Here is a 55,834-nt window from a genome sequence, read left to right on the forward strand (position 1 = left end):
CCGCCGTCGACCGGGTCGCGCTTCTCTTCTGTACCCGGCCGGCATTCGATCGGGTACCGTTACCTGTCGGCGCCGCTCCGTGGCGGCGGCTTCTCCTGACGGCGGGAGCACTGGCCGTCAACCTCGAGCTCCCGTCGTCAGCCGAGCCGGCCGGCCAGCAGCGCCAGCAGCAGCCTGATGATGTGCGTCTCCACGGGTTTCACCTCCTCCCGCGATCCGGTCGAGCCCCCAGGTCGGTCGTCGGTTGCCGCGACGGTTCACCACCATTTGTGTCATTGTGCGATTAACCGTGCTGACAACAGGTTAGGACCGCCCGGCAGTAGAGTCAATATGACAATAAAGGGCAGGACGCGCCTCGGCCCGACCACGGGCGCGATCGACTCACGGCCGCGAGCGGACCAGGCGCGCCCGAGATGACAGGAAGGTAATTAGTCCATTGTGGACTATGAGTCGCCATCCGGGGACCGGGTCGGTCACGGTCCACCGGGTGGCGATCAGACGCCGAGAGACGGCGCGACGCGGTCAGACGCGGTCGTGGTCCAGCGTCCAGCCGTAGGCCGGCCTCCCGTTGACCCCGGGAATCGTGGAAGTGGTGCCCCACCGGAAACACAGCGGTTCGCCGGCGCTGAACACCACCGGGTACAGCGGCGCCTCGGCGCCGTCGAACTTGAGGAACATGAACATCACGCCGCCGGCACGGGCCGAGGGAATGTCGATCGCGCGCGCGGGCGGCCAGCGGTTCGGTCCCCAGGCGATCACGAAACGCGTCCTGGCCCCGTCCGGCGAACGGGTTCCCACCTGAAGGAAGACCTCGCCGACGTAGTCGTGCGGAAAGAGATGCTCGTCGCGGACGGCGACACGGCCGCAGTCCAGTGAGGTGAACTCGGTGGTGCGCGGCTGCGACCCCGGCACGGTGGCCAGCGCGCCGGCCGTGACGGCTCCGACGAGGACAGCGGCCCGCTTGGACGGTCGGGCCCGCTGTCGCGGTGGTGCGGTCGCCGGCGGCGGGGTTCGCTGCCGGGCTGGACGATCCAGCAAGAGCGGAACGGCCATGGTTCCTCCGTACGTGGGGGCTAGAGGATGCGTACCGGACCAGATGTCATGGGATGCTAGGGGAATCCGGAAATCGTGGGGAGATGGATTTCGGTGGTCAAGGTCGCCCCCGCACTGCGCCACACCGCCCAACGGCTCGGCGGCATGATCAAACAGGCCCGCGGCCGGCTGCCGCTCGTGGAACTGGCCCGGCTCAGCGGTTTCAGCACCTCGACGCTGAGCCGTTGGGAGCAGGGGACGGACGAGACCCCCACGCCCGAGCAGGCCCGAAAACTGGACGAGGTACTGGGCCTGGACGGCCACCTGCACCGCGCGTCCGCCCAGGCCGTCAGCCGTTCCGCGTTCGGGACCCCACGCCGGATGGGCTACGTGGTGTTCCCCGAGGGCCATCTCGGCGACGTGTACGTGCTGCTCCAGGCCCCACCGGGGAAGCGGTACAAGTCCCTGCTCCTGTTCGTCGAGTACAACGACACGCTCATCTACCAGACGCGGGTCGACGATGTCGACGAGATCGGTCAGGCCCTGTTCGCCGCCAAGCGCAGCCGGATCAGGACGATCATCCTCGTCCGAACGACGGAGCCGGTGCTGCTGACCTACGCCGTGGGCTACCCCGACCTGCCCGACGACCGGGTGCGCCTGGTGCGGCACAGCGACTTCCAGGTCCAGCATCCACTCGCCAACGACTGACCGCTCAGGTCACCAGGTGCCCACGCGGACCCGGCCGTCCGTGTACAGCTCGCCCCAGACCCCGCGCACGTGGGGATTGTCCCGCAGCGCCGCGTTGATTGCCGCCGAGGTCGGCGGGCAGACGAACCAGCCGACCTCGGGGAACGCGATCTTGCACGCCGTGCCGACGGCGACGATCTCGGCCGTGCTGATCTTGATCCACGAGTGGTCCCGTCGAACCCGACCTGGACCCCGCGTCCATCGCCGCCGCCAGCTTCTCGGCCTCCGCTCGCTGAACGGCGTCGAAGCGCGCGTTCGCGACCAGCACCTGGGCGCCGCACCGATCAGCACGCCGACGAAAAGCGCCAGCCGCACACCGGCCATCCGCGCCGGGACTTGTTCTGCTCATTCATTTTGACACTCCTAGGTTTCCGGTGGCTCCGCCTATGTTGACGGCCACCAGCCTGAGCCGCGCCGGCCGAGGGGAAAAGCGCGTCTTCGCCGCCGTGGGACGTTCGTGGGACGCGCCTGGTCAGCACGGCCGATCGGCATTCCCCCTGACCGTGGCCGACGGCATCGGGTTGGCGTTCGACCGCCAGCTGCGGCTTCGTGGTCATCGTCCGTCGATCCGGCTTGAGCCGAGAGGCACCTGAGCCGCGTAAGAACCTCCAGCACAGTGAGCCGATCAGCGCGCCGTTCTTCGGCATGGACGTCGCCATGATGTGGCTGTGGGGTTCCAAAAGCAGGTTACTACTGCTGACCAGGGGTTTTTCGCGGCCCGTTCGTACTCGTTGATTAGACCTCCGAGGTGCCGCTGTCGTTTGATCCGCTGGGAGCCGAGGTTGGGCACCACGCAGGTCGGCCTGGGAGGGCGGAGCTCGCGGGACCGGTGCGGCCGTCGACCGTTGTAATGCCGGACGTACTCGGCCAACGCAACGCCCAGATGCCGCCGGTTCAAGACCAGCATGCGATTGGTGAGCTCCGATCTGACCGTGCCCACGAACCGTTCGGCATAGCAGTTCGCCTGCGGACGACACTGAGGATCGCCCGGTCCGGCCAGGTGGGACGTGGTCTGCCGACCTGGCGCCGCAGCACAGCGACCTCATGCCGCAGCACCAGCACCTCAGCGATCAACACGGTCCTGTTGCCGGCGAGCAACATCAGCCATCCGAGCACCCGAACCGTGAGCAAGCACAAGAGACAGAACGCCACGGAGTGATCGTGCCGAGGTGCCGTCGGTGACGAAACGCCAGGTCGCAGCTTCAGCGTCGAGTTATGGCACGGTACAGGCGAACGCCCTCCTCGCCAAGGCGGATCGCAAGTTCGCCGCGGCGATCAGCAACAAGCCCGCCTGAATCTCCTCGGTCACAGCATGTTCTCCGCGCCGAACCAGTCACGGGCCGTGTCGAGCGCGGCCTCCGGCGGGTCGGACAGGAACACCACAGCCAGGCCGGACTGCGGCCGCGAGCAGCAGACGTAGAACAGATTGCGCGAGCGTTCGTACCGATCAGCCGACCGGTTGTCATGGCCGGCCAACAGGTTACCCATGTTGTACTGCGTCCATGAGGAGTCCTCGATGGCCACGATGACGTTGGGAAACTCAGCGCCCTTGACCCCGTGCTGGGTGGAGAACGGAGTTCGTTCGTCCCGGAACGCGGCGAAGGCGGCGAATTCCTGGTAGCTCACCTCGCGCACCGCCGCCAGGAATTCCCGGTCACGGACGCCCCGATCGTCCTCGGCCGCAACAGCTCTCTCCTCCATCCGCCGCATCGAGTCCGATTCGCCCACCAGGTTGGCCGCGAAGGCATAGTCGAGCACCTCGCCGATCGTGCCGCGCTCGCACAGCGACACCAACCGGTCGAGCTTCGCCGACAACCGGATCTTGTCCGAGTGCCGGACCACTCGGACAAGGCTCCGGGCCAGGAGGGCCAGCAAGGCGCCGTTGTCACGGGCCACGAACGCGCTGCCGAGTTGCTCGACCCGCGCGAGCGTCTGGGCGACCGGATCGTTGCCCTCCATGAGGCGGTCGCGCCCGAACGATCCAGCCTTCGCGAACGCCTTCAGCAGCGCCGGATAGTGCTGTGCCTCGGCGAGCCATCGGTGCGTCAGGAAGAGGATCTTGGTGTTCGCCTCGTCCCAGCCCTTCGCCGCCAGCATCTGCCGGGCCCGGTCCAGTCGGCCGTTGCCGGCAGGCTCGCCCTCCCCGCTGAAGAAGTACACCTCCCCCTCGACGTTCGAGCCGGCAGCCTCCTGCGGCAGCCCGGGCCGCATCTTGTTGAGCACCTCGATCACCCGCCGCGAGCAGCGGTAGTTCTCGTGCTTGGGGATCACCCGGAGTCCGGCGTGCTCGACCCGGCCGATGCCGCGTGGATAGATCTTCTGCATCGAGTCGCCGAAGAACCCGACCACCGCGCCCGTGCTGCCCCGACCCATGAAGTGGTCCAGCACCAGCCGGACTGTGCCCTTCGTGGTGTCCTGGTACTCGTCGATGAACAGGAACGGGAACTTGTCGGCCGACAGCCGCGCGAGTTTCGGCCGGCTTATGAACATCGCCTCGGCCAGCTCCAACACGTCGTCGTGGAAGATCCGGCCGGCGGCCAGGTACCGCCCCCGGTCGGAGTACGTGATCGGTACCTTCTCCAGGAACCCCGCCAGGTTCTCGACGGGATTCTCCGCCTTCTCGTTGCGGGCGACGAGCTGATGCTTCAGCTCGGCCTGGTGCGGCTCGATCACGTCCCAGAGGAACTCATGGATCGTGCCGACGAACACCAGAGGATCGTCGGCGATGCGCTCCCGGATCTCGTTCTTGGCGACGTTGGTGTAGGTAATGCACACCACCCGCTTGCCGCCGCGCTCCAGTTCGTCCCGCGTCCGACTCAGGATGTGCTTCAAGCCGTGCACCAGGGCGAATGTCTTGCCCGAGCCGGCGCCCGCCTCGACCAGGAAGCTGGCCCGCTCGTCGATCGCCGTGGTGACCTCTAGGAGTGCGTCGCGAGCCACTTGAGCCCCTCCTCGATGTACCGCGGTGTTTCCCAGCCCACCATCCGCAACAGGTCGAAGGCGAAGTCGGTCTTCTTGTCGATGCCATCGGCGATCTCGTACGACTTGGACACGATCTGCTCCGCTGTGTACAGCGAGCCGTTGGGGCCGACGAACAGCTTTCTGACGCTCAGGGCATCCGCGTGGCTGCGCAGCACGGCCGCGTTCCGGAGGATGAACGCCTCTTCGAAGCTACGGCCGGACCGGCCACCGGCCTCCGGCACCTGGTAGGCGACCCGAATGAGGCCTTTCTCGGTCTTCGCGGTGTCCGACAGCCCGCGCAGGGTCGCGATCGGCTTCACCCCCGGCAGCCAGTTCGCCAGCGTCGTGTTGCTGGTGACGGCGTCCTTGGTGTCGGGTCGGCATTTCGTACGGTTAAGGGCCGGGTCGACGGAGTCGAGGTCGGTGACGATCAGCGTCGGCACCCGGATGAAGGCGAGCAGCTCCTTGAAGTTCAAGGCGTATGCACCGCCGACCTCGACGACCGAGACGTACTCGTGTTCCAGCCCAGAAGCGCATTGTTTGATCATCGCGGGCAGCATCAACCGCTCGACCGTGCCCTCGATGAGCACCACCTTGTCGGCAAAGAACATGTCACAGCGGTGCAGCTCCAGGTGCTGCGTCAGGAAGTCCATCGTGGCGTCCACGTCGGCCTTGACCGTGGACCGGAACGTCGCCAGGTCCCGCACGTCCACGCTGTCGGCGGTCTTGTCGAAGTAGCGGATGCTGTCGAATCGGCCGCTAGCCACGATGTGCGACGAGTGCGTCGTGATGACCACCTGCACTGGCCAGTCAGTCTTGCCCTTGATGAACTGCTGAATGTTCTTGATGAAGACCTCCTGCATCTGCGGGTGCAGGTGGGCCTCGGGCTCCTCGATGAACAGCACTTGGAACGCCGGGCGCGGCGTGGCCTTCACGAAGTTCTGGTGGAAGGTGACGAACTGGAGAATGGTGTGGATGAGCTTGGTGTAGCCGAGCCCGTTGTGCGCCTCGGGCAGCAGTTGCCCGTCGGTCTCGGACTCGTAGTAGAGCCGGGTGTTGCCCTTGAGCACGTGCGACGTCTCCAGCGAAGCGATGATCTTCAGGTGTTGCAGCTGGGTCGCCGTGTCGTAGCCGAAGTCCTTGAGATCCGCGAAGATCGGCTTGAACAGCGTCTCGTAGTCGACGTCCAGCTTCGCGGCGACGCCGGCCAGGTCCTCGTCGATCTCCCGGACCGTCGGGTCGCCGTCGCCGTTGAGGTCGTAGAACCGGGCGAACGCCTTCGACAGGGTCTTGGTCTGGTCGGTCGTCGTATCGTCCAGCCGGTGCTGCGCGTAGATGAAGTCGGTGGCGAAGATCCGCTCGACCTTCGACCGGTCTATCGGGTTCCGGTTACTGTCCTGCTGGGCGTCCACCGCGTAGAAACGCACCGCGAACACTCGCCGAAACTCCTCCCGCTTGCGCAGCCGTTTCTCGATCACCGCCGCGTCCTCGTCCGCCGTCGCGAACGTTGCGAGGAAATCCGCCGGGCTGGCCACCTCCACCTGGGCCACCACCGTGGCGTCGTGCCGCGTCTCGTCGAGGTCGAGAATGACCTCGGACAGCGCCGTGAGGTCGTCGCTGTCCTCGTACTCGATGCCGATCGTCAGGCTGATCACCGGCAGCGTCGCGAACGCCTCCTGGTACAGGCGCTCCGCCACCTCGATATCGCCGGCCAGCTGGCTGGCCTCGGCGTGGCGGTAACGCTCGATCGCCTGCGCGATGCACTTGATCTTCGCAGTGGAGATGTCCTCCAGCGTGAACGCGCATCCGTCCTGGTCGAAGAACTTGCAGAAGAGGTCCACGAGCGAAGTCTTGCCGCTATTGTTCCGCCCGACCACCAGCGTGGCGATGGCGTCGATGTCGACCCGGACGTCCTGCAGGGCACGAAAGTTCCTCGCCTGGGCATAGGTCAGTCGCACGATGTGCTCCTCGAACTGCGAGCGAATGGGCCGCGCCGCGACAGGCCTCGGCCGCGGAGTTGACCCGCTTTTATACGGGCAAAAGGTCGGCAGGCCTGCGCATCAGCCTGTTGTCTCGCTGATCGACAAGCCCTCCCCCACCGTTACACTCCGTCGCCCGATCGATATCGCACCCCAGCACTCTCACCCTTTCGAGTGAATGACCATCGACTACGAGCGAAACAGCCCCTCCATGATTCTCAAAGAGCCTTCCGTATCATTCGGAGGAGGTTGCCATTCGCGGTCACGGCAGTAGTCCTCGCCGCCGACGTACAGCGCGCGCCCACTGCCAGGGATGCCGTCGCCGCGGCGACGGCCCTCCGCGCAACCACGACCAGGTCACCGCGATACCGAATGCTGAACAAGGCAGTCGAACCCTGGAAGCGTTACCAGAACGCCGCCTCGACGACCCGCCATGAGAGCAAGCTCCGCAGACTTGGTGTCCACATACCGAGACCACCATCCCATTCCCGATCGACACTCATGATCAACCCGACAAATCGAGGACTCCTTTACTTTGGCAAGTAGACTGTGACGTGAGCTTGGAGAACGGGCATGAGCACGCCGTTGACCCACGATTCAACTGGGGGTCAAGGGGTCGCAGGTTCAAATCCTGTCGTCCCGACGGCCAAGAGGGTCTTCGCAGCTCACAGGCTGTGAAGACCCTCTTTTTGTGATCTTGTTCCGTTCGTCGAGCTCCAGCACGCCGCTCTTGGACCCCTTGACTCGACGAGGTTCACATGCCGCTCCTGGACCTGAACAAGATCACCAACGACCTTCCCACGATGTGGGACAGCTACCTCCGCAGCTGGGACCGGACCCTCCGCTCGGCCAACCGCCCGGAGACCACCCGCTACAACTACTTGCTCGCCGCAAGGCAGCTAGCGCTGTACCTCGCGGAATACTCTCCCGACCCGGATGCCGACGACGCGGCGGAAGACCCGACCGTGTGGGGTTCCAGAAGTCTGTCACCGGTGCTGACCAGCGGTTCTACGCGGCCCGTTCGTACTCGTTGAGCAGGCCTCCGAGGAGTCGCTGTCGCTGGACCCGCTGGAAACTGAGGTTCGCCGCGGGGTGGGTCGGCCGGGATGGGCGGAGCTCGCGGGACCGGTGCGGCCGTTGACCGTTGCAGTGCTGGATGTACTCGGCGAGCACGGCGTCTAGGTGCCGCTGGCTCAGGATCAGCATGCGGTCAGTGAGTTCGGATCTGGCGGTGAATACGAACCGTTCGGCGTAGCAGTTCGCCCGGGGGCAACGTGGCGGGATCTTCATCGTCGTGATGCCCACGTCACCCAGGACAGCATCGAACGAGGTTTCGCTCCACCACGTTCAGTGTGAAGACCCGGGATCCAGCCGCACATCCGTTGCGCCACAGGGTATTCCGACCACAGCATCGAAGCGACTCGCGACGTCGAGCGTGACCCTGAAGCGGCGGCTGGTTCACCGTGGACCAACCCTGCACTTGCTTCAACAGCTTCGTCAAGCGCCTCAGCGGGGAAAAGCGGTACCGTCGAAGAGCTTCCGTGCGGTGCGCACGACGCCGCTGCGCCGAACACGCGGTCGGTCCGACGACGCATCAAGGTCCACCTCGACGTGGAGATGGCCGGCGGGGTGCTCGATATCTATCTGATTCTGGTCGCCGTCGAGGCCGGCGACGTCGTGGCCGACCGCGCCGTCGAGCAGGACGGCGGTCGCCACGCTGACTGCACCGAGCACACCGACCGAGTCGTGCGGCAGCAGCGGCATGAACGTCCTGGTGCTGATGGTGCCGCCGTCGACGGGAGGCGCGACCAGGGTCGTCTTGGGCATGAGAGTGTCAGTGACGTCACCGAATCCCATCAGTGCGCCGGCCTGTACGCGAAGAGACTGGATGCGTGCGAGCAGGGCGCCGTCGGCCTGCAGTTCGGCTACGGACTCGTGGCCAGTGACTCCGAGATCACCTGCGTTGGCAACGACGACCAGCATCCCGTTGTCCACACAGGTGACGCGGACGCCGTCGATGACGTCCACAAGGTTGCCGGTCGGCAGCAGTCCGTGACCGGCCGAGCCCTCGGTGTCGGCGAGGTCGAGCACGACCGGCGCGGCGGAGCCGGGAACGCCGGAAATCGCCGTGCCTCCCGAGTAGTCGACGACGCCGCCGGGTGTGGGAAACCGTGCGACCGCGTGGCTGTTGGTGTTGACCAGCCTGATCCGCACCGTGGTCTGTTCGACGCCGGCCGCCACCAAGCCGCGTTCGACCGCGAAGGGGCCGACGCCAGCGAGCAGATTGCCGCAGTTCTGCTGGTCTGAGACGGTTGCTTCGCCCACACCGATCTGAAGGAAAAGGTAGTCGACATCGACTCCGGGCGCTGCGCTCGGCGACACGACTGCGACCTTGCTGGTGAGCGGATGCGCCCCGCCGATGCCGTCGATCTGACGTGGATCGGGGCTGCCCATGACGCTCAGCAGCAGCTCGTCACGTTGCGACGGGACGGCTGGGATGTCCTCGGCGAGGAAGTAGGCGCCTTTGGAGGTGCCGCCGCGCATGAGCATGCACCGAATACCGGTCATTATGAGTTTCCCTCGGCGACGGCGGCGTATTCGGCCGCGGTCAGATAGCGCACGCCGAGCGCGGCCAGTTTCTCTCGCAGCCCGTAGCGTTCCAGTCCGAGTTCGCCGGCCTGGAAGGCGGCGCGGGACGCTTCCTCCTTGGCGGCTCGGGCCTGCGAGAGCCGGATGGCCGACGCCAGGTCAGCGGCGGACACGCGCATTACACCGTCGTCGTCGGCGAGAACGATGTCGCCGGCGTTTATCGTCTGCCCGCCGATCACGACCGGCACGTTCACCGCTCCCGCTGTCGCCTTGACCGTGCCCTGCGCGCTCACCGCGGCGGACCATACAGGGAAGCCGATCGCGCGCAGGTCCGCGACATCGCGCACGCCGGCGTCGATGACCAGTCCCCGCACGCCCCGGGTGAGCAGCGAGGTCGCGAACAATTCACCGAACATGCCGTCCGTGCTCGGCGAGGTCGACGTCACCACCAGCACGTCGCCGGGACGGCACTGCTCCACGGCCGCGTGGATCATCAGGTTGTCGCCGGGCCAGCACAGTGCGGTGACCGCGGCGCCACCGACGCGCGCGCCGTCCTGGATCGGACGGAGTCGGGGCCCGAGATAGCCGATGCGCCCCAACGCTTCGTGCACCGTGGCGACACCGTACGCCGCGAGCCGGTCCACGTCCCCGATCACCGGACGGGGCACATCGGTCACGACCACTGGATTCAGCACGGCTACCTCCGTCCGTTCTCGTTTTCCCGCAACGCGGCGATCACGCCGCGCAGATGTGACCTGTTCGCGGCTTCGGCCCCGTCCGCGTCGCGTCGGGCTATCGCGTCGATCACCGCCAGGTGTTCGGGCAGCGACACCTGGGACCGGCCTGGCCGTATCGCCAGCTGAAACTGGTGCCGTACCACCTGGCCGTGCAGACGGCGCAACAGTTCGGCGGCGACCGGTTGGCCGGCGATCTCCTGGATCATCACGTCCAGTTCCCGGTTGAGCGCCGAGTACTTCGTCGGCTCGCCCGCCTCGACAGCGGCGCGCATCGCGTGGCCCAGTTCGACGAGCGCATCGATCTGCTCATCGGTGGCACGCTGCGCGGCCTTGGCCGCACACAGCCCTTCCAGCGCCATTCGGCACTCGGTGACCGCCACCGCCTCTTCGACCGACATCATTCGCACCCGAGCACCGCGGTTCGGCACATGCTGCACCAAACCTTCGGCCGCCAGGTCGATCAATGCCGCGCGCATGGCCGCCCTGGTCACCCCGAATACGCCGGCCAACTCCAGTTCGACCAGCCGCTGACCCGGTGAGACATCTCCGTTCATGATCAATGAGCAGAGCGCGTCCGCGGCGGCGCGCCGTCCGGCTGCACCTTCCGTGGCACCTCGGACATGACGTGCTCCCTTCGGACGGCTCGACCGTACGAGGCGTCAACAATATTGTCAACAATAGTTGTGACACTTTTGTTGACCGCCTACCCTGGCCTGACCAGGAGCCGATCTCGGTGGCGCCGGCGGGTGCCCCTTGCTATGGAATCGGCGCTGGCCGCACGTGACCAGGGCGTGACGGACGACGTCCTGGCGTCGCTGCCCGACCAGCTGCCCGCCGACGACTGTCCCGAGCTGGCCGGCTACCTGATCACCCGCTCCATCCAGCACCGCGCCCGGCGCGGAGGAGATGCGCGAGGCAGCGGACACAGTCGCAGGCGGCGGCGTTCGACCGAGCATGTCGCTGGCGACCGCGCGGCGTCAGCACTGGGCCGCCGGACGTTGCACCGCGCTGACAGAAGAGGTCTGGCAGCGGTGCTCGACCGCATCGGGCGCAGTCCGAGCAGGGAAGGAACGAATCAGTGATCATCGACTGTCACGGCCACTACACCACGGCGCCGGTCGCACACACCGATTGGCGGGCAAGGCAGATCGCCGCCTACGAGGCGGGCACAGCCGCGCCACGGTACCCCGTGGTCAGCGATGACGAAATCCGAGAGTCGTTGCTGGGCAAGCAGTTGCGCTTGATGGACTACCGTGGCATCGACATGACGCTGTTCTCGCCGCGGGCGTCAGCCATGGCCCACCACATCGGCGACGAGCGGGTCAGCGCGGAGTGGGCGCGTGTCAGCAACGATCTCGTCCATCGTGTGACGATGCTGTTTCCCGACCGGTTCGCGGCCGTGTGCCAGTGATCCCGCACGGCGGCGGGGCGGTGCCCTATCACTGGGGTCGCCACCGGGGGCTGGCCGACATGCTCTCGGCAAACCGGAGCCGGACCAGCACGTGATGGCGAACGTCTTCTTCGACACCTGTGTCTACCACCAGCCCGGCGTCGACCTGCTGTTCGAGGTGATCGACCCGACGAACATCCTGTTCGGCTCGGAGATGATCGGTGCGGTGCGGGGCGTCGACCACCGCACCGGCCATCACTTCGACGACACCCGGCGGCACGTGGACGCGACCGGCCTTTCCGATGTCGATCTCGCTCGCGTGCACGAGGGAAACGTGCGGCGCGTCTACCCGCGTCTGGGCGCCGCGCTCGCGGCCGCCGTGTGCGCACCCCAGGTGGTCCGGCGGCCGCCGCGGGGGGAATAACGACTGCGTCGTCGCTGTCCGGTGTGCGTCACAAGGAGGAAAGATGCACATCCGCGAGCTCGGCCATGTCGTGCTTTTTGTCAAGAACCTGGAGCGCTCCGGACGCTTCTACCGAGATGTGCTCGGCTTCCGCGCGCTGGAGACACCGCTCCGGATGCGCGGTACGGTGCTGGCCTTTTCGACCGGACGGACACACCACGAACTGCTGCTCATCGAGGTCGGCGAGGACGCCCGACACCCGGGGACGGGCCACCGTGCCGGGCTCTACCACATCGGTCTGAAGGTCGGCGACAGCGATGAGGAGCTCGCGGCCGTGGTGCGGGACCTGGAGCGTGCGGGCGTGACCGTGTCCGGCGCGGCGGACCACACCGTCACCCACAGCCTGTACCTCGCCGACCCGGACGGGAACGAGATCGAGCTCTACATAGATGTGCCTGGCGCTGACTGGGACGACGTGGAGCAGGTGCTGGCCACCACCCGGCCACTGTGGCTGTAGTGCCGGAATAGGTGGGCGCGCGCCGCTGTCAGCGCGGCATGTCAACGCTCCAGACAACCAACGGCCGGTCCTGGCTGGCGCGGCTTCTCAGGAGGAAGACGATGCAGGGAAAAGTTGAGACGCTCGAACACCCCGACGTGAAGATCCACATCTATACGCCTCCGGACGAGGGATTCCTCGTCAACACGACGATCTTTGAGCTGGCCGACCGGCTCATCGTCGTGGACGGCCAGATCTTCCAGCGCTTTGCCCGCGAGGTCGGTGACCTGATCGAGGATCTGCGCAAACCGATCGACCGCTTCGTGCTGACCCACAACCACCCCGACCACTACTCCGGCTTCGAACACCTGACGCAGCGCTTCCCGGGTGTCCAGCTGGCCGCGCTGACCTCGGTGCGGGACTACCTGGTCCGGACCGGTCAGAAGGTGCTGGACGTACGGCGCGGGTTGTTCGGCGAGGAGATCGCCAAGCAGTTGGTCGTGCCGGACGCCGTGATCGTGCCGGGCGAGCTGGTGATCAGCGGCGTGCGTTTCCTGTTCCAGGAGTTCACCGACGCGGAGGCGGAGCACACGCTGACGATCACGCTGCCGGACCAGGGGGTCGCGCTGGTCTCCGACCTCGTCGGCGGGACCGGCGACCACCTGTTCACCGTGCAGCCGCACTTCGACGGCTGGATCGCGGTGCTGGAGAAGATCCGGCTCGACACCGCCAGGCACGGCCTGAAGACGCTCATCGTCGGGCACGGCGCCTCGGTCGGCCCCGACGCGCTGCCGGCCAACATCGAGTACCTGAAGGCGGCCAAGGCAGCCTACGTCTCCTCGGCCAAGGCCGACGAGTTCGTCGCCGCGGTGAGCGCCAGCATGCCGGGCCGCGCCCCCGAGGCCTGGCTGAACTTCTCCAGCCAGATGCTCTACGGCCACATCGCCCCGTGACCTGTACCGCTCGGTTGTGCCCGGCCGCCACCGCATCCACCGGTGGCGGCCGCCGGCCTGCGAGGGCGGGCCTGCCGCGAGGGAATAGGTCCCGCCGTCCCGGTGTCTGACAGGGTGAGCGAAAGGGGTGACAGCAGTGGTGAATCCGGTGCCAACCTCGGGCGGGTCTCCGCACGTGGAGGAGGCGATGGGCTACCGGCCCGTGCTGTTCTCCGCGGCGTGCCAGATGACGCGCAACCCGACCGACGCCGAGGACCTCGTCCAGGAGACGTACCTCAAGGCGCATAAGAACTGCGACAGCTTCCAGGGCAATCACCTGAAGGCGTGGCTGAACCGCATCCTGTCCAACACCTTCATCAACGCCTACCACTTCCGCCGGCGCCGGCCCGAGGTGCTGGGGCTGGAGGCGTTCGAGTCCGCTGTCGAGGCCGGGACGGGGCCGGATCCGGCCGACGTCGTGCTGGCCCGGCTCCCGGACGAGGAGCTGAAGGCGGCCCTGGCGTCGCTGTCGCCCCCATACCGGACGATCGTGCTGCTGGCCGACGTCGAGGGGTACTCGTACCGGGAGATCGCCGCCATCGCCCAGGTGCCGATCGGCACCGTGATGAGCAGGCTGAGCCGCGGCCGACAGGCGCTGCGAGACGCGCTGCCGGCCCGCCAGGGCTGAGTGTCGTCGACTCGGATGGGGTGTGACCACCGGTTGGTGGTCACACCCCATCGGTCATTCCCCTTGCCCCGACTCGGCACCGACCGTGGCGGCGATCTCCGCCAACGCCCCGGCCAGGAGTTCGGGCGCGGTGAGGAGAACCTCGTGGTCGCCGTCCAGTTCGCGGACCGCCCAGCCCAGTCCCGCGGCCCGCTCGGCGAAGCGCCGGAACGGCGTGGCCCACCCCGAGCAGAGCAGGTAGGCGCCCTTCACACTCAGCTCGCTCGCTCCGGACGGCGACGCCTCCAGATAGGACTTGAGGGGATGCGGTGTGAGCAACGGTGTCGCCGCCGCGATCACCTTGGCGTCCGTCACACCCAGGTTGGCAAGAGGACGCGGCGGAATGCGCCAGCCGTCGCCCTGCGCGGTGGCGGCGGCCCGGTAGTGGGCCGCCGCTGCGTCGGGCAACAGGTCGATGGCCGCCTCGCCGCGTTCGGGCAGGAACCCGTCGACAACGATCACGCGCCGGACCTGGCCCGCCATCCTGGCCGCGGCGTTGACCGCCACCATGCCGCCGTAGCTGTGCCCCACCAGCGTGACGTCGTCGGACTTCGTGCCGGCGACCACGTCCTGGATGTGGGTCTCCAGCCCCGTCCGCCGGTCCAGGCGACCGGCGCGATCCGCCAGGCCGGTCAACGTCGGCGCGACCGTGTCGTGGCCGGCGCGGCGCAGCTCGGCGCGCACGTCGTCCCAGCACCAGCCGCCGTGCCAGGCGCCGTGCACGAGCACAAAATGCGTCATCGCGGGCCTGCTCAGAAGTAGCCGGAGAACTCGGGCGTGTACAGGTCGTCCTCCAGGTGCAGGGCCTGGGCAACGGTGTTGGTCCAGCCGGCGTGGGAGGCCATCACCAGCCCCTCCACGATCTCGGCGTCCGACCAGCCGGCGTCGCGCAGCGCCGCGATGTCGGCCTCGGTGACGGAGGCCGGGTCAGCGGCCGCCGCCCGGACGACCCGCACGAGTTCGAGTTCGGCGTCCGACCAGCCGTCGGTGGCCTCGCCGCCACGCATGGCCCGCACCTGGTCCTGCTCGTAGCCGAACTCATTGACCAGGAACAGGGAATGCCCACCGGCGCAGTACTTGCACTCCCGCGCCTGGCTGGCCGCCACGACCAACGACTCCTTGAGCCGCCGGGACAACTGCCCGTTCTGCATCACCGGGTGGTACAGGCCGTCCATCGCCTCCTGCGCGGGCGGCGAGTACGCGAGCATCATCCGCAGCAGCGTCGGCCGGCCGTGCTCGCTGGTGAAGTGCTCAATGGCCTTGCGGTTGTCCTCGGCGAGCGTGCCCAGGTCCGGGTATTCGATCAGTGCCACTGACGGCCTCCTGCGGTCGGCCCGGCGTCCAGCCGGAGGGTGAGGCTCATGATGTCCAGGTAGGCCGAGAGCGACACGACGGTGAGCGCCTCGACCAGGTTCGCGTCCGACCAGCCGGCGTCGTGCAGCGCCTCGACATCGCCCTCCACCGCCTTGTAGGGCTCGATCGCCATTTTGCGGGCGAACGTGATCAGCGCGCCGACGGCGTCGTCGGCCGGCTCGGCCAGGATTGCGTCGAGCCGGTCGGCGTCGGCACCGTGCCGCACCGCTTCGGCGCGCAACGCCTCGGCGAGCCCGGGGTTGCCGCGCGCGGCGGAGCAGGCCGCGAACACAGCCTCGCGGACCCAACGATCCAGTTGGCCGCTGCCGACGATCAGGGCGTACTGGTTGTCCAGCGCCGCGAGGGCCGCCGGCTGGTGGGCAAAGATCCGGCGCACGTCGCCGAGGTGGCCGTGCGCGTCCGCGAAGGCGTCGAGCTGCGCGCGCGTCGCGTCGGCCAGGTCCGCGTCCGCGGGCGGGCAGATGTGGGGCATCACAGGTCCTTTCCGACGTCACATGTGGAATTCGCGGGGACGGTGCTGCACGGTGGTCCAGCGCAGCTCAGTGAACTCGTGCACTGAGGACGAGCCGCCGAATCGGCCGTAGCCTGAGTCGCCCACGCCACCGAACGGCGCGTGCGGCTCGTCGTTGACCGGCTGGTCGTTGATGTGCGCCATGCCGGTGTTCAGCTCCTCGGCCACTGCGAGGCCGTTGTCGTGGTCGGCCGTGAGAATGCCCGCGGACAGGCCGAACGGCGTGTCGTTGGCGATCTCGATCGCCTCGTCCACCGAGTCGACGAAGGTCACGGGCGCGACCGGGCCGAAGATCTCCTCGTGGTACACGGCCATCTCCCGGTTCACGTCGACGAGCACCGTCGGCCTGAACATCGGGCCGTCGTTCGTGCCGCCGGCCATCAGGGTCGCGCCGCGGTCCCGGGCATCGTCGATCAGCCTGCGGACCCGCGGCTGCGCGCCGGGATCGGCCAGCGGGCCGATCTGCGTGGCCGCGTCCCGGGGATCGCCCACCCGCAGCGCGTTGGCCCGGGCGACCAGAAGCTCCACAAAGGGTTCGCCGACGGACCGGTCGACGATGATCCGGTTGGCCGCCATGCACGCCTGGCCGTTGTTGGCGAAGGCGCCGAAGGCGGCGGCGTCGGCGGCGTAGTCCAGATCGGCGTCGGCCATGACGATCAACGGGTTCTTGCCGCCCAGTTCCAGCACCGACGGCTTGAGATGCCGGCCGGACAACTCGCCGATGACGCGTCCGACCCCGGTGGAGCCGGTGAAGTTCACGCGGCGGATGGCGCGGTGCGCGATCAGCGCCTCGACGACGGCGGGCGTGGCCGCCCGGTCGGCGCTGAGCACGTTCATCACGCCGGGAGGGAAACCGGCTTCGGTGAAGACGTCGCCGAGCGCCAGGTGGGTCGCTGGCGAGAGTTCGGACGCCTTGAGCACCACGGTGTTGCCGTAGGCGACCGGGAACGCCATGGCCCGCATCGCGAGCACCAGCGGCGCGTTCCACGGCGCCATCGACAGCACCACGCCCGCCGGCACGCGCAGACCCATCGACGTGGCGCCAGGCATGTCGGTGGGCAGCACCTCGCCCTTGACCTGGTACACCTGCCCGGCGGCCTCCTGGAGCATGCCGGTCGCCATCATGACGTTGAAACCAGTCCAGGCAGCCGTCGCGCCGATCTCGGCGGCCATGATCTCGGTGAATTCGGCGAGCCGCGATTCCATCACGTGGGCGGCCTTGAGCAGCAAGCTTCGCCGCTGCCGCGGCGGAGTGACCGACCACATGCGGAACGCCGCGGCGGCGGCATCAGCGGTGGTGACCGCGTCCTGGACGGTCGCCGAGGCGGCCACGGTCGCGACCTTGCCGGTGAAGGGGTCGGCGCGTTCGAAGGTCGCGCCGTCGGCGGCGGGCACCCGCCGGCCGTCGATCAACAGCAGTTCGTCCATTGTTCCTCCAGCGCCAAGGGTGTGGTCAGGTGTTGAGCTGCCCACCGTCGACAAGCAGCGTCTGGCCGGTGACAAACGCGCTGTCGTCGGAGACCAGGAACAGCAGTGCGCCGACCAGGTCGCGGGGATACATGTCGCGGTGCAGCGATCGGGTGGCGATACTCGGGCCCTTGGCCGCGCCGACCAGCGTCGGGTTGCCGGCGACGAGGGTGTCCGACAGCGTGAACCCGGGCGACAGCGTGTTCACCGACACGCCGTGCTCACCCAGCTCCCGGGCCAGCGTCCTGGTCAGGGCGGTGATCGCGCCCTTCGACGCGACATAGTGGGCCATTCCCGGATGGCCCTTCATACTGGTTCCCGAGCCGATATTGACGATGCGGCCGTGGCCCCGGGCCGCCATGTGCGGCCCGACGTGCTTGCACAGCAGGAAGGTCCCGGTGAGGTTCACGCGCAGCACACGTTCCCACAGCCCGGTGTCGATCTGGTCGTAGCGGACCGGCGGCAGCGTTGCGAACAACGCCGCGTTGTTGACCAGGATGTCGATGCGGCCATATGCGCCGACCACACTGTCCACAAGGGACTTGACCGCGGCTTCGTCGCCGACGTCGGCGCCGATGTGGACGGCTGTTCCCGGCCCCTTCTCGGTGAGCTCGGCCGCGAGTTCCTCGCCGTCGGCGATGTCGCCGATGCACACCGTGGCCCCGGCCTCGACCATCGCGGCCGAGTACGTCGCGCCGATGCCCGCCGCTCCGCCGGTGACGATCGCGACCCGTTCAGAAAGACTCATCTCCGCGCCTCCTCGGTGGTGACCGTCTGACAGCGGTTCGCCAGGACTTATTCCACGGCAGCGGATTCAGTCGCACCGGTCGACTGTCGGCGCTGTTCGATCTCCGACACCTGTCGCGCCGACAGCGCCAGCAGCGGATGGGCGCCGAGCGCGGTCAGCTCGGTGAAACCGTCGACATCGGCCAACGCGGCGCGTTCGGCGGTGCCAAGGCCCGAGGACCGCAGCACACCGGCGCGGTCCCGGACGAACGCGGCGCGATACTCCGCGTCGACGACGATCCGGTGCAACAGGCGATTGAGCTCCACGCTCGACGGGTCCGGGAAGCGGTAGTGGTGGTAGTCGGTGAACGTGAATTCATGGCCGCCGTGCCTGGGTGGCCGGGCCCGCGTCACCTCCGCCTGTGGGGACGGGGGCAGGAACTGGACCACGCCGTGTCCGTGATGGGACAACTCCTGATACGTCAGCAGCGTGCCGGGCTGTTCACCGATGATGCCCAGCATCACGAACCACGTCATGAGCTCGCTCTCACCGACTTCGTCGAGGTTCACGGGGGTCAGCGCCAGCAGGTCCTCGTAACTGCCGTGCTCGATCTCAGAGATCACCCACTCGTCGAAGGCGTAGTTGGGCTTCGTGTACCTCGCGGTGCCGGGGAAATGGGACATGCCGCCACTGGCGAGCACCGCGATTCGACCGGGCTGGTCGGCGATGGTCGCGGCGATCGCCTGGCCGAACGCGTAGGCACGGCGCGGGGAGGGGATCGGCGGCAGGTACGTGTTGACCAGCAGTGGGACGACCGGCACATCGATCGTGCCGAGCACGTACTTCAGCGGAGTCAGGAAGGCGTGCCCCAGCGGAGCGTCCTGGGAGTAGGTGACGTCGAAATCACGCTCGATCACCCCATGCACGATTCGGGTCGCCAACTTCGTGTCCACACGAACGGTCTTCTCCTCGTCCATGTAGTGCGCGGTCACCTCGGGCGACAACACCACCGTGAACGCGGGCACAGCCTCCAACCAGAACGTCTCCAGGTGGTCGAGGCCGATGAGGATCACCGCGTCCGGCTCGGTTTCCGCGAGCACGTCCCCGAACTGCCTCAGCGCGTCGGCGCTGCGGTCCAGCTTGGCCAGGTCCTCGTGCGGTGGACGGCTGAGCAGTTGGGGTGCATGCACGACCGCTGCGGCCGCGACGATCTCCGCCATGACGACTCCGTTCTTCCGTGCACTGCCGGCAGAACACCGACAGGTCGGAAGGCGAAGCTATTCCCACCTGTCTGCCCGAGGCGGTCGTCAGGGCCGGCCAAGCCGCTGGAGCAGCAGTTCGGCAAGGGATTCCTGGTCGCGCTGACTGGCGATGGCGCCGGCGCGACCTCCCGGCGGCCGCGGCCGGCGTCCACCTCTACAACGTCAATCTCGCCCTCGGACTCGTGGTGTTCGTCGCGTTCTTGACGATCCAACGACGCATGCGGCCGGTCAGGTGGATCGGTTGGCTGGCCGACCGGAGCTACTCGCTGTACCTGCTGCACGGGCTGCTGGCGGTCGTGGTGATGAACGCGTTGTCTCCGACGATCGGCCACCCGGTCGCGGTGGTTGCCGGCCTCGTCGTGACGATACTCGGCCTCGAGATCGGCTACCGGCTCGTCGAACGCCCGTCCATGCGGCTGGCCAGGAGAATCGCTCGCCGCTGTTGACGCCACACCTTCTTGCCGCCCGTTCCGACATTGCCAACGTGACGCTGTGGCCAGAACCAAGGAGTTCGATCCGGACGTCGCCCTGCGGGCGACGCTGGAGCTGTTCTGGCGACAGGGTCACGAGGCGACGTCCATGCGGGACCTGGTCGACCACCTCGGCATCGGCCGGGCCAGCATCTACGCCACCTTCGGCAGCAAGAACGAGCTCCACCTGCGGGCACTGACCCGCTGCCGCGACGGGCTGGGTGGTCGCTACCGGACCCTGTCCGACGGCGCCGGCTCCGCCCTGTCGCGGTTCGGGAGCTGGTCGAGTCCACGGCCCTGGAGGCGCTGGCCCGCTGACCATCTTCGCGGGGCTCGTGTCCGTCGACGACCTACCTGCCCGCGTAGGTCGCATGTGTTCGCTCGGTGTTCAACGCCAGAATCTCAGTGCTGGACTTCAGCATTGTGGCGGTCCGGAGCGTAAGTCGCGTGGGTGCCCGGATCCGCTCGAACGTTGATGGCGCGGCACAGCGCCGTGACGGTCGGTGTGCAGCCGCAGCCGGATGCGCGTCCGCGGCGGCAGGTGCACGCGCAGCCGCCCCGGCACGAGTAGCACCGGGCCGTCCTCGGACGCTCGGCCACCGGTCGACAGGTCCGTGACGCCGCTGATCGGGCGTTCACCATAGGTGCCGCCGGTCAGCTCGACGGCTCGTGACTCCCGGTGATCCAGATTGAGGATCTGCACGGTGACCGACGTGCCGTCGATGTATTCGACGAGGGCGGCGACCCCGGCCGGCAGACCGGGCCGGCTCCGAATCGCATCTGTCCAGCGCAGCTGGTGGTAGGGCAGTCCGCCGAGGTGGAGCATCTGGGGCGCCCCGGCGATCAGCTGCGTGAGCACTTCGGTCACGACCGGGTTCAGCACCTGGCACCCGTGCGACGGACGAGCTTGCATCTGTTGGATTCGTCGACGGGTCAAGGCAATCGCCATGGACAGCGCTTCCTCCGGATACCGGGGGTTGCGGCCGGCGAGAAAGGTCAGCCACGGCGCCTCATGCCCACCTTCCTCCCGGTCCCGGAATTCCCGGACCCGACGCCACGAGTAACCCGAGGTCCGCTTGAGATCGGCGAGTACGGCCAGGTCGGCGCGATCCCTTGTCTGCCACCAGAGCCACGTCGGATACGCGGGCGGCAGCGGCTGGTAGTCGAACCAGCCGGCCTCGTTGTGCCGGTGCGGAACGAGCAGGAGTTCACGCTCCGCGTCGGCGTCGAGACGGTCGCGCCACTGGTCGTAGCCGCTGGCGTCGCTCGGGTCCATCGCGCTCCATCTGGCCCGGGCCAGCAAAATGCGTAGGGCCTGGCGAGGCAGCTCCATGAACCGGTGCTCGCCGCTGACCACGAACGCGTTCATGGCGCCGATGAGCGCGGCCACCACCACACAGGACATTCCGTATGGCCAAGCCCAGCCGTAGTGTCCGCCGTACCAGCGACCGTTGTGCATCTGCCCGACGACGCCGGAGGGGCCGACGTTGTCGGGGATCAGGCCGCCGTTGCCGCGGGCACGATCCGACCATGCCTCGACATAGCTGGTGACGAAGGCGGCGTAGCGCTGGTCGTGGTCGTACAACCAGGCATTGGCGACCAGTGAGGTGACGGCCAGGTTCAACGGCACGTCCCCGACACCGAGTCGCTGGTTCATCTCGCTGGCCATCTTCCTGGCCTTGTCCGGCGCGCGAAGGTCCGGCCACCCGTCGATGCCTGGGATGTCGCGCATCGGAAGTCCGTACCGGCGCATGGCGTCGTTCGACGCCGGAAAGACGGTTTCACCGAGACCGGGATTCGGGCCGAGTGCCCCGACATGAGGAGCCTTCATCATCCTGAGGTCCGCGTCGTAGTTGCCCAGCAGCGAGTCGGGCAGGTACATGTCGGCGAACCGGACCGCCCGGCGGCGGTACGCCTCGTCGTCGGGGTCAGCCGCGCAGATGCCGTAGAAGAAGAGCAGCGACCGGCCCTGATGGAGCCAGTCATAGCCGTTCTCGAACTCCTCGGTGAGCATGCCGTTCGCGGTCAACGCCGCGGTGACGCCCTCCCAGTGCCGCTTGCAGGCGTCGAGCAGATCGTCGGCGCCACCGAGAAGGTAGAGGACCGGCCAGTTGAAGAAGGGTTCGTAGTGTTCGTCCACACCACCGCGCCCGCGCATCTCTCCTTGGTGCAGAAGGGAACCGTCCGGCGCACAGCACAGCTGCTCGAACCGGCGCCATCCGGTGTCCAGGAGATCGAAGAGTTCACGTTGCAGCTGCGCCCATTGAGGCGCCTGGGCGATGCGCACGTGTGCTTCGACGAGAATATCGGTCATCCCGTGGTGTTCCCGTCGTGAGATCGGAGCAGATCGGGCCCTCAGCTGCGGTTATGTCGAGCCGGTGAGACCGGCGGCGAGGCGGCGGCCGTCAGTCACGCGCGCTGCGATCGCCGATCGATTGTCGGCAATTAAACACAAGCCTTGCACGAGCATTGCCGCGCCATCTGGATTCGAGACGCCGGACTGAGCGCTGTCGACCAGGCGTCGATGTCAGCGGCGCAAAGCGGTGTGCACCAAAGGCTCTAGCCAATACGGCCGAGCGGCCCAATGTTGTACCATCGTGCACGATCTTCGGTAGATTGCGCAATGGGACTACCAACTCCCCCGCCCACGGCATACCTTCGAATTGCTCACTGTTCGGGCATTCAATCAACAATGAGTACGTGAGGTGGATATCCATGAGTTCACTTGACTGTCTGGCTGGCGTCGCGAATGGGCGCCTGGCTCGCAGGGGGCTCGCGATGGCGGGCGCGACCGCGCTTGCGCTCGGACTGGCGACGGTCGTCGCCGCGACGCCCGCTTCGGCCGCCGGCTGTAGGTCGGAGATCGGCGTCGACTCGTCCAGGGCGCAGATCGACAACTGCGCCAGCAACGGGTCGACACCGTGGGCCTGGGTTTACAACGGTCAGGGCAACGGTTTCGGGGGGCACCCTCTTATCGGTTGGGCCAACTTGAGGGTGGTGTTCGCTGATGGCACCGTCGAGGAATTCGACACGGACACGGGAAGGGGCTCGACGTTCTCCAAGCTTTTTCCCGGCAAGCCGCGCATCATCGCGGCAGAGCTCTGTGAAGAAGGGCGATGGGGAATTCCTCCGATCAACCCCCTCAAGCAGTGTGGTGGACTGAAGGGCGTGGGCTGACGAGTCGTGTTCAACGTCGACGTGGGCGTCGTCCAGCCGCTCATCTGACGCCGGCCACGCCCGGCGGCGGCGGCACCTCGCACCGGTGCCTCCGCCGCCGCACCGGCAGATGTCTTCGCTCGGCACTCAGCGCGGAATCTTGGTGAGATCACGTCACTGCGCGCCAGCCCGCCGAGCTAATCGCCCAGAGGTGCCGCTGGCACGAGACTATGGACAGCATCCCGCCACATCGGAGGTGGCGACCCATCAGACCTCGCATCGCCATCAAGGCCCGTCGCCTTGTCCGACAGGCGCCTGCGGCGCGACCGGGCCGCACCTCTCGGCCTCGTAGCGAGAAAATCTCGAACGCCTCATGAACGTTTCAGGACTGCACGTCTTTCAACTCCTGCTGGTACTTTGCCGTCATGTGCTGAATGGCCGCAAGTTGCCCCTGATTGTGACCATCACGCACTTCAGCGGCACGCTCAGCGGCATCAAGTGTGGGCTGCGCCTGCCCCTGGAAGTGAGGGAAGACCTCCTCCGCGAACAGTTGAGCAGAACGATTCGTTGCCTCGGGAGTCGCCCAGTCATGACCCATCAACAGCATAGAGCCAAATCCGTTCGACTGCTTCCACAACCGCTGCACCTGCGCCCGCGCCTGCTCCGGCGTGCCGATGACACCCATACCTGAATTGTTGATGAACGCGATCACCTCCTCGACGTTGCCCGTCTCCACAGCCATCTGAGGGAATGCCGCGACCTTCGCGAAGTAGCGCGACCACTCCACCAAGCCGTGCTCGACCTCCCGGAATGCCTGCTCCTCGGTCTCGGCGATATGGAACAGACCGACAAGGCTCCATCGGTCACGATCGACCGTCTTGCCGTACGCCGCGGCGCGCTCCTCCATCACGTTCCAGTGGTGCGCCAAGGCGTCAAAGCCCTCGGCGGTCAGCGTCGCCCCGATCGACAGCAGGCCGAGACCGTGACGTCCGGCGAGCCGTGGTCCAGTGGGTGACGCGACGGCGGCCACCGAGATCGGGATGCCGTTCGGATTGTAGGGGCGCAACTGGAGGCGGGCGTCAACGAGTTCGTGAGTCGCCGTCTTCGCCGTCACCGCCTCGCCATCGAGCAACCGAACGATGATGTCAAGGTTCTCTTCGAGGAGCTCACGAGTCTCCGTCGGATTGAGACCGATCATCATCGAGTCCGTTGGCAGCGAGCCGGGGCCGACACCGAACACGATGCGGCCACGGGTCAGGTGGTCGAGCAACACGATCCGATCAGCTGCCCAGAGCGGATTGTGATACGACAGCGACACGACGCCGGTGCCGAACGTGATGCGCGGGGCACGGCTCGCCGCCGCGGCGATGAAGACCTCCGGCGAGGAGATGATCTCACTACCGGCCGAGTGGTGCTCACCGATGAACACCTCGTCGTAACCCAGCCGATCCAGGTGCTCGACAAAATCGAGATCACGATGCAGCGCCGCGGTCGGATTGACGCCGGCGCGGTGCATTGGGGCGATGAAGTAGCCGAATCGTAGCCTGCTCATGGTGCTTCTCCTCAAGGATGCCGGGACGAGTCACCGCCGGCGAACGCCGGCGGTGACAACGCCGCCATGCGTGCGGTCTGTCCGATGGACGACACCGCCCGGACCGTGCTGGCCACTCTGTCCGGTGTCGCCGGTGTGTCCGAGTGTTCGGCGCTGGTCGGCCGGCGTCGTTCTGGGGTCTCCGAACTCCGCGCGATGGCCTGCCCGGTGGCCCGGGCTCTCATACCAAACTCGGCCGGTGTCAACGTCGTGTCACGGTTGGATAATCGCCGAGATCAACGGCGTGATCTCACAACGCGAGTGGGAACGCCGGTGACCACCGCCGACGGCCTGCCGCGATCGGACCGCTGGCCGCCGGCTTGGCCGGCACCGCGGCCGACAACGGGCCAGGCGCGGCGAGCTGACGGTGACTCCTTCGCGCCCGGAATCAGGGCAGGTTGAGCGGAGGGCGGCCGTCGGGGTCCACCGCGCGCCGAATGAGGCCCGCGACCTGCCGCAGTTGCCGGACCCGGGCGGGCGTCAACGGGTCGAAGACGTACCGGCGCACCGCCTCGACGTGGCCGGGCGCGGTGGCGACGACCTTCTCCCATCCGGCGTCGGTGAGGGTCGCCAGCACGATGCGCTTGTTGGCGGGGTCAACGCCGCGCGTCACCCACCCCTGCTTCTCGATCCGGCCGATCACGTGGGAGAGCCGGGACGGCGACCCCTTGGCCAGCACCGCGAGATCGCCCATCCGAGCGGTGCGCCCGGGCGACGTGGACAAGATCGCCAGCACCTGATACTCGAAGTGGCTGAGTCCGGCGTCGGCCTGCAACTGCGCGTCCAGTGCGGCGGGCAGCCACACCAGCACTCCGGCGAGTTCCAGCCACGCCTGTTGCTCGAACTCGTCCAGCCAGCGCGGGACGTCTCCCGTCAATCCTGGTTCGGCCACGTGCGCAGTCTGCCCCGCAAAGGTTGACAGTTCAAATTTCGAGCCCTATCTTGACGCTTGAACGTTCAAAGTTCAAGGAGGGTTGGACATGACCGACCCAGCGGCGCACGGGTCTGGGCACGCCCAGGAAGCGTCGGCTGCCGGTTCGCGCTGTTCGCCGCGGCGTACGGGATGACGCGCAGCCCCACCGACGCCGAGGACCTGGCTCAGGAGACCTGTCTCAAGGCGCACAGCAGCCGCGCCGGCTTCCAGGGCAATGATCTGCAAGCCCAGCCGAACCGCATTCTGGCCGACACGTTTGCCAACGCCTACCGCGCGCGTCGGATCCGGCCCACGTGGTGACCGCCGGGCCGGCCGGACCACAACGACAAGGGCTGGCCGAATGGTTGCCGGGCTTGGATCCAGAGTCCCGCTCAACTGATGTCCTGAAGGAACGGGCGCGAACTCCGTGAACATGTTTCGCCACTGTCAGAACGGGCAGGATGTCAATCCTTGCGCCTATCGTCCGCTGCTCTCGCAGACTCTTCGTGCCAGAATGCAGGTCGTGAAGAGATAGGTCCACGCGACGGCCATGGCCAGGCCGTAGTTGGCGAGCGGTGAGATTCCCGGTGCCGGCACGGCCTCGGTCGGCGGTACCGGTGCCCGACTGTTGACGCCGGAAGGACACGAGTGGGCGAGGACCTGTGGTTCAGCGTCCTGGGACCAGTCCGCGCGCGGCGCGGCGATGTCGAGTTGGAGCTGGGGTCTCCCCAGCAACGAGCGGTCCTGACAGCGTTGCTGTTGAGCGAGGGCGCGCGGGTCTCCATCGACGGACTGGCCGACGTGCTGTGGAACGACACGGTGCCGGCCCGAGGGCACACCGCGATCCGGACCTACGTCTCTCGACTGCGCCAGACGCTGGAACCTGATCACGCCGTCTCGGCCTCGGTGATTCGCACGGTCAACGGCGGCTACGTGATGACACCACCCGACGGCGGATTCGACCTGGGCGTGTTCCGACGCACGCTGGCCGCGGCCGAGCAGGCCCGTAAGGCCGACGATCTGCCGACCGCCGCCACGCTGCTCGGCAACGCCCTCGCCCTGTGGCACGGCGAGGCACTGGCCGACATCACGGGCACATTCGCCGACACCGAACGCGAGCAACTGAGGATCCAGCACTCGAACACCGTGGCGACCCACCTGAGCGTGCAGCTCGAACTGGGCGGCCACAGCACGGTCATTCCCGAACTGAGGAGCCTGGTCGACCGCCACCCCCTGGACGAGCGCTTCCGCGAGATGCTGATGCTCGCGCTCTACCGCTGCGGACAACAGGCGGACGCCCTGGCCCAGTACCGGACGGCACAGGCCCTGCTCGACGACGAGCTGGGCATCGCTCCCGGTCCTGCCCTGCAGACCCTGCACGAACGCATCCTGCGCGCGGACCCCGCGTTGCTCCTCGCTCGCCCGCCTCACAGCGACAAAACCGAGCCTCCACGAGTTCTGCCGCCGAGGACACTGTCCCAACTGCCGCCCCGCCTGGCCGTGTTCGCAGGCCGCGACTGCGAACTCGCTCAGGCCACCGCCCTGATCGCCGACCACGACACGCGCCCAGGCGCCGTGGTGGTCTCGGGCACCGCAGGGGTGGGCAAGACGGCCTTCGCGGTGCACTGGGCCCACCAGATCGCCGACCGGTTCCCGGACGGACAGCTCTACCTCAACCTGCGCGGCTTCGACCCCGCCGGCCCACCCATGACCGCGAGCGACGCGGTCCGCAGCGTGCTCGAACTGCTCGGGGTGACGCCTCAGTCGATTCCCGAAGGCCTCGACGCCATGACCGCGCTGTACCGCGGTCTCGTGGCCAGTCGACGAATCCTGCTGCTGCTGGACAACGCGCGCCTCGCAACGCAGATCCGGCCGCTGCTGCCCGGCAACGCCGGGTGCTTGGTGATCGTGACCAGCCGCAACCAGCTCACCGGCCTGCTCGCGATCGACGGCGCGCAGTCGATCGCCCTGGACGTCCTCACGACGTCCGGCGCCCACGCCCTGCTGACGCGACGCATCGGCGAGCGGCGGACCTCGGCCGAACCCGACGCCGTACGGGACATCACCGCGCTGTGCGCTCAACTCCCGCTGGCCCTGGCGATCGCAGCGGCCCACTGCGCGGCGCGGCCCAAGTTCTCGCTGGCCGCCATCGCCACCGCATTGCGGAGCAGCGCCGACCATCTCGGCACCTTCAGCGCCAAGGACAACGACAGCGTCGCCAACGTGCGCGACGTCTTCTCCTGGTCCTACCACGCCCTGAGTCCCGACGCCGCGCGCCTGTTCCGTCTGGTCGCCCTGCACCCTGGACCCGACGTCACCATCGCCGCCATCGCCAGCCTCGCCGGCCTCACCCAGCCCGAGATCGAGGAACCGCTGGGCGAACTCATCAGCGCCAACCTGCTGATCGAGCACAGCTCTTGTTATCGCTACCGCTGTCACGACCTGTTGCGCGCCTACGCGAGCGAACTCACCCACACCCTCGACACACCCGCCGACCACGCCGCTGCCCGCCACCGGTTGCTCGACCACTACGTGCACACGGCGCACACCGCCGCACTGCTGTTCAATCCGCACCGCCAAGCACTGGAACTCCGCCCACCCCAGACGCCCCAACCCGGCACCACTTTGGACGTCCCCTTCGACCAGCACACGGCCTTGCACTGGTTCAACGACGAACGCCACGCCCTGCTGGCGGCGTCCGATTACGCGCTGGTCACCGGGCTCACCCTGCACGCCTGGCAACTGGCTTGGGCACTGGACACGTACCTCTACCGCTCGGGGCACTGGCGCGACGCGCTCGTCGTGCACACCAACGCGCTACAAGCCGCCGAACAGCTCGCTGATCCCGTGCTGGAGGCCCAGTCGCACACTTGTGTCGGCGCGGCGCAGTACACCCTGGGCCGGCATCAGGACGCCATCCACCATTTCACCAAGTCGCTGCGCCTCTTCCAGTCCGAAGGTCTGCTGTCCTACCAAGCAAGGTGCTACGCCTACCTGGGCATAGTCGCCTCCGAGGAGGGACGCTCGCAGGACTGCGTCGATCAATGCCAGCGCGCTCTGGCGATCTACCAGCAGCTCGACGACCGCCTGGGGTACGCGACCGCCCTGGCCAACCTCGCCCGCGAGCACGGAATCATGGGCGAGCACGACACGGCTCTCGCCCTCAACCACGAGGCCCTGCTCCGCTGGACCGAACTGGGCGAACGGCACACCCAAGCCCACTGCCGCGACAACCTCGGCTACTCCTACCACCAGACCGGCGAGCACGAGAAGGCCATCGAGAACTACCAGCGCGCCATTGACACGTTCCGCGAACTGGGCGACCACATCAATGAGGCCACCTCCCTCGACCGGCTCGGCAACGCGCGCGACGCGGCAGGCGACACCACAGGAGCCCGCCTTGCCTGGCAGCACGCGCTGGCCATCTTCAAGTCGAACGACAGCGTCGACGCCGCGGCTCTCCGGCACAAGATCGAGCGTGCGGCGCACCTGACGGCCCGTGAGTCAGGCGTTCGGCGCAACTGAGAGTCGATCGGATGTGATCGCATCCGCAGACGAAACGGCCCTCCTCAGGTTCGGCGCGTCCTGGCGGGATTCGACCATGCCAACCGAATCCGCTCTCGAGGTCTTGGCGGCCAGGTCGTGCACGAGGATCAGCAGCCGCGCACGAACCGGTCCGAGCCCGTCGCCCATATGGTCGGCGTGCCGCCACGCCATCACCAACGCCTGCTGCACAACGGACTCCGCGATCGCTCTGCCACCGGTTAGCCGCGTCGCATAGGCGAGCATCGCGCGGCCGTGATCGGCATAGAGCCCTCGAATCAGTGCCTCGGACGCGGCACCGCTCCGATTCCATCCTGTCACCGCATCAGCTGACCACATCCGCATCAACGACCTGTCAACGAAGGACAGGGGGCTTGTGGCTGGTGTCCAAAGGTTCCATGCGGACGGGCCGTCAGGAAGCCGACAGTCACCATCGGCGTCGACAGGAATTGCCCCCGCCACGTACGGGTTGTCCGTGAGGCGCACCTACTCGGCGCCGACGGGCCCGCCGTCCGCGAATTCGGTCGTCCCGACCACACTGAGCAGCTTCAGTTGCAGGGCGGCCTCGCTGCCGACCCGCGGGGAGTACCAGACGAGCCGGTGCAGGCCGTCCTCACTGAGGAGGCCAGTGCAGTCCAGACCGATCAGGCCCAGGGCCGGATGCAGCACGCGGTGCCCGCCGGAGCGCCGCACACGCACCTCGTGCGCATCCCACAGCGACACGAATTCGTTGCTGCGGCGGCGAAGCCGTTCGACGAACTGGGTGACGCGCCTGTCCTCCGGGTGACGGCCGCTGGTGGCTCGGAGGTCGGCGACGTAGGCGATGGACACACCGTGCTGAGTGTCGACCGGGTAGCGCGCCCGGGCTGCCGGTTCGAGGAACCAACGGCAGACCTGGCTGTCGTCCGGCCCGCCGGCCGACAGCGGTTCGCCGAGCAGGGCGACGGCCAGATCGTTCTGGGCGACCAGCTCGTACAGGTCGGTGAACAGCTGCGCCGGCACGTCCGTCAACTTGCCCAACAGGTCGAGCATCGCCGCGTCCACGTGGGCGTTGGGGCCGTGATCGGGCGGTGCGGCCACGCCGGCGAGACCGAACAGGTAGTCCCGTTCGTCACGGTCCAGCCGCAACGCTCGGGAAAGCGCGGCCACTACCTGTTCGGAGGGGCGGCGACCGCGGCCCTGCTCCAGCTCGATGTAGTACTCGACAGAAATCTGTGCCAGCTCGGCCACCTCGCCACGGCGCAGCCCCGGCACCCGGCGCCGGGACGACTCCGGCCGGCCGATGTCCACCGGGCTGACCGTCGCGCGGCGCGCCCGCAGAAACACACCCAGTTCGCTGTCTGCCACGGACAGACGATAACTCGCACCGGCCGGCCCGATCGTGGTGCTGTCAACCCTACGTTCGACAGCCTCTGGCTGACGTCCCCGCCACCGCCGACGATCGCGGAGTTCCATTCACACAAGAGGACGGACGCCATGAGCACGTACTCCGGCACCATCACCCGCTTCAGCCGCGGCGACACGACCTTTCACACCTTCACCGCACCCGAGGCGGGGTTCCGTGTCAACACCCACATCGTGGAGACCGCGACCGAGTTGACGGTCATCGACGCCCAGCTGTTGCTGCCGCTGGCTGAGGAGGTCGCCAACCTGCTCCGGGAGATCGGCAAGCCGGTGGCCCGGATCATCATCAGCCACAACCACCCCGACCACTACTCCGGCCTGCAGGTGCTGTCCGCGGCATTCCCGGCGGCCGAGATCCACGCGCTGCAGTCGGTTCGGGACTATATGGCCGAGTGGGCGCAGCCCACCCTGGACGCCCGCCGCGCCGCATTCGGCGACGTCATCGCCGCCCGCGCCGTCCAGCCGACCCACACGCTCCAGGTCGGCGAGACTACCTTCAGCGACCTGCGCCTGTCGGTCCAGGAGGTTGTCGACACCGAGGCGGACGCCACCGCGGTGATCACCTTCCCGGACCACCGGGTCGTCGCCCCGACCGACATGGCCGCCGCCCCCGGTCACCACTTGTTCCTCGTGCACGGCGACAAGCACAACGCCGAAAACTGGATCGCCTTCCTCGAGGCGCTGGGCGCCCGCACCGACGTGGACATGGTGCTGACCGGCCACGGCGAGAACACCGATCCCAAGGCGGCGGCCCGGTCAGGCATCGACTGGCTGAGGTTCGCGGCCAAGGCCCACGCCGATGCCGGCACCGCGGCCGAGTACGCCGAGCTCGTCAAGGCACAGCATCCCCACCACCGCGACCCGATCTGGGCCGACTTCGGTTCCCAGATGCTGTACGGGCTGATCAACCCGTGACGATGCTGACCTTCGACACGGCCAAGCGACTCGCCGACGCCGCCCTCGCCGAGGGCGCGGGCCGGCACACCGCCCCGCTCACCGTCGCCGTGCTCGACGCGGGCGGACACACGGTCGTGCTGTACCGGCAGACCAACTCGGGCATCGCCCGGCCGCAGATCGCCACGGGCAAAGCATGGGGAGCGCTCGGCCTCGGCTTCAGCTCACGGGGCGTGGCAGGCGCGGCCGGGCGGTTTCCCGAGTTCTTCAACGCCCTGGCCGCCGCCACCGGCGGCAAGGTGGTGCCCGCGCCTGGTGGCGTGCTGCTCCGCGACGGCCAGGGCGTGATCGTCGGCGCGGTCGGCGTCAGCGGCGACAACTCAGACGTCGACGAGGCCTGCGCGATCATCGCCGCCCGCAGCGTCGGATTCCAGCCGGAGCCACCAGATCCGGTTGCGTGAGGATCCACAGAGGACGATCTCGTGGTGCCGTTGCCGCCGCGGCCACTGACGGCGGCAACGGTCGCTCCCGGATCAGAACCTGAAGGTCGCCTCGTCCGGGGCGAAGTACGCGGCCTCATAAGTCCGCTCCGCGCCGCGGTGGCAGGTACTCCTGCCAAGGGCCGTCGTTTCAGCTCACGCGCCCAGTCGGCGTCAACGATGTTCAGCTCGGCGTCGCAGATTGCGCTGTGACAGGCCTGCGCATCCGTCGGGGCCGCGAGGGCCGCCGCCGCGTCGGCCATCGGCAGCAGCGCCGTGCTCACGGCCGGCAGATCCTGAAGCTGGTCGCCGGTGACGGGGTCACGAATGCACGGGGTACACGGAGTTGGCCGTTGCGAACATGCCAAGGCCCCCTGTCGGTCAGGACCGTGTCTATGGCGCGGCCGTTGCCAGCGTCCCAGGATTCGCACCGCACCTAGCCCGCGTCCTCAATCCGCGCGACCGCATGCGACACGCCGCTGCGGGGACCAGCTGGCCGCAGCCGCCAGATCGGTCATCCTCAGCCGCGGTGCGGCCGGCAGGCCAGGGCGGCCGAGCTCGGATTCCAGCAGACGGGCGGCGTGAAGGAACAGGAACACCGGAACGACCTGAGAAATCGAGCGGTGAAGCCCCATGTTCGGCTTCACCGCCCGTCGCCACTCAGATCGAATAAGACTGACACGTGTCGCGCGAGCTGTTCCAGATGTCCCAGAAGCACAGGTCGACCTTCGTTATGTGCCCGGTCCCCCAGAAGCTCTGCGAGGAAGTCTTGCTGTCACCCGTGGGATTCGTGATCGTCCGTTGAGTGCCGTTGCTGAACGTCACCGTGGCTGAGGAGTACGCGAGATCCCCGGTCCTGCCGTTATAGAGCCACAGCCACGCATCGGCCCCGTTCTCGGGACAGTTGTCCACCTGGGCCTGCGTTTTCTCGTTGATGGGCAGGGTGACGGGCCGCCCGCAGTTGAACGCCGAAGCCGGCGCCGCCGTCACCACGGCCGACAATCCGGCCGCGACCGTTGTCGCGGCCGCCGCCACCAGCACTCGGCGAATCGCTGTGCCACGCCGTCGACCACTCTGGTTCCGCATTGATTTCTCCATTATTCGGCGAATTACGACGCGCAAATACGCTATCTGCACCATAACAAGAGATCAACAGCGGCACGACAAATTGTCCAGAATACGAATCACATTGTCCATGATCGGCGCTGACGGTGTCCGTAAGTGTCGGCCGATCGTCGCGATCAGACTGCGGTACACCCAGAACATCGGATTGGGCGTACGGTCGTCGGCCATCACGCCGAAGTTCGGTGGCTGTGACCGCGTGACCAAGCTACGAGGTGAAGTCCACGGGGAAACCCTCTTGAGGCGGCCGAGCGAGCCGAGCTGCTGCGCCTACGCCGCCACGCGGCGGAACTGGAGACGAACAACGCCTTCCTGGTAAAGCCTCGGCGTACTTTGCCGCGACGCAGAAGAACCAGCACGGTTCGCTCTGATGGCCAAGTACGCTGGCCCCGACGACATCTCACCGGAGGGCACACGCTTTTCGGTGCGGCGTATGGCGCGGCTGCTGGGCGTGTCGACGTCTGGCTACTACGCGCACGTCAAACGGACCACGGCAGCAAATTGACGCCGCGACAGCAGGGCCGTGTCGACCTGGAGGTGAAGATCACCCAGGCGCACAAGGACTCGGACGGCACCTACGGATCGCCGCGGGTCACCGCTGAACTGCGCGACCAGGGCGAGGTGGTCACGGCGAAGACCGTCGCCGGCGGCGACAGCCACTCCTCGGGACCACTACAACTCGGACTTGCTCACGATGCAGACGGCGATCTGTCACACCGAGGCCGGGCAACCCCGTCGAGCCGCCGAGCTGTACCAGGAGTGGTTGTCCGCCAACAGTTTCTCACCCCTGGACTAAGGCTGGAACGAGACTCACCTCCGGCACGCGCTGCGTGAGTACGAGCGGCACTACAACCAGCACCGGACCCACCGCTCACTTGCCGCCGCGGCACCGTTGCGAGCCCGACCCCAGCCCCTTGAGCCCGACCAGATCGAACGCCTCACCGTATGCCGGCTGGACCGTCTCGGCGGAGTCATCCACGAGTATCGACATGCCGCTTGACCTGCATGGACGTAGTTTTCGGCACGCACAGAGTACCGCCCGGTCGGCCCAGTCCAGGCGAGGTTTCGGATTGTTCTGCGCAGCACGGCGACCTCGTGGCGTAACACGAGCAACTCGATGTCCTTGGACGCCGACGCGCGGCCGAGTAGCACCAGCAGGCCCACTAGCCGGAGGAAGATCAGGTAGAGCAGACGCAGCGCCATGGCCGGCGATCATGCCCTGCCCGTTGCGTGCTCGTTGCCGCAGGTCGGACGCGTGGACCGACTTCTGGAACCCCACAGGACAGCGTTGCTGATACCGAGAGCACCTCGCGCGTCGGCAGTCACGTCGACGCGGTTCTCGGCGTCAGCCCGTCACGGTCGCCGAGCGATCGGGTACAGGAGCTCGGCATGAGGTCGGGCCCACACATGAGCATGATCTGGCATCCGGTGGCGCAGCAGTCGTCCGGGGCGGGATCCAGACCCAGAACGCTGACAACCGACTCCGTCGCCGGCGCCTGGTGGCCACGTCCGCGAGACCTGGACACGGACCTGCCGGCGCCGGCCGGGATGCCCACCATCCGGCCCGACTGAACTCGTAGCGACCGGTTCCCGTTCAAGCTGCGGTGACCAGGCAACGGCCGCCCATCGACGACGGCCGTTCGTGCCGATCAGGCCGTTGTCCCCGTCGGCACGCGGACGGTGTGCGCCGCCTCGACCGACGGCGCCAGGATGAGCTCCTCGAGCTGCCGGATGATGGTCGCCGGCGGGCTCGGCTGCGGCTGGGCGAACACCGTCAGCAGTGTGTCCACGGACTGCTCGACGGTGAACCGCATCCCCGCGTACCGTCTCGCGCTCAGCGAGAGCGGCCCGCTGTCGATGGCCGCGCGGATACCCCATGCGAGCGTTTCCGCGTTGTCCGGAGCGATGAGCAGCACCCCGCCGCAGTCGGTCTCGGGAAGACCGCCGTCGTCGGACGCGATGACCCGGCATCCGGAGTGTTGGGCCTCGATCGAGACGATGCCGAAGGTCTCGTGCCAGTACTGACTGTTGGACGGCATGACCACGATGTCGTGCTCGGTCATCAGCGCCGCCATCGAAGCCGGCGTCCTGCGGGTGGTGACGACGGTGATCGCGGGATGTTCCCGGAGCAACCGCTCGATGATCTTTCCCTGCGGCTTGTCCGCGCCCGCGGTCGTCGCGGTGAACGTGAGTGCCACGTCCTGCTCGATGACGTCGATGTGCAGGGTTTCCAACAGGGTGTAGATGCCCTTCTCCGGGCTGAGCCTGCCCGCGAACAGGACGCGGGTCGTCCCGGTCCGGTTGTCCGGTCGGGCCTGCGCGGCGAAACACGGCTCCGCGAACGGGTACACGACGTTGATCGTCGACACGTCGACGTCCAGGTAGCTCGACCACAGCGAGGCCGCGTACCGGCTGGTGGCGATCAGTGCGCGGTCTCTGGTCCCCTCGATGGCGAACGCCCGGTGCTGTTCCCGGATCGGCGGTGGGTTGTGCAGGATCAGGAACGCGGGGCGTCTGGTGGGCACCGGGTGCGGTTCGTTGACGAAGACGACGGTGCCGTCGAGCGCGCCGACTGCGGCCAACGTCGGCAGTGACAGGAAGGGGATGTCGACGAAGTCGTCCCGGCCGTCGTCGGTGCCGAGGCCGACCGTGACCACCTGCGCCGGCACACCACGCCGAGTCAGTTCTCGGACCTGGCCGACGGTGTAGTTCTCCGAGCCGCCGGTACCGGCGGGCAGTGGATTGCCTGGCGACCAGATGAACGATATCAACGCGTGCCGTCCTGTGTTCGGTGTTCGGATCTCGACGGGCGGCGAAGGCAACGGGCCGAGGCTGGCGTGAAGGGAGGGCTGCGAGGACCGCCGGCAGGCCCGCGACGGGGCCTCGGCGTGATCCGTTGGCGAAACGCTCGAAACCAGGATGTCGTTGGTAATCAAGGACATTCTCGATGGTGAGCGATGACAGCCGATCGAAGGCTAACACAGCCGTAGCGGTCGCTGAGCCTGCCGGCCCCGCTGGGCAGGGCGTAGGGTTGGACGGGCTGAGAGCTCTCCGCGCGCTGGCAGCCAAGCCGGCGCCGTCCTCGGCGTTCGCCGCATCGGCCGTCGGTGGCCGGGACAGGAGTTCCGACATGACGTCGGGCTCGCGGCTGCACAGCGCGCACCAGCTCAGACTCAGGCTCAGGCCCAAAGCGCCGAGGACGGGATACGTCGACGGCCATCAGCGGATCAGTCTGCTCGTGGCGCCTGCCGACGCGGCCGAGAACGACGCCCACGACGCGCTGATGAAGGCCGGCGAGCGCGGCAACGCGGACAGCCCCGCGCGGCTGCTCACCGTCGCGGGCATCCTGGTCCGCGGCGCCTCGGCGGAACCACTCGGGGCGCGGTGATCGCGACAGCAACGAACACCGAGGTGGTCTCAGAAGCCCGCAACGGGGATGGCGCCGTGCACGTCGAGGTCGAGTTCCGTCCAGACGGCGGAGCGTGGTCAGGTCGAGGTCGACGAAGGTACGCGCCGTCGACGTGTGGATCGGTCAGCTGAGGTGGCGGCCGTGTTCGATGTCCTCGATGAGGACGGGGTGGGCGGGCTTCCAGTCCAGGAGTTGCTGGGTGATAGTGCTGGAGGCAGGCATGGCGGTGGTGCTGATCTGGGAGGACGAGCATCCCGCCGAATTCCTCGGCGGGCAGGGTCCGTGCAGGCAGGGTGAGGTTGCGGCCGACGGCCTCAGCGATCTCGTGGCGGGTACGCCTTCATCGCCGATGGCGTCGAGTTCAGCGACCACATCGAAGCCCGCTCGGAGATCGCGCCGTAAGTGGACCCCCGACGGCCAGCAGCGTGACCGTGCCGCTGCCAGCAGCGGCCGACCACCAGCGGTCCGCTGTCACCAGGCGCCACAGTCAGCTATCCCGCTGATGCTTCTGCCGTCCTCTCCGCGGGAATCGCACACGGATGCGTGCCTGTTTGACCATCTGCTCCGTGCGGGCGTACGCGGCATACGCCTGCCGGTCGGCCGGCGTCAGCGGCGCGTCGCCGACAAAGGGGGCCAGCAGGCTGCGCGGCCACATCCGCAGCACACGCACGGCGTTGATCTCGGCGCCGAGCACAGCGACCGTCGCCCCGAGATAGAGCCAGATCATCAGCCCGATGACCAACCCGAACGCACCGTAGATCGCGCTACTCCCCCGCAGCTCGTGTTCCAGCAGATAGGTGCCGCCGATCTGAAGCCCCTGCCAGAGCACAGTCGACACGATCACCCCGGGCAGCAACTGCCCCGGCGTGATGTCTCGTGCCGTCAGGACGCGGAACGCCAGCAGGAACAGCAGCACATTGACCACGAGCGCGCCGAGATTGGCCAACAGGGCGACGACCACGTCGTTCGAGCCCAGGTCCGAGGCGACCGTGGTCACCCCGGTCAACCCGGTCGTGAGCAGCACACCGAGGCCGAACGTGGCCAACAGCAGCAGCCCCCGGACATAGAAACCCAGCAGTCCGGGCCGGCGCACCCGCGGCACGGCCCAGATCTTGTTCAGCACGGCCTGGCCGGCGCCGGCCACTCCCAACGCGCCGTACAGCGCGGCGGCCGAGCCGAACGCCACAGCGAAGACGTTGCCCTGCACAGAATGCACGTTCGACACAAGCTGCTGTCCGAGCACCGGGAAATCCACCAGCGCCGAGTGCAGCACCTGCTGCTGCAGCGCGTCGTCGTTCTGCATGACGAAGCCAAGCATGGTCACCAGGAGCAACAGGAGCGGGAACAGCGACAGGAATCCGTAGTACGTCAGCAACGCGGCCAAGTAGTAACCCTGGTCGTCGACGAACTTGTAGCAGACCGCAAGCGCGAAGCCCGCCCAGTGATGCCGCTGCTGGAACTCGTCGATCCGAACCGCAACCAATCCGCCACCCCGCTCCGCTCGATCTCCCGGCGGTATACCCGGCAAGCGCCCGCTCCTACCTTCAGATGGCGACCGCCGTTACCACCGCCTCCCAGCAAGAGACCGCTGGGCGGCCACGGCGATGTCCACCGACGCGGCGAACCCCTCCGTAGTTTCATTGCGGCATCGGACGGTGGCCCGCAGGGTGATCGACCTCCATCGACGACCTCGGTGCCGATCCGGAGGTCGGCGACACTCGACACCGCGATGCGTTCCCGGAAAGTGCGGCGAGTTCGTGGTCAGAGTTCAGCCAGGTGAGGAAACAACGCGTGAAGGTCGCGGGACATCGGCAGCACGAGTTGCCAAGCGTGTATCGGCAACGGCGGGAGAAAGAAAGCCGCATGACCGCCGCAATCATCTTCCTGCCACGCCGAGGATACCTCACCTTATGACCGAACGTCCCCGTCTGCCAACAGTTCCGGCGAAATCCGTTCCACTGTGGCGGCGGCGAGCGCCCGCACGAACTCCCCGGGAGTCGCCGAGCCTGCCCACAGTGCACGTTGCCGGTCCGCACCCGTGCCCGCGACGGCGACGCCGATGGCAAGCCGGCCCACCTCGTCACCGTCGCCCGTCACCGCCAGGCCCGGCCGTAAGTGCGCCAGGAAGCGCTCGAACAGGACACGCTGTGGCACGGCGTCGCCGGCGACCACGTCGACACCTGGGCCGTCAAGTCCGTACCGGGCAGCAGCGGTCAATGCGGCGCTGATCGTCTCCGTACGCACGGGCGGCGCCGGCCGCCCATCGCTGAACTCTTCGACGGCCGTCGCCACCATCGCCCGGACCAGGCCGGCGAGCAGCACGGCCTCGTCCACCGACAGACACACATCGGTGATCCGGATCTCCACCGTCGGATATCTCGGCGACAGGCGGGCATACAGGTGTACGCCGCGCGGGTCGATGGCGGCGCCGCCGGCCACGAGCGTCCGCACCGACGCGTCGTACTGGTCGGCGTCGGCCCAGATCTCCGGCGGTCGCGCAGTCGGCCATCGCGACCACAGAGGATGCCGCCAACTCGCCCATCCGGTGTCCCGGCCGAGCGCATACGGCGAGTTGGCGCTGATCGCCAGCAGCTGCGGCAGCCACGGCCGCAGGCGGGACAACACCTGGATGCCGAGTTCACGGGAGGGCAGGCCGATGTGGACGTGACAGCCACACGTCCCGGCACTGCCGACGAGTTCCGGGAACCGCGCCGCGAGTGCCCGGTAGCGTGGCCGGTCCGTGACCGCTGACGACCCGGTCCGTCCGGCGAACGGCATCACACCGCTGGCCACGGGCAGGCAGCCGACACGATCGGCCGCGGCGGCCAGCAGGGCGCGCAGCCGGCCCAGGTCGGCGCGAACCTGACCGAGCCCCGCGCAGACGGCGGTCGCCGTCTCGATCTGGTACCGCATGAACTCGGCCTCGACGGCCGGCTCGCCGTCGAGCAGACGCAGCATGTCAGGTGCCGCGGGCAGGACGCGTCCGGTTGCCGCGACCACCAGGAGGAACTCCTCCTCGACGCCGATCGTGAACGGCAGTTCGACTGCTGCGGCCATCGTGCCGCTCCCCTCCCTCGGGCGAGCTCCGGTGCGGAGCCGGCGTGGCGCGAGTCCCGCCGAATCGGGGCGAACGGGTGTTGGGTCTCGTGCTCTCACGGGAACGCGAAAATCGGCCGACCTCGGCGAGTGCGGCGATCACTGCGTACAGGCCTGCCATCAGGGACGGCTGTCGCGGGGTCCGAACGACACCTGGCCCGAGTGTAGCCGCAATCGCGGGGTTCAGCGCCGCCGCCGAGGCGGGCCGCGTTCCGCACTGTCCGCTATGGACTTCGAGGTGCCGTTTCCGTTGATCCGACGGTCCATTGTGGACGTGAACGACCATCGGCGGCGGTTGGCGGCCGACGGGGGTTGCCCACAAGGCGTAGGGTGAGGGTGTCGCTCGGGCCCCTGGTGGCGTGAGGGCCACACTCCTGCGGGTGGCGGCCGCGAGTCGGCTTCTTCATGACCGGGCTTGGCGCTGACGGGTCAACGGCCTCCGGTCGGACGCAGTGCGCGCTTCAGCGACGGCGCGTCGCGGTCCGGTTCTCACAACACGCGGCGACGCGGTCTGCAACGGGTCTGGCGCTCCGGTGACGGATTGTTCATCCGACGAAAGGACAAGGTGCCCCATGCCCGCAGGCCCGCAACCGACTCCCCCTGCCGCGCACACGGAGCACGCCGTCACCGCACCGAAGATGATGGCGGTCATCCACGACCGATACGGACCGCCCGACGCACTGCACGTCAGGGACGTCGACAGGCCCGTCGTCGGCGACAAAGAAGTGCTGGTGCGCGTGCACGCAGCCGCGTTGCACATCGGCGACTGCTTCGGCGTGCGCGGCGCGCCGCTGCCGATGCGAATGGCGAGCGGCTTGCTCAAGCCCAAATACGGCGTGCCAGGAATCGACGTCGCGGGGCGCGTCGAGGCCGTCGGCGACGCCGTTGAGAAATTCGAAGTGGGCGACGAGGTATTCGGGGCGTGCCATGGCGCCTGCGCGGAGTACGCGCGCGCCAGCGAGGACCAGCTGGCGCCGAAGCCGGCGAGCCTGACGTTCGAGGAAGCGGCGGCGGCGCCCACCTCCGGTGTCGCGGCCCTGCACGGCCTGCGCGCCGCCGGAAGGCTGCGACCAGGGCAGAAGGTTCTGATCAACGGCGCGTCCGGCGGCGTCGGCACGTTCGCCGTGCAGATCGCCAAGGCGCTCGGCGCAGACGTCACCGGCGTCTGTGGCAGCGCGAACCGCGACATCGTCCGCCTGCTCGGCGCCGACCGTGTGATCGACTACACCGAACTGGACTTCACCCGCGGCCCCCAGCGCTACGACCTCATCCTCGACAACGTCGAGAACCACACCCTGGCGGACTGCCGACGCGCACTGACGCCCAACGGCACCCTGGTGCTCAACAGCGGCACGGGGGTGCGTGGAATCAGGCTGATGGCCCGCCTCGTCACGCCGCTCGTGCTGTCGCCATTCACCCGGCAGACGCTGCGCCGGTTCCTCTCCGCCCCGAACCACCGGGACCTGCTCGTGCTCAAGGCTCTCATCGAGGACGGCAAGCTCACCCCGGTCATCGACCGGACCTACCCGCTGGCCGAGACGCCGGCGGCGCTCCACCACATCGAAGGAGGACACGCCCGCGGAAAAGTCGTCGTCAGCGTGCTCGCATCCTGACCAGCCCGTGCCGGATCGCGTTGATCCAGGTTCCACCCGTGTGCGGCCATCAACGCCGCGCCCCACTCTGGAAGGCCGGTCATCCATGACTCGAACCTACGGTTTCCTCAGCACCTATCCGCCGACACAGTGCGGCCTGGCCACGTTCAGCTCCGCGCTACGTCGGCATCTGACCACACCATGGTCGACGGGCTCGAACGACGTCGTGCGCGTGGTCCACGCCCCGTCCCCGTCCGACCGACCCGAGGTCGTTCACCAGCTGGTGAACGGCACGCCCGGCGGCACGAACGCGGCCGCCGCTGCGCTGAACCGCACCGATGTCGCCATCGTCCAACACGAGTACGGCATCTACGGCGGCCCCGACGGCGAGGACGTGATCGAGGTGCTCGCCGGTCTGCGCGTCCCGGCCATCGTGGTGCTGCACACCGTGCTGGGCTCACCCACCCGCAACCAGCGACGGGTCCTCAACGAGGTCGTCGCCCACGCGGACGCGGTCGTGACGATGTCGGACACCGCCGCGCACCGGCTGCTGGACGGCTACACCGTGCCGGAGCCCGCCAGTCTCGTCGTCATCCCGCACGGCGCGGTCACCGCCAAGCACACCGGCGGCACCTCCGGGCAGGCCGGCGGCCGACCGATGATCCTGACCTGGGGTCTGCTGGGCCGGGGCAAGGGCATCGAATGGGCGATCCCGGCGATCGCCGGGCTGCGTGGGCTCACCCCGCCGCCGCGCTATCTGGTGGCGGGTCAGACCCATCCGCAGGTGTTGCTGCACGAGGGCGAGGCGTACCGGTCGAGCCTGATCGCCCAGGCCGGCGTGGTCGGCGTGGCGGACATGGTGGAGTTCGACTCCGTCTATCGCGACGACGCGGCGCTGGCCGAGCTGGTCCGGCAGGCCGATGTCGTGCTCCTGCCTTACGACTCGCCGGAACAGGTCACCTCCGGTGTGCTCATCGAGGCCGTCGCGGCACGGCGCCCGGTGGTAGCCACCCGGTTCCCGCACGCGGTCGAACTGCTCTCCGGCGGCGCCGGTCTACTCGTCCCGCACCGGGACCCCAAGGCGATCACGGCCGCGCTGCTGCGGGTGTTGGCCGAGCCCGGCCTGGCGGCCGGTATGGCGGCCAAGGCATCGAGCCTGGCCCCGAGTCTGCGCTGGCCCGCAGTGGCCGCACGGTACCGGGAGCTGGCGGACAGCCTGGTCGCGTCCCGTACCGACCTGCCGGTGTGACCGGCTTCGAGCTGAGCTACGAGCACCTCTACCGCCTCAGCGACGACACCGGGTTGCACGAACACGCCATCGGCCCCCTCCCTCGTCGTGGGCACGGGTACTGCCTCGACGACGTCGCACGCGGACTGGTGGTGCTGTGCCGCGAAACCGAGCCATCCGACGCCGTGGTCCGCCTACTCGAGCGCTATCTCGCCTTCGTCGTGCACGCGCAGGACACCGAAGGGCGCTTTCACAACCGGCTGGGGTACGACCGGCGCTGGGAGGACGGGCCGGGCTTGGGCGACTGGTGGGGCCGTGCCCTGTGGGCCTTGGGCACCGCTGTGGCCCGTGGCCCCGCTCCGTGGGTACGCCAGACCGCGCTGGCCCGCTTCGAGGCGAGCGCCGCGCACCGCCCGCCGTCGGCGCGGTCGATGGCCTTCGCCGCGCTCGGCGCCGCCGAGGTCCTGGTGGACCGACCCACGCACGGACTGGCCATCGCGCTGCTGGCGGACGCCGCCGCCGTGATCGGCGGTCCGCGTCCGGACCCCGAATGGCCCTGGCCCGAACACCGGCTGTACTACGCGAACGCGCTGCTGCCCGAGGTGCTCATCGCCGCCGGCAACGCCTTTGCCGACAAGAAGATCCTTGCCCGCGGCCTGCGGCTGCTCGACTGGTTGCTGACCGTGGAGACCCGTGGCGGTCACCTGTCGCCCGTCCCGGTCGGGGGCTGGCAGCTCGGCGAGCCACGCCCGGCGTTCGACCAGCAACCCATCGAGGTCGCCGCCGTCGCCGACGCCTGCGCCAGGGCGTTCGCCGTCACCGGCGACCAGCTGTGGGCCGACGGGTGCCGACTGGCCGGCGACTGGTTCCTCGGCGACAACGACGCCGGCATCCCGTTGCACGATCCGCACACCGGCGGCGGCTACGACGGGCTGCACCGGTTCGGCCGCAACGAGAACCAGGGCGCGGAGTCGACGCTCGCGTTGATCTCCACCCTTCAGCACCATCGACAGTTCGCCAAGGAGCTCCGTTGACCACTTCACCGGGCCTCGACCCCGCCCTGGCCGTCCGCACGCCGCTGCGGCTGCTGCCCCACCCCCGCCGGGTGATCACGAAACTGTTCATCCCCGGTGAGGAACGACCCGAGCACGACAGCCGCTCCGCCGCCGTGATCCGGCGCGTGCTGGCCATGGACGAGCAGACCGTGACCGAGACGCTGCTGCGGACCACGCGGCTGTTCGCCGGGCGCCATCCACGTCTGGCGGACACTTTCGCCGAGCACTTCGACATCGTCAGTCACCGCCTCGACAAGCGGCTGGACGTGTCAGCGCAACGCCGGCAACTGATCGGCGCGTACTTCACCCACGAGTACGCGGTGGAGGCCGCCGCGCTGTGCAACCCGTCGATGGTCACTCACCCCGACCAGTCCGGCCTGGCCGACGGCGAGCTGCGGTTCGTGCTGAGCGTGCGGGGCATCGGCGAGGGGCACCTGTCCTCGATCGGTTTCCGCACCGGCGTGATCGGCGCGGACGGTCAACCACGCTTCGACCCGCCTCGCCGTTTCCTCACCGTCGGTCGGTCCCGTCCTCCCGTCTACGAGCGGGCGCTGTTCGACGGCAAGCTCCTCGACTTCGGCCACGACGACGAGATCCGCGTCGTGCTGCGCCGCCGCCTGCCGGAACGGTTCACCACGGCCGAACTCGACGAGGTGCTCGACGAACTGCACCCGCGGCTGGTGTCACGGCCCAGCGCGTACCGGACGATCGAGCAGATCCGGTGGATCGCCGCCAACAACTACGTCACGGAATTTCCCGACGACAGTTGGCTGAGCGAACGCGTGCTGTGGCCGACCGGTCCTGCCGAGTGCCAAGGCATGGAGGACGCGCGGTTCACCCGGTTCGTCCACGACGACGGCACAGCGACCTACTACGCCACCTACACGGCGTACGACGGTGACGCGGTGACACCGCAACTGTTGCACACCCGGGACTTCCGCACCTTCGACGTCTCGCAGATGACGGGGGCGGCCGCCCGGAACAAGGGCATGGCGCTGTTTCCGCGTCGTGTCGGCGGCCGGTTCGTCGCGCTGTCCCGCGGCGACGCCGAGAGCACCAGCATCGTGACATCCCAGAACATCCAGACCTGGCAGGATCCGCAGACGCTGCAGGCCCCGGCCCGGGACTGGGAACTGGTGCAGGTGGGCAACTGCGGCTCGCCGATCGAGACCGAGCACGGCTGGCTGGTGCTCACCCACGGCGTCGGCCCGATGCGGGTCTACTCCATCGGCGCCATGCTGCTCGACCTCGACCATCCCGAGCGGGTGCTCGCCGCGCTGCCGGAACCACTGCTGAGCGCGGACGCCACCGAACGCGACGGCTACGTGCCCAATGTCGTCTATTCCTGCGGCGGACTGCTGCACCGCGACACCGTGGTCATTCCCTACGGCGCCAGCGACGCGACGATCGCGGTGGCCACCGTCGCACTGCCGGAACTACTCGATCGGATGCGCCGCGCCTGAACCGAAATCGAAGTGACAGGCTGACTTCAGGCCCGAGAGCCACGGTAGCGGAGCCGCGGAGCAGGACACGCCGACTGCTCGACGCCGTCGCTGGAGTCGCTCGACGACGGCGGAACACGCACGTCGGTGGCCGTCGGCGACGCCATGCCGGCACCGCTGAACCTGTGTGACTTCGTCGAACGCCCGCAGTCGTTCGGTGTCCCGCCGGGCCAGCCGCACAGTCGACTGGCCAATGTGGACGAACGACGACGCGGTCGGGCGGCGCCTTCGACGTCCGGTCCGAGCCCGGCTCGGGCCTGTCGGTGCGATGGGCCGTTCCGTTGACACCGTCGGGGACCTGACGCCCAAGCCGACCGAGGACACTGGTCCCCGGGCCTTGTGACGCGCCACGGCATGGTCGCGGCTCCAGCCGACTACTTGTTGGCGTTGAACGAGATCGGTACCCGGTGCGGCGACATGGACTTCTCGATCGGCCCGTGGATCTCCAGGATGCCATTGGTGTAGCTCGCGCTCACCTTGGTGGCCTCGACAGCGGCCGGCAGCGCCACGGTGCGGGACACGCCGCCATAACGGAACTCGCTCTGCTGGCCGTCGTGCTTGGCCTGCTCGCGCTTCGCGGAGATGGTGAGGGCGCCGTCCGCTGAACGGCAGGGCGGACTCGAGCCAGGCGAAGATCTCGGGCGCCACGGCACTGGCGGCATAGCGAGTCATCGTCGTCATGTTCACTCCTTCTGTTCGGTCGTTCCGGGTGATGACTCAAGACGACGCCCCCGCCCACAATTCCGGCAGGCGCCGAAGCGCCCGGCTTGTGTCGAGACGCCAATCACCTTGCCGGAAAAGAAAAGTGAAACCGCGCGCCGTTGGCTCCGCAGGCGTACAGTCGAAGTCAGCGACACCGCGTCGGCTGCGGCCGGACGGAGGTCAGCCGATGGTCATCTCCGTGTTCCTGTTCGCCGACCACGAGGTGGTTCGACGCGGTATCTTGCCGTTGCTCGACACCGAGCCGGACATCCTCGTCGTCGGCGAGGCGGCGACCGCGGCCCAGGCGCTGGCGCGGATCCCCAGGCCGTGTCCAGATGGGGCGATCCTCGACGTGCGGTTGCCCGACGGACACTGTGTGAGCGTCTGCCGGAGATCCGGTCGTCTATCGAGCCGCCACCGACCTGTCTGATGGCCGGCGCGGCGGGCTATCTGCTCAAGCAGGTGACGGGCACCGAGCCGACCGGCGCTGTGCGCGCGGTCGTCGGCGGCGAGTCGCTGCTGGCCCCGCGAGTCGCGGCCACCGTGCTCGCCCGGCTGCGACGCCGTGGCGGCGCGCAGGACCCGCGCTACGCGTCGCTGAGCCGCAGGAACGCCGCATCCTGGAGCTGATCGCCGGGCAGCCGCACCTGGCCGGGAAGACGGTGAAGAACGACGTCTCGTCGGTCCCGCACAAGCTGGGCTTCGCCCACCGCACCGAGGCGGCGGTCTACGCCACCCGCCGGCGACGCGACTGACCGCCCTGATTTCTCCTACGCCACAACGAGGTGCACCATGAACGTTGTCATCATCGTCCTTGTCGTCGTCGCGCTGATCCTGCTGGCGACCGCGCTGAAGATCATCAAACAGTACGAGCGGGGCGTGTTGTTCCGCTTCGGCCGGGTGCAGGGCACCCGCGAACCGGGCCTGCGCGTGATCATCCCGTTCGTCGATGTGCTGCGCCGGGTGGCGCTGCGGATCATCACGATGCCGATCCAGTCCCAGGGCATCATCACCCGCGACAACGTCAGCGTCGACGTCTCCGCCGTCGCCTACTTCCGGGTCGTCGACGCGGTGAAGTCCGTCGTGGCGATCGAGAACGTCAACGCGGCCATCGACCAGATCGCCCAGACCACCCTGCGCAAGGTCGTCGGCCAGCACACCCTGGACCAGACGCTGTCGGAGACCGACAAGATCAACCTCGATATCCGCAAGATCCTCGACGTCGCCACCCTGGACTGGGGCGTCGAGGTCACTCTGGTTGAGCTCAAGGACATCCAGCTGCCCGACACCATGAAGCGCGCGATGGCCCGCCAGGCCGAGGCCGAGCGGGAGAAGCGTGCCAAGATCATCAACGCCGAGGGCGAGTTGCTCGCGGCCGCCGCGCTCGGCGAGGCCAGCGACGTCATGGTCGCCCACCCACTCGCGCTGCAACTGCGCAACCTGCAGAGCCTGGTCGAGATCGGCGTGGACAAGAACACCACCGTCGTGTTCCCCGCCCCGCTGATGAGCACCATCGGCGAGCTCGGCTCGTTCCTCGCCCGCGAGACCGCGGCCGCGAGCCAGGCCGGGCAGACGACGGCGCCCACGCCGCGCATCGCCAACGGCGCCGGGGAGTACGACCGGGCCGTGCCCGCCCCCGGCTCGGTCCAGTAAACCCTACCGACGACGGGATCCGTCCGGCCGACCACAGCCGGGCGGTACGGGCCGATGACCACCCGAATGTCCGGTGCGCCAGGCACTTTCGTGCCTCGCCGAACTGTGCGACGGTGAGGTTTCCGACCATCCGAGACCCTGATGGCCCGTTTCCGGTGTGATCAGGAGGTGTGGGATGCGCGCGACTCGTGACATGGGCGTCCGGAGCCCCGATGCGACAGCCGTCGACGAACAGTGATGACCGAACACGGGCATGGCCGCGCCGGGGCCTCACCGCACCAGACGGTCACCCGGCCCCGGGAACCCGGACGATGCCCGCGACGGCAGGGCTGTGAGGAACTGACGTGAGAGCACAGGACGTGATGAGCAGCCCCGCGGTGACGCTGCACCCCGAGCTGTCCGTTCGGGAGGCGGCGAAAATACTGTCGGCCAACGGGTTCACCGCCGCGCCCGTCGTCGACGGCAACGGACGGCTACTCGGCATGGTCACCGAGACCGACCTGGTGGGCGACCGCATCCTGCCGGACGGCCGCAGCCGCATCTGGCGGGAAGCGGAGCCCTTGGTCGATCCCCCGGCGAGCAAGCCCGCTGCCACCGTCGACGAGGTGATGACCAAGCCCGCCGTCAGTGTCACGCCGGACACCGACGTCCGCGACGTCGCCCGGACGATGCTCGCCGCCCAGGTCCGCAGCGTCCCCGTCGTGGACGCCATGGGCGTCATCGGCGTGCTCACCCGGCACGACCTGCTGAAACTGGTCGCCAGAGACGACATGTCGATCGCGGCGGCCGTACGGTCCCATCTGGCCGCCTACCGTGGCCGTGACCACTGGACCGTGTCGGTGCACGACGGCGCCGTCACCATCGTCGACGATCTGGATGACGCGACCGACCGTCACGTCGCCAGGGTCATCGCCGAGGCGGTCGCCGGCGTCGGCTCGGTCGAGGTCAGCGCCCGCCGGCACGAGTCGTCCCGATGAACCCCGTCCCGATGGTCCGCCAACTGCGCACAGCGGACGGCCCCGCCGTGCGCGAACTGCACGACGACCTCTCCGAGCGCGACACCTACCTCCGATTCTTCACACTTCGGCCCGCCCGCCTGCCACAGTTCGTCGACCGACTGGTCAGCGACGTCGCGCGCCGGGCGGCCATCGGCGCGTTCGTCGACGACCGACTCGTCGGCGTGGCCAGCTACGAGGTGGCCTCGAACTCGGTCTCGGCGGACATCGCCGTTGTCGTGGCGCACCGCGCGCGGACCCAGGGCATCGGCACGATTCTGTTGCGGGACCTGGTGTCCTTGGCGCAAGCGGCCGGGCTGCGGCGATTCACGGCGGAGGTGCTCGTCGAGAACACCGCGATGCTGCGGGTGCTGCGCGACTGCGGCCGGCCCAGCACCGTCACGCGAGCCGGCTCGGTGAACCATGTCGTCGTTGAACTGGACGCCGCGTGGGCCGCCGACGCGTGAACGGTCCGTGCCGGGGAGGCGCAGGCCTCCGGGATATGCCCGGCATCGAGAACAGGATGGGGACATGACGTTCACCCAGCTACAGAACGACAGCCAGCTCAAGACCGCGATCATGGACGAGCTCGCGTGGACCGCGAGCGTTGACGCCGACCGGATCGACGTGGCGATCACCGACGGCGCCGTGACGCTGTCGGGTGACGTGCGTTCCTATCCCGAGCACGAGGCCGCGCTGCACGCGGCGATGCGGGTACACGGCGTCGTGGCCGTGGCCGACGAGATGGTGGTGCGGCACACCTCGGACGTGCCCGACGACAGCGACCTCGCCCGCGAGGCAGCGGCCGTGTTCGACCATCTGACCGTGATCCTGCCGCGCGGCTCCGTACAGACCAGCGTGCACGATCACGTGATCACCTTGTCCGGCGCGGTGACCTGGCAGTACCAGCGTGAGGCCGCCCAGCAGGCCGTGACCGCGCTGCCCGGCGTGACCGGCGTGCACAACATGATCACTCTCAAGCCGACCGTCGAGGTATCTGGGCCGGACGCCAAGACCCGGATCACCGCGGCACTGGTGCGCGACGCACAGGTGAACGCGCGACGCATCCACATCGACGTCACCGGCAGCAAGATCAGGTTGACCGGCTCCGTGTCCTCGCTCGCCGAACGGCGGCAGGCCGAGCACGCGGCCTGGTTCACACCGGGAGTCACCCACGTCACCAATGAGTTGAGCGTCGCTCGCTGACGGGTGACGAGGCCGGCGATCGTTGCTGGCCGAGGGAAAAGTGATCACGCCTGCACACGGCGAATGCGGCAACCAGACACGAGGAGACGAGCCAGCCATGACAAGTCAGGTCCCCGCCGACACGGCGCCGGAACGTGTCACCGTCGGCACCGACGGCTCGTACTGGGGCGACCGCGCGCTGTCCTGGGGAACGGAACACGCACGGCTGCGCGGCGCCCGGCTGCGGGTGCTACACCCGGCGACCGACGACCCGGTGTCGACGTTGGCGCACGCGAGTGCGACCAGCGACCTGGTGGTGATGGGCTGCCGGGGTCACCGGCATCGGCTACTGGGTCTCGGCGAGGCGGTGCTGCCCACAGTTGCGGCGGCGCACTGCGACGTGCTGGTCGTACGTGGCAGGGGCGCGGCCCAACGCGGTGAGAACCGGTGCGTCACCGCGATGGTCAGCGGCGGCCGGGACGACGTGACCGTCGTGGAGCACGCGGCCGCCATGGCGACCTCCCATCACGCGCGCATGGAAGTCGTTCACGCGGAGCCGCCCACCACCTTGGACGACAGCGTGTTCGCCGAGAAGCTGCGGATGGAGACCCTACGACTGCGGACCACGGTGACCACGGTGCGGACGCTGCCGCACGAGGTGATCGCCAACAGCGACGGTTCCGACCTGATCGTGCTCGGTCGGGGCCAATCCGCCGGTCGGCCGTCGAATCCGGGCGTCGTCACGAAGACGGCGCTGCACCACGCCCCGTGCCCGGTCCTCGTCGTGCACCCGGCCACCCAGCGAGCACGCGTCGCCGGACCAGGCGAAATGCCGTAACGTCGACCGGGTTGGTTGATGCTGCTCCAGCCCCTGGCGGCGCCGGTGGACGTCGGAGGAGCGGTCATGATCGTCAGTCAAGTCCCGTCGCAGCGGTCACCAGTCCCGGGACCCGATGGCGTCGGCATCGACGACCTGCCGGTGCTGTTCTCCTATCCGCCACTGCACGGATCGACGCTGCACAGCCTGCTGTTCCCGGTGGTCGTCCGTTGCACGGCGTGCGACCGCTCGGGCCACAGCGTGCTGGTCGCGACCCACACCGCAACCGGCGAGATCCTCTGCGCCGCCTGCTACGGCGTTTCGGCCCAGGCGGCGGCCGCGGTCCTGGATGGCTGAGCCGCCGCTCCTCACACCAACTGGTCCACTGTGATGAAGTTGAGTGGCGTCCGGCCCGGCTCGTTCCCGCTCAGGCACCACTGTGGGAGTCTTGGTGACAGACGCGGCGTGTGGCCGCGTCGTCTACGACATCGTGTCATCCGACCACCCCAGACCACTGGTGGCTCGCCCCGGTGCGATCAGGAGGTGCGGATGGGCGCCACGGCGTTGCTCTCGGCGACGGCCACCCAGCGGTCACCGACCACGAACGAGGCTCCGGCCTTGGGATACCTGCGCACTCTGAGCTGGATTGCGCGCCGGCCGCGCCCGGTCGCCTCGACGCTGATCCTCCTGGCATCTGCCGACCGCGGCCCGTGACGAGACGGGCACGTGGACGCTGTGAGTGCCTACTATCTTTCACCGCGGCAGGACGGGCGGCGCCGTGACCGAGAACCATCGGCTGCGGTTGCGCGCGCTGCTCGCGGTCAACGGCGACCACACCGTCGGCGCGCTGACCCGGATCTGCTCGCTGGCGGTGCGGGAACTCCAGGTCGACGGTGTCGGCGTGACGCTGGTCAGCCGGGCCGGCACCGCCCACGCCCAACAGCGCCTGGTGCACGCCAGCGACCCCATCTCCGCCCGACTGGAGGACCTCCAGTTGACCGTCGGCGAAGGCCCGGGGCTGACCGCGGTCACCTCCGGCGCCCCGGTGCTCGTGCCCGACCTGGCCGCGGCCCGCGCCCGCTGGCCGGCCTTCTGCCCCGACGCCCAGCACATCGGCGCCGCCGCCCTGTTCGCGTTCCCACTGACTCTCGGAGCGATCGCCCTGGGCTCGCTGGACTGCTACCGCACCACACCCGGCGCGCTGAGCTCCGACCACGTCGCCCACGCGTTGATGCTGGCCGAGATGGCGTTCGAGGCGCTGCTGTCCGAGGTCGCCGGGCGCGCTCCCGACGACGTCGGCTGGATCTCCGACATCCACGCCGAGGTCCATCAGGCCACCGGCATGGTCAGCTACCAGCTCGGTGTCAGCGTGCAGGCGGCACTGCTCCGGATCCGGGCCTACGCCTACGTCCACGAACTGGCCGTCGCGGTGGTGGCCCGGCGGATCGTCGACCGCAGCCTGCTACTGGACACCGAGAACTGAACAGCAACGCGATGCGAAGGGAGCACGGGTGAACGACCATCACGAACAGCGGCTGGCACGGGTGTTCGTCGAACTGGCGGACACCCTGGTCGATGACTTCGACATGCTGGAGTTCCTGAGCATGCTCGTCGGGCGGTGCGTCGAGTTGCTCGATGTCGCCGCGGCCGGCGTCGTGCTGTCCGATCACCGAGGGGCGCTGCGGATGGCCGCGGCCTCCTCCGAGCAGGCCAGATTGGTCGAGCTGTTCGCAGTGCAGACCGACGACGGGCCGTGCCTGGACTGTGTCCGCACCGGTCTGCCCGTCTACAGCGCGAATCTGGCCGCCGACGAGGCCCGCTGGCCCCGGTTCGCCCCGGCCGCCGTCGCCGCGGGGTTCGTCGCGACGCACGCGGTGCCGATGCGGTTGCGCCGCAATGTGATCGGGGCGTTGAACCTGTTCAAGGCCGAGCCGAACGGCGTGGACCCGGCCAGCGTGCAACTGGGCCAGGCCCTCGCTGACGTGGCGACCATCGGCATGCTGCAACAACGGGCCATCGACGACAACACGGTTCTGGTCGAACAACTCCAGACCGCGCTGAACTCCCGTGTGGTCATCGAGCAGGCCAAGGGCGTGCTGTCCGCGCACGCCGGCGTGGACATGGACCACGCCTTCACCGCGCTATGCGGTTACGCCCGCTCGCACAACCTTCGTCTGTCCGCGCTGGCCTTCACCGTGGCCAACGGAACCGCCGACCTCACCGCGATCATGACCGGCGGTGAGCGCCCGGCCCGGCGGGCGCAGCGGTGACCGGCGCCGCGTTCGTCACTGGCGCTGGCGACGACAGTCCCGAATGGACTTGTTGGCACCGTGTCCCTTCGGTCGACCTGAGCCGGTGAGGACAGTCACCCGAACAGGGCGTTCTTCCAGATCCGTCGTTCAGCGGTGGTGGATCGGTCGCCGTGGCAATAGCGTTGGAGTCCGGTCGAGACCCTGCCACACGGGGGTCGGTCGTCGGCATTCGCCAACCGCAGGGATGTTCTCCTCGTGTCGGCAAGCGACAAGAGGAGCACCCGCCATGTCAGTCGATCAGCTACGCCTCATCCCCGCCTGGGCACGGTCCGGCCTGGCCGCGACCATCGTCGATGTCGCACGCGTCGGTGACGTGTCGGTGGTGCGTGTCGCCGGAGCGGTGGACATGACGACCACCTGCCCGGTGAAGGTCGAACTGATGCGCCCGCGAGCAGGGCTCGGGTCTCACGGTCCATGACGGCGGCTTCGTCGGCTGGCACGACCATGACTCGCAGGCCGGCCACCGCGGCGGCCGCATCGGTGTCGGTCATCGTGTCCAGATCCAGTCCTGGATTTCGGGCATGTCCTCGAAGTGCTCGCGGATGTGGCTGTGGTGGCGCTCCAGCATGGTCAGGTGACTCGTCGCCCAGGCCGTCGGTCGGAAGCCCATTGCGTGAGACAGCCAGGCTTTGCGTGAATGCCCCACAGGACACCAGTGGGGCATTCGACACCTGCCCCCGGGAGTGGGCGCTCAGAACCGGCGTAGGTGTCCTCACGTTCACCGTCCGGAGCCCTGTCGATCCACAATGGACTCAAGTGACGACAGGCTTGCCGCCCCCGATTCATTCGCGGTCGACAAGTGTTGCGGGATCGCCTGATCGGCGTCGCGGGTGCGCGCTCGCCGGCCCGCGCACGGCGCTTGGGTTCCGTGGCGTCGCAAGCTCGCGCAACCTGGCCAGCGCCGATGCCGGGCCACACGGACCGTTCCCGGAGTGGATCCGAGCGCATCGGCCGTCTGCTCCGAGGACAGTCCGGCCACGACCCGCAACACCACGATCTCGCGTTGCTTGTCCGGCAGAGTCGCGGGCAGGCCCCGAGACCATCGAGAGGCACACCTCTCGAACCACATCGTCGGCCGATGCGAACGACCGATCGACCCACCGAGTCGAGCTCGGCAGTACCGCAGCACGAACGGCCGGACCGTCTCCACACCCGTTGCGTCGCAACAGGATCGCGGTCGATGGCCGCGTTGACCAACTCGCTGAACCGTTCGTCCTGCGGACTGTACGGCGGCCTCGGCGTCCGTGGTCCCACTGTGCGCACGTAGCGATGCCTGGCCGCCGCCTCGCCGACCAGCGCCAGAGCGGCCTCGGCATCGAGTGGTTCCGAACAATCGAGGAGAGCGGCTGACGTCCGCTGCAGCCAGCTGTCGGATTGCAACCCCTGAGCGGGCTGTCTGTTCAGTGAGCCACTGCGGCGGTGGTTGGATCCGCAGCCTGGCCGTCATGGTTGATGGACAAGGCTGCCCGGGGCCAGGGCAGAGTGGTGCGTCCAGCACTGGTGGCCGCTACTGCTCCCGCAGAGCCGATCGGACCAGTCACCATCGACGACAACATCGCGAGCCCAGACCAGATGCCACGACGTGAACGATCCCGCAGTCGAGAATGTTCGGGTTTTCCACGATTTGGGGGAACACAGGACACCAGCGCGCACGCACTGGGTGTCAACCGTCGCCGTGGTCGATGGCGGCGCATAACGGCTCGACGGTCGATGACCAGGCGGTCATGGTGCCCCCAGAGCGCCGGCACGTCCGTGCGGGAGCGGCGTCGTCTTCGAGACCGTCGCCGAAATGAGCTTTCACGGGTAGGTCTCGGGTCCGGCGTCGCCGGTGGGGTCCGGCACGAACCGCAGCTTGCGGTCCACCACGTCATCGGCGACCGCCGACAGGCGACGACCCGTGCTGAAAGCATATGCGCGCAGCCGCAGGAAGGCCGTGACGAGGTCGGTGCCCAGTTGCACCGAAACCATGCCAGCGGCCTGGTGAACCCCGGCCCACCGCATCCCGAACTCGCTGGCGAACAGTTCGTGCTCCGCCCGGGTGGGGATGTCGTGCACTCGGTCGAGTATCAGGTGCATCGCCACGTCGGCGTACAGCAGCGCGTCGATGCGCTCGGCGGCCGACAATCCACCCGAGACAACCCGATGAATCTCCAGAGTGCCCACCGCGATCGCGCCCATTGCCAGCGGGTACGCGAACGTCGCGCGAACGCCCATGGACCACGCCTGCGCTGCGAAGATCGGCCAGTCGCGTTGGGCCTGACGGTTGGACAGATCGGGCACCGCCACCGGCTGAATGTCGGCAAGTGCCCGCACGGCAGGGCCTTCGCCCAGGGTGACCTGCAACTCGGCGACACGTTCGCTGACCGGGTTGGTGGCGTGGACCGGTTCGCCCAGTCCGAGATCCCCGATCACGTACAGTGCGACACCGCTGGCGTGCAGCGCATTGGCACAGGCCTGGCACACGTGACGGACCGAGACCGGCGTTCCCTCGGCCCGAGCGAGGTCGTTGATGGCCGCCGCCACCCGGTCGGCCCGGTCGCTGCTCACATTCGCCATCCCGCGGTCCGCTGTCGACGCGGACTGCTCGTCGCACATCACGTTAGCCGGTGGCATTCCGGACCTGTTGTGCTCCATTGGCTCCAGGACTATTGCCCCCAGGGATCAGCCGGTCAGTCGCCACCAACCGGCGCGGACCATGCAGTGCCCGAGTGGCGGTAGATCGTGGTCCGGACGCGCCGTACGGTCCGTCGTGTACGCCGCTCTCAGCGTGCTTCATGCCGCGCCAGGACCCTGCGTGATCCCGGAGGCATCCCCGATCACGGACACACGGTGCCCGCATGCCTCCACGCGGCGTGGCCGCGGGCGAACCACTCCTGCGCCCCCGCCTGAGCAAGGGATCTAGGTTGAGCACTCACCCGGTGGACTCAGGATCCGACCCGCGTGCGCCGTGGGCGGTGCTGGCCCAGGCGTGCCGGCAGGTCGGGTTGGACCCCGCCGGCGCCACACTGGTTCGTCTGGTCAACAACGCGGTGTTCCGGCTGGTTCGGCATCGGGTCATGGTCCGCGTCACGCTGATCGAAGGGCTGGCGCATCGAGCCCACACCGCCGTGGCCGCCGGACGGATGCTGGCCGCCCACGGAATACCGGCGGTAAGACCGTTGCTGGGCATACCGAACCCGGTGCACCTCGATCGGCACGCGGTGAGCTTCTGGAAGGAGGTCATCGACACCGGCTCGACACCGACCGCCGTTCAGCTCGGTGACCTGCTCACCCGACTGCACCGCCTTCGGACCGCCGGTCTCGGGCTCCCGAGCTGGAACCCGATCGCCGACCTGCGCAGCAGGATCACCGCCACGCATGGGTGGGACCGGGGTGACGTCGA

Annotated in this window: 59 protein-coding genes and 3 pseudogenes (1 of these 62 cut by a window edge); 33 read left to right on the top strand and 29 right to left on the bottom strand. The window is 68.2% G+C overall.

Translation table 11 applies throughout. The features are described from left to right. Nucleotides 1-522 precede the first annotated feature (522 nt). The gene (locus tag AB0M73_RS16425) at nucleotides 523-1,053 is read right to left on the bottom strand and encodes a hypothetical protein (RefSeq protein WP_363891439.1); all 531 of its coding nucleotides are present in this window, start codon (nucleotides 1,051-1,053) and stop codon (nucleotides 523-525) included. Nucleotides 1,054-1,128: 75 nt separating this feature from the next. Here AB0M73_RS16425 and AB0M73_RS16430 point away from each other — a divergent pair, with 75 nt between their 5' ends. After that, nucleotides 1,129-1,740, top strand: coding sequence for a helix-turn-helix transcriptional regulator (locus tag AB0M73_RS16430; protein WP_363891440.1), 612 nt, complete (start codon nucleotides 1,129-1,131; stop codon nucleotides 1,738-1,740). Between the two features lie 9 nt (nucleotides 1,741-1,749). Here the strand turns inward: AB0M73_RS16430 and AB0M73_RS16435 are convergent, their stop codons facing one another. The 4 genes from AB0M73_RS16435 to AB0M73_RS16450 form a co-directional block, all read right to left on the bottom strand. Further along, nucleotides 1,750-2,094, bottom strand: a complete 345-nt coding sequence (locus AB0M73_RS16435; RefSeq protein WP_363891441.1) for a hypothetical protein — start codon at nucleotides 2,092-2,094, stop codon at nucleotides 1,750-1,752. Nucleotides 2,095-2,404: 310 nt separating this feature from the next. Next, entirely contained in the window at nucleotides 2,405-2,779 is a 375-nt protein-coding gene (locus AB0M73_RS16440) for an integrase core domain-containing protein (RefSeq protein WP_363891624.1), read from the bottom strand. Between the two features lie 305 nt (nucleotides 2,780-3,084). Then, nucleotides 3,085-4,719: a UvrD-helicase domain-containing protein gene (locus AB0M73_RS16445; protein ID WP_363891442.1), complete on the bottom strand. Its 1,635-nt coding sequence runs from the start codon at nucleotides 4,717-4,719 to the stop codon at nucleotides 3,085-3,087. Then, complete coding sequence (locus AB0M73_RS16450) at nucleotides 4,698-6,698, bottom strand: AAA family ATPase (RefSeq protein WP_363891443.1); 2,001 nt, start codon at nucleotides 6,696-6,698, stop codon at nucleotides 4,698-4,700. Before AB0M73_RS16450 ends, AB0M73_RS16445 begins: the two co-directional genes overlap by 22 nt. A 779-nt stretch (nucleotides 6,699-7,477) precedes the next feature. Here AB0M73_RS16450 and AB0M73_RS16455 point away from each other — a divergent pair. Next, the gene (locus AB0M73_RS16455) at nucleotides 7,478-7,753 is read left to right on the top strand and encodes a hypothetical protein (protein WP_363891444.1); all 276 of its coding nucleotides are present in this window, start codon (nucleotides 7,478-7,480) and stop codon (nucleotides 7,751-7,753) included. On the opposite strand, the gene AB0M73_RS16460 is transcribed toward AB0M73_RS16455, so the two are convergent. The 5 genes and pseudogenes from AB0M73_RS16460 to AB0M73_RS16480 all read right to left on the bottom strand — a co-directional run. After that, complete coding sequence (locus AB0M73_RS16460) at nucleotides 7,728-8,009, bottom strand: integrase core domain-containing protein (RefSeq protein WP_363891625.1); 282 nt, start codon at nucleotides 8,007-8,009, stop codon at nucleotides 7,728-7,730. The two genes, AB0M73_RS16455 and AB0M73_RS16460, sit on opposite strands and share 26 nt — an antisense overlap. Nucleotides 8,010-8,225: 216 nt before the next feature. Continuing rightward, entirely contained in the window at nucleotides 8,226-9,287 is a 1,062-nt protein-coding gene (locus tag AB0M73_RS16465) for a 4-oxalomesaconate tautomerase (protein WP_363891445.1), read from the bottom strand. Continuing rightward, nucleotides 9,287-10,000 carry a 4-carboxy-4-hydroxy-2-oxoadipate aldolase/oxaloacetate decarboxylase gene (locus AB0M73_RS16470; RefSeq protein ID WP_363891626.1) on the bottom strand — a complete coding sequence of 238 codons (714 nt, stop codon included), beginning with the start codon at nucleotides 9,998-10,000 and terminating at the stop codon, nucleotides 9,287-9,289. The genes AB0M73_RS16465 and AB0M73_RS16470 overlap by 1 nt, the downstream gene beginning before the upstream one ends. Nucleotides 10,001-10,005: 5 nt before the next feature. Then, nucleotides 10,006-10,446: an FCD domain-containing protein gene (locus AB0M73_RS16475; RefSeq protein WP_363891627.1), complete on the bottom strand. Its 441-nt coding sequence runs from the start codon at nucleotides 10,444-10,446 to the stop codon at nucleotides 10,006-10,008. 15 nt (nucleotides 10,447-10,461) lie between these two features. Then, nucleotides 10,462-10,617, bottom strand: a pseudogene (locus AB0M73_RS16480) (GntR family transcriptional regulator); the annotation flags it as partial. A 186-nt stretch (nucleotides 10,618-10,803) separates the two neighbouring features. On the opposite strand from AB0M73_RS16480, the gene AB0M73_RS16485 reads away from it, so the two are divergent. From AB0M73_RS16485 to AB0M73_RS16510, 6 genes are all read left to right on the top strand, one after another. Then, nucleotides 10,804-11,127: a hypothetical protein gene (locus AB0M73_RS16485; protein ID WP_363891446.1), complete on the top strand. Its 324-nt coding sequence runs from the start codon at nucleotides 10,804-10,806 to the stop codon at nucleotides 11,125-11,127. Then, nucleotides 11,124-11,456, top strand: a complete 333-nt coding sequence (locus AB0M73_RS16490) for an amidohydrolase family protein (protein WP_363891447.1) — start codon at nucleotides 11,124-11,126, stop codon at nucleotides 11,454-11,456. Before AB0M73_RS16485 ends, AB0M73_RS16490 begins: the two co-directional genes overlap by 4 nt. 94 nt (nucleotides 11,457-11,550) lie before the next feature. Further along, nucleotides 11,551-11,859: an amidohydrolase family protein gene (locus tag AB0M73_RS16495; protein WP_363891448.1), complete on the top strand. Its 309-nt coding sequence runs from the start codon at nucleotides 11,551-11,553 to the stop codon at nucleotides 11,857-11,859. Between the two features lie 43 nt (nucleotides 11,860-11,902). Then, nucleotides 11,903-12,355 (top strand): VOC family protein, encoded by a 453-nt coding sequence (locus AB0M73_RS16500; protein ID WP_363891449.1) that lies wholly within the window; start codon nucleotides 11,903-11,905, stop codon nucleotides 12,353-12,355. Nucleotides 12,356-12,456: 101 nt separating this feature from the next. After that, a complete protein-coding gene (locus tag AB0M73_RS16505) occupies nucleotides 12,457-13,287 on the top strand; it encodes an MBL fold metallo-hydrolase (RefSeq protein ID WP_363891450.1) in 831 nt (276 codons plus the stop codon). 148 nt (nucleotides 13,288-13,435) lie between these two features. Beyond that, the gene (locus AB0M73_RS16510; RefSeq protein ID WP_363891451.1) at nucleotides 13,436-13,954 is read left to right on the top strand and encodes a sigma-70 family RNA polymerase sigma factor; all 519 of its coding nucleotides are present in this window, start codon (nucleotides 13,436-13,438) and stop codon (nucleotides 13,952-13,954) included. A 54-nt stretch (nucleotides 13,955-14,008) separates the two neighbouring features. Here the strand turns inward: AB0M73_RS16510 and AB0M73_RS16515 are convergent, their stop codons facing one another. From AB0M73_RS16515 to AB0M73_RS16540, 6 genes are read right to left on the bottom strand one after another with little or no spacing between them, the layout of a single operon-like run. Then, entirely contained in the window at nucleotides 14,009-14,734 is a 726-nt protein-coding gene (locus tag AB0M73_RS16515; RefSeq protein ID WP_363891452.1) for an alpha/beta fold hydrolase, read from the bottom strand. Between the two features lie 11 nt (nucleotides 14,735-14,745). Continuing rightward, nucleotides 14,746-15,306, bottom strand: coding sequence for a carboxymuconolactone decarboxylase family protein (locus AB0M73_RS16520; RefSeq protein WP_363891453.1), 561 nt, complete (start codon nucleotides 15,304-15,306; stop codon nucleotides 14,746-14,748). After that, nucleotides 15,297-15,839 (bottom strand): hypothetical protein, encoded by a 543-nt coding sequence (locus AB0M73_RS16525; RefSeq protein WP_363891454.1) that lies wholly within the window; start codon nucleotides 15,837-15,839, stop codon nucleotides 15,297-15,299. Before AB0M73_RS16525 ends, AB0M73_RS16520 begins: the two co-directional genes overlap by 10 nt. Nucleotides 15,840-15,857: 18 nt before the next feature. Beyond that, nucleotides 15,858-17,306, bottom strand: coding sequence for an aldehyde dehydrogenase family protein (locus AB0M73_RS16530; RefSeq protein ID WP_363891455.1), 1,449 nt, complete (start codon nucleotides 17,304-17,306; stop codon nucleotides 15,858-15,860). A gap of 25 nt (nucleotides 17,307-17,331) precedes the next feature. Next, a complete protein-coding gene (locus AB0M73_RS16535) occupies nucleotides 17,332-18,093 on the bottom strand; it encodes an SDR family oxidoreductase (RefSeq protein WP_363891456.1) in 762 nt (253 codons plus the stop codon). Between the two features lie 47 nt (nucleotides 18,094-18,140). Beyond that, entirely contained in the window at nucleotides 18,141-19,292 is a 1,152-nt protein-coding gene (locus tag AB0M73_RS16540) for a hypothetical protein (protein WP_363891457.1), read from the bottom strand. A gap of 17 nt (nucleotides 19,293-19,309) precedes the next feature. Here AB0M73_RS16540 and AB0M73_RS16545 point away from each other — a divergent pair, with 17 nt between their 5' ends. Then, nucleotides 19,310-19,780 (top strand): acyltransferase family protein, encoded by a 471-nt coding sequence (locus AB0M73_RS16545; protein ID WP_363891458.1) that lies wholly within the window; start codon nucleotides 19,310-19,312, stop codon nucleotides 19,778-19,780. A gap of 46 nt (nucleotides 19,781-19,826) precedes the next feature. Beyond that, nucleotides 19,827-20,246 carry a helix-turn-helix domain-containing protein gene (locus tag AB0M73_RS16550; RefSeq protein WP_363891459.1) on the top strand — a complete coding sequence of 140 codons (420 nt, stop codon included), beginning with the start codon at nucleotides 19,827-19,829 and terminating at the stop codon, nucleotides 20,244-20,246. On the opposite strand, the gene AB0M73_RS16555 is transcribed toward AB0M73_RS16550, so the two are convergent. Then, nucleotides 20,220-21,944, bottom strand: coding sequence for a hypothetical protein (locus tag AB0M73_RS16555; protein ID WP_363891460.1), 1,725 nt, complete (start codon nucleotides 21,942-21,944; stop codon nucleotides 20,220-20,222). The two genes, AB0M73_RS16550 and AB0M73_RS16555, sit on opposite strands and share 27 nt — an antisense overlap. Between AB0M73_RS16555 and AB0M73_RS16560 the strand changes: the two genes are divergently transcribed. Then, on the top strand, nucleotides 21,933-22,139 hold the full coding sequence (locus tag AB0M73_RS16560) for a hypothetical protein (RefSeq protein ID WP_363891461.1): 207 nt from the start codon (nucleotides 21,933-21,935) through the stop codon (nucleotides 22,137-22,139). The two genes, AB0M73_RS16555 and AB0M73_RS16560, sit on opposite strands and share 12 nt — an antisense overlap. Nucleotides 22,140-22,519: 380 nt before the next feature. Beyond that, nucleotides 22,520-22,981, top strand: a complete 462-nt coding sequence (locus AB0M73_RS16565) for a hypothetical protein (protein ID WP_363891462.1) — start codon at nucleotides 22,520-22,522, stop codon at nucleotides 22,979-22,981. A gap of 361 nt (nucleotides 22,982-23,342) precedes the next feature. Here AB0M73_RS16565 and AB0M73_RS16570 read toward each other — a convergent pair whose 3' ends face one another. Further along, entirely contained in the window at nucleotides 23,343-24,512 is a 1,170-nt protein-coding gene (locus AB0M73_RS16570) for an LLM class flavin-dependent oxidoreductase (RefSeq protein ID WP_363891463.1), read from the bottom strand. A gap of 427 nt (nucleotides 24,513-24,939) precedes the next feature. Continuing rightward, nucleotides 24,940-25,443 (bottom strand): MarR family winged helix-turn-helix transcriptional regulator, encoded by a 504-nt coding sequence (locus AB0M73_RS16575; protein ID WP_363891464.1) that lies wholly within the window; start codon nucleotides 25,441-25,443, stop codon nucleotides 24,940-24,942. Nucleotides 25,444-25,500: 57 nt separating this feature from the next. On the opposite strand from AB0M73_RS16575, the gene AB0M73_RS16580 reads away from it, so the two are divergent. Together AB0M73_RS16580 and AB0M73_RS16585 are read left to right on the top strand one after the other, a co-directional pair. Further along, nucleotides 25,501-25,785 carry a sigma factor gene (locus AB0M73_RS16580; RefSeq protein ID WP_363891465.1) on the top strand — a complete coding sequence of 95 codons (285 nt, stop codon included), beginning with the start codon at nucleotides 25,501-25,503 and terminating at the stop codon, nucleotides 25,783-25,785. Nucleotides 25,786-26,112: 327 nt separating this feature from the next. Continuing rightward, nucleotides 26,113-28,989 (top strand): BTAD domain-containing putative transcriptional regulator, encoded by a 2,877-nt coding sequence (locus tag AB0M73_RS16585; RefSeq protein ID WP_363891466.1) that lies wholly within the window; start codon nucleotides 26,113-26,115, stop codon nucleotides 28,987-28,989. Here the strand turns inward: AB0M73_RS16585 and AB0M73_RS16590 are convergent. Further along, nucleotides 28,969-29,328, bottom strand: a complete 360-nt coding sequence (locus tag AB0M73_RS16590; protein ID WP_363891467.1) for a hypothetical protein — start codon at nucleotides 29,326-29,328, stop codon at nucleotides 28,969-28,971. The two genes, AB0M73_RS16585 and AB0M73_RS16590, sit on opposite strands and share 21 nt — an antisense overlap. Before the next feature lie 165 nt (nucleotides 29,329-29,493). Continuing rightward, on the bottom strand, nucleotides 29,494-30,354 hold the full coding sequence (locus AB0M73_RS16595; RefSeq protein ID WP_363891468.1) for a helix-turn-helix transcriptional regulator: 861 nt from the start codon (nucleotides 30,352-30,354) through the stop codon (nucleotides 29,494-29,496). 129 nt (nucleotides 30,355-30,483) lie between these two features. Here AB0M73_RS16595 and AB0M73_RS16600 point away from each other — a divergent pair, with 129 nt between their 5' ends. Next, nucleotides 30,484-31,326, top strand: coding sequence for an MBL fold metallo-hydrolase (locus AB0M73_RS16600; RefSeq protein ID WP_363891469.1), 843 nt, complete (start codon nucleotides 30,484-30,486; stop codon nucleotides 31,324-31,326). Nucleotides 31,327-31,328: 2 nt separating this feature from the next. Then, nucleotides 31,329-31,766: a heme-binding protein gene (locus AB0M73_RS16605; RefSeq protein WP_363891628.1), complete on the top strand. Its 438-nt coding sequence runs from the start codon at nucleotides 31,329-31,331 to the stop codon at nucleotides 31,764-31,766. A 678-nt stretch (nucleotides 31,767-32,444) separates the two neighbouring features. On the opposite strand, the gene AB0M73_RS16610 is transcribed toward AB0M73_RS16605, so the two are convergent. Then, nucleotides 32,445-32,825, bottom strand: a complete 381-nt coding sequence (locus AB0M73_RS16610; RefSeq protein WP_363891470.1) for a hypothetical protein — start codon at nucleotides 32,823-32,825, stop codon at nucleotides 32,445-32,447. A gap of 618 nt (nucleotides 32,826-33,443) precedes the next feature. Between AB0M73_RS16610 and AB0M73_RS16615 the strand changes: the two genes are divergently transcribed. After that, nucleotides 33,444-33,740 carry a transposase gene (locus tag AB0M73_RS16615; RefSeq protein WP_363891471.1) on the top strand — a complete coding sequence of 99 codons (297 nt, stop codon included), beginning with the start codon at nucleotides 33,444-33,446 and terminating at the stop codon, nucleotides 33,738-33,740. Between the two features lie 815 nt (nucleotides 33,741-34,555). On the opposite strand, the gene AB0M73_RS16620 is transcribed toward AB0M73_RS16615, so the two are convergent. Further along, nucleotides 34,556-35,677, bottom strand: coding sequence for a glycosyltransferase family 4 protein (locus AB0M73_RS16620; RefSeq protein WP_363891472.1), 1,122 nt, complete (start codon nucleotides 35,675-35,677; stop codon nucleotides 34,556-34,558). Between the two features lie 359 nt (nucleotides 35,678-36,036). On the opposite strand from AB0M73_RS16620, the gene AB0M73_RS16625 reads away from it, so the two are divergent. Continuing rightward, nucleotides 36,037-36,294: a hypothetical protein gene (locus AB0M73_RS16625; RefSeq protein ID WP_363891473.1), complete on the top strand. Its 258-nt coding sequence runs from the start codon at nucleotides 36,037-36,039 to the stop codon at nucleotides 36,292-36,294. 508 nt (nucleotides 36,295-36,802) lie between these two features. On the opposite strand, the gene AB0M73_RS16630 is transcribed toward AB0M73_RS16625, so the two are convergent. Next, nucleotides 36,803-37,798, bottom strand: a complete 996-nt coding sequence (locus tag AB0M73_RS16630) for a YihY/virulence factor BrkB family protein (RefSeq protein ID WP_363891474.1) — start codon at nucleotides 37,796-37,798, stop codon at nucleotides 36,803-36,805. A 425-nt stretch (nucleotides 37,799-38,223) separates the two neighbouring features. Continuing rightward, nucleotides 38,224-39,372 (bottom strand): glutamate--cysteine ligase, encoded by a 1,149-nt coding sequence (locus AB0M73_RS16635; protein WP_363891475.1) that lies wholly within the window; start codon nucleotides 39,370-39,372, stop codon nucleotides 38,224-38,226. Between the two features lie 677 nt (nucleotides 39,373-40,049). Here AB0M73_RS16635 and AB0M73_RS16640 point away from each other — a divergent pair. From AB0M73_RS16640 to AB0M73_RS16655, 4 genes are all read left to right on the top strand, one after another. Then, complete coding sequence (locus AB0M73_RS16640) at nucleotides 40,050-41,024, top strand: NAD(P)-dependent alcohol dehydrogenase (protein WP_363891476.1); 975 nt, start codon at nucleotides 40,050-40,052, stop codon at nucleotides 41,022-41,024. 85 nt (nucleotides 41,025-41,109) lie between these two features. Beyond that, nucleotides 41,110-42,252, top strand: coding sequence for a glycosyltransferase (locus tag AB0M73_RS16645; protein ID WP_363891477.1), 1,143 nt, complete (start codon nucleotides 41,110-41,112; stop codon nucleotides 42,250-42,252). Further along, nucleotides 42,249-43,265 carry a hypothetical protein gene (locus tag AB0M73_RS16650; protein ID WP_363891478.1) on the top strand — a complete coding sequence of 339 codons (1,017 nt, stop codon included), beginning with the start codon at nucleotides 42,249-42,251 and terminating at the stop codon, nucleotides 43,263-43,265. Before AB0M73_RS16645 ends, AB0M73_RS16650 begins: the two co-directional genes overlap by 4 nt. Then, entirely contained in the window at nucleotides 43,262-44,749 is a 1,488-nt protein-coding gene (locus AB0M73_RS16655) for a glycoside hydrolase family 130 protein (protein ID WP_363891479.1), read from the top strand. Before AB0M73_RS16650 ends, AB0M73_RS16655 begins: the two co-directional genes overlap by 4 nt. A gap of 413 nt (nucleotides 44,750-45,162) precedes the next feature. On the opposite strand, the gene AB0M73_RS16660 is transcribed toward AB0M73_RS16655, so the two are convergent. Further along, nucleotides 45,163-45,450, bottom strand: coding sequence for an Hsp20/alpha crystallin family protein (locus AB0M73_RS16660; protein WP_363891480.1), 288 nt, complete (start codon nucleotides 45,448-45,450; stop codon nucleotides 45,163-45,165). Between the two features lie 227 nt (nucleotides 45,451-45,677). On the opposite strand from AB0M73_RS16660, the pseudogene AB0M73_RS16665 reads away from it, so the two are divergent. The 10 genes and pseudogenes from AB0M73_RS16665 (at nucleotide 45,678) to AB0M73_RS16710 (ending at nucleotide 52,870) form a co-directional block, all read left to right on the top strand. Then, nucleotides 45,678-46,245, top strand: a pseudogene (locus AB0M73_RS16665) (response regulator transcription factor). A gap of 37 nt (nucleotides 46,246-46,282) precedes the next feature. After that, complete coding sequence (locus AB0M73_RS16670; RefSeq protein WP_363891481.1) at nucleotides 46,283-47,143, top strand: slipin family protein; 861 nt, start codon at nucleotides 46,283-46,285, stop codon at nucleotides 47,141-47,143. 344 nt (nucleotides 47,144-47,487) lie between these two features. Next, nucleotides 47,488-48,120 carry a CBS domain-containing protein gene (locus AB0M73_RS16675; protein ID WP_363891482.1) on the top strand — a complete coding sequence of 211 codons (633 nt, stop codon included), beginning with the start codon at nucleotides 47,488-47,490 and terminating at the stop codon, nucleotides 48,118-48,120. Then, nucleotides 48,117-48,605, top strand: a complete 489-nt coding sequence (locus AB0M73_RS16680; RefSeq protein ID WP_363891483.1) for a GNAT family N-acetyltransferase — start codon at nucleotides 48,117-48,119, stop codon at nucleotides 48,603-48,605. The genes AB0M73_RS16675 and AB0M73_RS16680 overlap by 4 nt, the downstream gene beginning before the upstream one ends. 64 nt (nucleotides 48,606-48,669) lie before the next feature. Beyond that, nucleotides 48,670-49,344, top strand: a complete 675-nt coding sequence (locus AB0M73_RS16685) for a BON domain-containing protein (RefSeq protein ID WP_363891484.1) — start codon at nucleotides 48,670-48,672, stop codon at nucleotides 49,342-49,344. A gap of 97 nt (nucleotides 49,345-49,441) precedes the next feature. After that, nucleotides 49,442-50,161 carry a universal stress protein gene (locus tag AB0M73_RS16690; RefSeq protein ID WP_363891485.1) on the top strand — a complete coding sequence of 240 codons (720 nt, stop codon included), beginning with the start codon at nucleotides 49,442-49,444 and terminating at the stop codon, nucleotides 50,159-50,161. A 66-nt stretch (nucleotides 50,162-50,227) separates the two neighbouring features. Continuing rightward, on the top strand, nucleotides 50,228-50,497 hold the full coding sequence (locus tag AB0M73_RS16695) for a hypothetical protein (protein WP_363891486.1): 270 nt from the start codon (nucleotides 50,228-50,230) through the stop codon (nucleotides 50,495-50,497). Between the two features lie 421 nt (nucleotides 50,498-50,918). Then, complete coding sequence (locus tag AB0M73_RS16700; protein WP_363891487.1) at nucleotides 50,919-51,623, top strand: GAF and ANTAR domain-containing protein; 705 nt, start codon at nucleotides 50,919-50,921, stop codon at nucleotides 51,621-51,623. 28 nt (nucleotides 51,624-51,651) lie between these two features. After that, nucleotides 51,652-52,410 (top strand): GAF and ANTAR domain-containing protein, encoded by a 759-nt coding sequence (locus AB0M73_RS16705; RefSeq protein ID WP_363891488.1) that lies wholly within the window; start codon nucleotides 51,652-51,654, stop codon nucleotides 52,408-52,410. Between the two features lie 268 nt (nucleotides 52,411-52,678). Continuing rightward, a complete protein-coding gene (locus AB0M73_RS16710; RefSeq protein ID WP_363891489.1) occupies nucleotides 52,679-52,870 on the top strand; it encodes a hypothetical protein in 192 nt (63 codons plus the stop codon). Between the two features lie 69 nt (nucleotides 52,871-52,939). Here the strand turns inward: AB0M73_RS16710 and AB0M73_RS16715 are convergent, their stop codons facing one another. The 3 genes and pseudogenes from AB0M73_RS16715 to AB0M73_RS16725 all read right to left on the bottom strand — a co-directional run bounded on the left by AB0M73_RS16715 (nucleotide 52,940) and on the right by AB0M73_RS16725 (nucleotide 54,975). Next, a complete protein-coding gene (locus tag AB0M73_RS16715; protein ID WP_363891490.1) occupies nucleotides 52,940-53,062 on the bottom strand; it encodes a hypothetical protein in 123 nt (40 codons plus the stop codon). Nucleotides 53,063-53,170: 108 nt separating this feature from the next. Then, a pseudogene (locus AB0M73_RS16720) lies at nucleotides 53,171-53,470 on the bottom strand (sigma factor-like helix-turn-helix DNA-binding protein); the annotation flags it as partial. A 779-nt stretch (nucleotides 53,471-54,249) separates the two neighbouring features. Then, nucleotides 54,250-54,975, bottom strand: a complete 726-nt coding sequence (locus tag AB0M73_RS16725) for a GAF and ANTAR domain-containing protein (RefSeq protein ID WP_363891491.1) — start codon at nucleotides 54,973-54,975, stop codon at nucleotides 54,250-54,252. A gap of 395 nt (nucleotides 54,976-55,370) precedes the next feature. Here AB0M73_RS16725 and AB0M73_RS16730 point away from each other — a divergent pair, with 395 nt between their 5' ends. Continuing rightward, on the top strand, nucleotides 55,371-55,834 hold the 5' portion of the coding sequence (locus tag AB0M73_RS16730; RefSeq protein WP_363891492.1) for an aminoglycoside phosphotransferase family protein. The gene runs 427 nt beyond the window's last position; the window shows 464 of its 891 coding nt (coding positions 1-464); it begins with the start codon at nucleotides 55,371-55,373; its stop codon lies beyond the right edge, outside the window.

It is taken from the genome of Kutzneria sp. NPDC051319, assembly GCF_040682195.1.
In the GTDB taxonomy this organism is placed as follows: domain Bacteria; phylum Actinomycetota; class Actinomycetes; order Mycobacteriales; family Pseudonocardiaceae; genus Kutzneria.

What these genes read in the sequence shown, in the direction of transcription:
- AB0M73_RS16425 (WP_363891439.1), bottom strand. Translation starts at nt 1,053, where the DNA reads ATGGCCGTTCCGCTCTTGCTGGATCGTCCAGCCCGGCAGCGAACCCCG.
- AB0M73_RS16455 (WP_363891444.1), top strand. Translation starts at nt 7,478, where the DNA reads ATGCCGCTCCTGGACCTGAACAAGATCACCAACGACCTTCCCACGATG.
- AB0M73_RS16460 (WP_363891625.1), bottom strand. Translation starts at nt 8,009, where the DNA reads ATGAAGATCCCGCCACGTTGCCCCCGGGCGAACTGCTACGCCGAACGG.
- AB0M73_RS16465 (WP_363891445.1), bottom strand. Translation starts at nt 9,287, where the DNA reads ATGACCGGTATTCGGTGCATGCTCATGCGCGGCGGCACCTCCAAAGGC.
- AB0M73_RS16475 (WP_363891627.1), bottom strand. Translation starts at nt 10,446, where the DNA reads ATGATGTCGGTCGAAGAGGCGGTGGCGGTCACCGAGTGCCGAATGGCG.
- AB0M73_RS16485 (WP_363891446.1), top strand. Translation starts at nt 10,804, where the DNA reads ATGGAATCGGCGCTGGCCGCACGTGACCAGGGCGTGACGGACGACGTC.
- AB0M73_RS16495 (WP_363891448.1), top strand. Translation starts at nt 11,551, where the DNA reads ATGGCGAACGTCTTCTTCGACACCTGTGTCTACCACCAGCCCGGCGTC.
- AB0M73_RS16500 (WP_363891449.1), top strand. Translation starts at nt 11,903, where the DNA reads ATGCACATCCGCGAGCTCGGCCATGTCGTGCTTTTTGTCAAGAACCTG.
- AB0M73_RS16505 (WP_363891450.1), top strand. Translation starts at nt 12,457, where the DNA reads ATGCAGGGAAAAGTTGAGACGCTCGAACACCCCGACGTGAAGATCCAC.
- AB0M73_RS16515 (WP_363891452.1), bottom strand. Translation starts at nt 14,734, where the DNA reads ATGACGCATTTTGTGCTCGTGCACGGCGCCTGGCACGGCGGCTGGTGC.
- AB0M73_RS16525 (WP_363891454.1), bottom strand. Translation starts at nt 15,839, where the DNA reads ATGCCCCACATCTGCCCGCCCGCGGACGCGGACCTGGCCGACGCGACG.
- AB0M73_RS16530 (WP_363891455.1), bottom strand. Translation starts at nt 17,306, where the DNA reads ATGGACGAACTGCTGTTGATCGACGGCCGGCGGGTGCCCGCCGCCGAC.
- AB0M73_RS16535 (WP_363891456.1), bottom strand. Translation starts at nt 18,093, where the DNA reads ATGAGTCTTTCTGAACGGGTCGCGATCGTCACCGGCGGAGCGGCGGGC.
- AB0M73_RS16540 (WP_363891457.1), bottom strand. Translation starts at nt 19,292, where the DNA reads ATGGCGGAGATCGTCGCGGCCGCAGCGGTCGTGCATGCACCCCAACTG.
- AB0M73_RS16565 (WP_363891462.1), top strand. Translation starts at nt 22,520, where the DNA reads ATGAGTTCACTTGACTGTCTGGCTGGCGTCGCGAATGGGCGCCTGGCT.
- AB0M73_RS16570 (WP_363891463.1), bottom strand. Translation starts at nt 24,512, where the DNA reads ATGAGCAGGCTACGATTCGGCTACTTCATCGCCCCAATGCACCGCGCC.
- AB0M73_RS16600 (WP_363891469.1), top strand. Translation starts at nt 30,484, where the DNA reads ATGAGCACGTACTCCGGCACCATCACCCGCTTCAGCCGCGGCGACACG.
- AB0M73_RS16605 (WP_363891628.1), top strand. Translation starts at nt 31,329, where the DNA reads ATGCTGACCTTCGACACGGCCAAGCGACTCGCCGACGCCGCCCTCGCC.
- AB0M73_RS16625 (WP_363891473.1), top strand. Translation starts at nt 36,037, where the DNA reads ATGACGTCGGGCTCGCGGCTGCACAGCGCGCACCAGCTCAGACTCAGG.
- AB0M73_RS16635 (WP_363891475.1), bottom strand. Translation starts at nt 39,372, where the DNA reads ATGGCCGCAGCAGTCGAACTGCCGTTCACGATCGGCGTCGAGGAGGAG.
- AB0M73_RS16640 (WP_363891476.1), top strand. Translation starts at nt 40,050, where the DNA reads ATGATGGCGGTCATCCACGACCGATACGGACCGCCCGACGCACTGCAC.
- AB0M73_RS16645 (WP_363891477.1), top strand. Translation starts at nt 41,110, where the DNA reads ATGACTCGAACCTACGGTTTCCTCAGCACCTATCCGCCGACACAGTGC.
- AB0M73_RS16660 (WP_363891480.1), bottom strand. Translation starts at nt 45,450, where the DNA reads ATGCCGCCAGTGCCGTGGCGCCCGAGATCTTCGCCTGGCTCGAGTCCG.
- AB0M73_RS16670 (WP_363891481.1), top strand. Translation starts at nt 46,283, where the DNA reads ATGAACGTTGTCATCATCGTCCTTGTCGTCGTCGCGCTGATCCTGCTG.
- AB0M73_RS16680 (WP_363891483.1), top strand. Translation starts at nt 48,117, where the DNA reads ATGAACCCCGTCCCGATGGTCCGCCAACTGCGCACAGCGGACGGCCCC.
- AB0M73_RS16685 (WP_363891484.1), top strand. Translation starts at nt 48,670, where the DNA reads ATGACGTTCACCCAGCTACAGAACGACAGCCAGCTCAAGACCGCGATC.
- AB0M73_RS16690 (WP_363891485.1), top strand. Translation starts at nt 49,442, where the DNA reads ATGACAAGTCAGGTCCCCGCCGACACGGCGCCGGAACGTGTCACCGTC.
- AB0M73_RS16695 (WP_363891486.1), top strand. Translation starts at nt 50,228, where the DNA reads ATGATCGTCAGTCAAGTCCCGTCGCAGCGGTCACCAGTCCCGGGACCC.
- AB0M73_RS16710 (WP_363891489.1), top strand. Translation starts at nt 52,679, where the DNA reads ATGTCAGTCGATCAGCTACGCCTCATCCCCGCCTGGGCACGGTCCGGC.
- AB0M73_RS16715 (WP_363891490.1), bottom strand. Translation starts at nt 53,062, where the DNA reads ATGGGCTTCCGACCGACGGCCTGGGCGACGAGTCACCTGACCATGCTG.